49 protein-coding genes are annotated in these 50,177 nt (G+C 51.8%); 27 read left to right on the top strand and 22 right to left on the bottom strand.

Translation table 11 applies throughout. The annotated features are described in order from the left end of the window. The 12 genes from ENN66_05645 to ENN66_05590 all read left to right on the top strand — a co-directional run. A partial coding sequence (locus ENN66_05645) for an acyl-CoA dehydrogenase (protein ID HDS16082.1) occupies positions 1-539 on the top strand: 539 nt, incomplete at its 5' end. Between the two features lie 48 nt (positions 540-587). Next, entirely contained in the window at positions 588-3,005 is a 2,418-nt protein-coding gene (locus tag ENN66_05640; protein ID HDS16081.1) for a 3-hydroxyacyl-CoA dehydrogenase/enoyl-CoA hydratase family protein, read from the top strand. Between the two features lie 177 nt (positions 3,006-3,182). Then, positions 3,183-4,370 carry a thiolase family protein gene (locus ENN66_05635; GenBank protein HDS16080.1) on the top strand — a complete coding sequence of 396 codons (1,188 nt, stop codon included), beginning with the start codon at positions 3,183-3,185 and terminating at the stop codon, positions 4,368-4,370. Beyond that, entirely contained in the window at positions 4,370-5,014 is a 645-nt protein-coding gene (locus tag ENN66_05630) for a hemolysin III family protein (GenBank protein ID HDS16079.1), read from the top strand. Before ENN66_05635 ends, ENN66_05630 begins: the two co-directional genes overlap by 1 nt. 21 nt (positions 5,015-5,035) lie before the next feature. Then, positions 5,036-6,811, top strand: a complete 1,776-nt coding sequence (locus ENN66_05625) for an acyl-CoA dehydrogenase (protein HDS16078.1) — start codon at positions 5,036-5,038, stop codon at positions 6,809-6,811. Between the two features lie 286 nt (positions 6,812-7,097). Further along, positions 7,098-7,481: a desulfoferrodoxin gene (locus ENN66_05620; protein HDS16077.1), complete on the top strand. Its 384-nt coding sequence runs from the start codon at positions 7,098-7,100 to the stop codon at positions 7,479-7,481. A gap of 255 nt (positions 7,482-7,736) precedes the next feature. Beyond that, positions 7,737-9,035, top strand: a complete 1,299-nt coding sequence (locus ENN66_05615; protein ID HDS16076.1) for a hypothetical protein — start codon at positions 7,737-7,739, stop codon at positions 9,033-9,035. Between the two features lie 128 nt (positions 9,036-9,163). Further along, positions 9,164-9,400 carry a thioredoxin family protein gene (locus ENN66_05610; GenBank protein HDS16075.1) on the top strand — a complete coding sequence of 79 codons (237 nt, stop codon included), beginning with the start codon at positions 9,164-9,166 and terminating at the stop codon, positions 9,398-9,400. 168 nt (positions 9,401-9,568) lie between these two features. Beyond that, positions 9,569-10,024 (top strand): hypothetical protein, encoded by a 456-nt coding sequence (locus ENN66_05605; GenBank protein ID HDS16074.1) that lies wholly within the window; start codon positions 9,569-9,571, stop codon positions 10,022-10,024. Between the two features lie 2 nt (positions 10,025-10,026). After that, positions 10,027-10,719, top strand: a complete 693-nt coding sequence (locus ENN66_05600; protein HDS16073.1) for a sulfite exporter TauE/SafE family protein — start codon at positions 10,027-10,029, stop codon at positions 10,717-10,719. Positions 10,720-10,918: 199 nt separating this feature from the next. Beyond that, entirely contained in the window at positions 10,919-11,254 is a 336-nt protein-coding gene (locus tag ENN66_05595) for a transcriptional regulator (protein HDS16072.1), read from the top strand. 1 nt (position 11,255) lies between these two features. Beyond that, positions 11,256-11,906, top strand: coding sequence for a pyrimidine 5'-nucleotidase (locus ENN66_05590; GenBank protein ID HDS16071.1), 651 nt, complete (start codon positions 11,256-11,258; stop codon positions 11,904-11,906). 180 nt (positions 11,907-12,086) lie between these two features. On the opposite strand, the gene ENN66_05585 is transcribed toward ENN66_05590, so the two are convergent. From ENN66_05585 to ENN66_05560, 6 genes are read right to left on the bottom strand one after another with little or no spacing between them, the layout of a single operon-like run. Continuing rightward, positions 12,087-12,965 carry a helix-turn-helix domain-containing protein gene (locus ENN66_05585; GenBank protein ID HDS16070.1) on the bottom strand — a complete coding sequence of 293 codons (879 nt, stop codon included), beginning with the start codon at positions 12,963-12,965 and terminating at the stop codon, positions 12,087-12,089. 57 nt (positions 12,966-13,022) lie between these two features. Then, a complete protein-coding gene (locus tag ENN66_05580) occupies positions 13,023-13,808 on the bottom strand; it encodes a class I SAM-dependent methyltransferase (protein HDS16069.1) in 786 nt (261 codons plus the stop codon). Then, positions 13,756-14,607: a metal ABC transporter permease gene (locus ENN66_05575; protein HDS16068.1), complete on the bottom strand. Its 852-nt coding sequence runs from the start codon at positions 14,605-14,607 to the stop codon at positions 13,756-13,758. The genes ENN66_05580 and ENN66_05575 overlap by 53 nt, the downstream gene beginning before the upstream one ends. Before the next feature lie 12 nt (positions 14,608-14,619). Then, a complete protein-coding gene (locus tag ENN66_05570; GenBank protein ID HDS16067.1) occupies positions 14,620-15,426 on the bottom strand; it encodes an ABC transporter ATP-binding protein in 807 nt (268 codons plus the stop codon). Next, complete coding sequence (locus tag ENN66_05565; GenBank protein HDS16066.1) at positions 15,423-16,340, bottom strand: ABC transporter substrate-binding protein; 918 nt, start codon at positions 16,338-16,340, stop codon at positions 15,423-15,425. Before ENN66_05565 ends, ENN66_05570 begins: the two co-directional genes overlap by 4 nt. A 16-nt stretch (positions 16,341-16,356) precedes the next feature. Further along, complete coding sequence (locus ENN66_05560; GenBank protein ID HDS16065.1) at positions 16,357-16,950, bottom strand: OmpA family protein; 594 nt, start codon at positions 16,948-16,950, stop codon at positions 16,357-16,359. 435 nt (positions 16,951-17,385) lie between these two features. Here ENN66_05560 and ENN66_05555 point away from each other — a divergent pair, with 435 nt between their 5' ends. Continuing rightward, positions 17,386-19,119, top strand: coding sequence for an aldehyde ferredoxin oxidoreductase (locus ENN66_05555; GenBank protein HDS16064.1), 1,734 nt, complete (start codon positions 17,386-17,388; stop codon positions 19,117-19,119). 72 nt (positions 19,120-19,191) lie between these two features. On the opposite strand, the gene ENN66_05550 is transcribed toward ENN66_05555, so the two are convergent. The 6 genes from ENN66_05550 to ENN66_05525 form a co-directional block, all read right to left on the bottom strand. Continuing rightward, entirely contained in the window at positions 19,192-20,736 is a 1,545-nt protein-coding gene (locus tag ENN66_05550) for a tetratricopeptide repeat protein (GenBank protein HDS16063.1), read from the bottom strand. Between the two features lie 57 nt (positions 20,737-20,793). Beyond that, a complete protein-coding gene (locus ENN66_05545; protein ID HDS16062.1) occupies positions 20,794-21,018 on the bottom strand; it encodes a hypothetical protein in 225 nt (74 codons plus the stop codon). Beyond that, the gene (locus tag ENN66_05540; GenBank protein HDS16061.1) at positions 21,015-21,986 is read right to left on the bottom strand and encodes a flippase-like domain-containing protein; all 972 of its coding nucleotides are present in this window, start codon (positions 21,984-21,986) and stop codon (positions 21,015-21,017) included. Before ENN66_05540 ends, ENN66_05545 begins: the two co-directional genes overlap by 4 nt. Positions 21,987-22,190: 204 nt before the next feature. Continuing rightward, positions 22,191-22,484 carry a hypothetical protein gene (locus ENN66_05535; protein ID HDS16060.1) on the bottom strand — a complete coding sequence of 98 codons (294 nt, stop codon included), beginning with the start codon at positions 22,482-22,484 and terminating at the stop codon, positions 22,191-22,193. Then, complete coding sequence (locus ENN66_05530) at positions 22,466-23,230, bottom strand: hypothetical protein (GenBank protein ID HDS16059.1); 765 nt, start codon at positions 23,228-23,230, stop codon at positions 22,466-22,468. Before ENN66_05530 ends, ENN66_05535 begins: the two co-directional genes overlap by 19 nt. Then, positions 23,169-23,645, bottom strand: coding sequence for an NAD(P)/FAD-dependent oxidoreductase (locus tag ENN66_05525; protein HDS16058.1), 477 nt, complete (start codon positions 23,643-23,645; stop codon positions 23,169-23,171). Before ENN66_05525 ends, ENN66_05530 begins: the two co-directional genes overlap by 62 nt. A 441-nt stretch (positions 23,646-24,086) precedes the next feature. Between ENN66_05525 and ENN66_05520 the strand changes: the two genes are divergently transcribed. The 8 genes from ENN66_05520 (at position 24,087) to dxs (ending at position 32,733) form a co-directional block, all read left to right on the top strand. After that, entirely contained in the window at positions 24,087-25,166 is a 1,080-nt protein-coding gene (locus ENN66_05520; protein ID HDS16057.1) for a flavodoxin-dependent (E)-4-hydroxy-3-methylbut-2-enyl-diphosphate synthase, read from the top strand. Continuing rightward, positions 25,150-25,452 (top strand): DUF1232 domain-containing protein, encoded by a 303-nt coding sequence (locus ENN66_05515; protein HDS16056.1) that lies wholly within the window; start codon positions 25,150-25,152, stop codon positions 25,450-25,452. The genes ENN66_05520 and ENN66_05515 overlap by 17 nt, the downstream gene beginning before the upstream one ends. Next, a complete protein-coding gene (mutL, locus tag ENN66_05510) occupies positions 25,449-27,401 on the top strand; it encodes a DNA mismatch repair endonuclease MutL (protein HDS16055.1) in 1,953 nt (650 codons plus the stop codon). Before ENN66_05515 ends, mutL begins: the two co-directional genes overlap by 4 nt. A 317-nt stretch (positions 27,402-27,718) precedes the next feature. Next, entirely contained in the window at positions 27,719-28,225 is a 507-nt protein-coding gene (locus tag ENN66_05505) for a hypothetical protein (protein ID HDS16054.1), read from the top strand. 55 nt (positions 28,226-28,280) lie between these two features. Continuing rightward, entirely contained in the window at positions 28,281-29,213 is a 933-nt protein-coding gene (gene trxB, locus ENN66_05500; GenBank protein ID HDS16053.1) for a thioredoxin-disulfide reductase, read from the top strand. 106 nt (positions 29,214-29,319) lie between these two features. Next, the gene (locus ENN66_05495) at positions 29,320-29,964 is read left to right on the top strand and encodes a protein-L-isoaspartate(D-aspartate) O-methyltransferase (protein ID HDS16052.1); all 645 of its coding nucleotides are present in this window, start codon (positions 29,320-29,322) and stop codon (positions 29,962-29,964) included. Then, on the top strand, positions 29,951-30,823 hold the full coding sequence (locus ENN66_05490) for a sigma-70 family RNA polymerase sigma factor (protein ID HDS16051.1): 873 nt from the start codon (positions 29,951-29,953) through the stop codon (positions 30,821-30,823). The genes ENN66_05495 and ENN66_05490 overlap by 14 nt, the downstream gene beginning before the upstream one ends. 23 nt (positions 30,824-30,846) lie before the next feature. Further along, a complete protein-coding gene (gene dxs, locus ENN66_05485) occupies positions 30,847-32,733 on the top strand; it encodes a 1-deoxy-D-xylulose-5-phosphate synthase (protein HDS16050.1) in 1,887 nt (628 codons plus the stop codon). On the opposite strand, the gene ENN66_05480 is transcribed toward dxs, so the two are convergent. The 6 genes from ENN66_05480 to ENN66_05455 all read right to left on the bottom strand — a co-directional run bounded on the left by ENN66_05480 (position 32,710) and on the right by ENN66_05455 (position 40,010). After that, positions 32,710-34,059 (bottom strand): phosphoglucosamine mutase, encoded by a 1,350-nt coding sequence (locus ENN66_05480; GenBank protein HDS16049.1) that lies wholly within the window; start codon positions 34,057-34,059, stop codon positions 32,710-32,712. The genes dxs and ENN66_05480 overlap by 24 nt on opposite strands. Positions 34,060-34,131: 72 nt before the next feature. Next, positions 34,132-35,091 (bottom strand): hypothetical protein, encoded by a 960-nt coding sequence (locus ENN66_05475; protein HDS16048.1) that lies wholly within the window; start codon positions 35,089-35,091, stop codon positions 34,132-34,134. A 247-nt stretch (positions 35,092-35,338) separates the two neighbouring features. Beyond that, entirely contained in the window at positions 35,339-36,160 is an 822-nt protein-coding gene (locus tag ENN66_05470) for a TIGR00159 family protein (GenBank protein HDS16047.1), read from the bottom strand. A gap of 15 nt (positions 36,161-36,175) precedes the next feature. Further along, complete coding sequence (folP, locus tag ENN66_05465; protein ID HDS16046.1) at positions 36,176-37,393, bottom strand: dihydropteroate synthase; 1,218 nt, start codon at positions 37,391-37,393, stop codon at positions 36,176-36,178. Positions 37,394-37,412: 19 nt separating this feature from the next. Next, entirely contained in the window at positions 37,413-38,129 is a 717-nt protein-coding gene (locus ENN66_05460) for a hypothetical protein (protein ID HDS16045.1), read from the bottom strand. Positions 38,130-38,135: 6 nt separating this feature from the next. After that, positions 38,136-40,010 carry an ATP-dependent metallopeptidase FtsH/Yme1/Tma family protein gene (locus ENN66_05455; GenBank protein HDS16044.1) on the bottom strand — a complete coding sequence of 625 codons (1,875 nt, stop codon included), beginning with the start codon at positions 40,008-40,010 and terminating at the stop codon, positions 38,136-38,138. 299 nt (positions 40,011-40,309) lie between these two features. On the opposite strand from ENN66_05455, the gene der reads away from it, so the two are divergent. From der to ENN66_05435, 4 genes are all read left to right on the top strand, one after another. Further along, entirely contained in the window at positions 40,310-41,665 is a 1,356-nt protein-coding gene (gene der / locus ENN66_05450) for a ribosome biogenesis GTPase Der (GenBank protein ID HDS16043.1), read from the top strand. 210 nt (positions 41,666-41,875) lie between these two features. Continuing rightward, on the top strand, positions 41,876-42,166 hold the full coding sequence (locus ENN66_05445) for an integration host factor subunit beta (GenBank protein HDS16042.1): 291 nt from the start codon (positions 41,876-41,878) through the stop codon (positions 42,164-42,166). Next, positions 42,150-42,776 carry a CDP-diacylglycerol--glycerol-3-phosphate 3-phosphatidyltransferase gene (gene pgsA / locus ENN66_05440; GenBank protein ID HDS16041.1) on the top strand — a complete coding sequence of 209 codons (627 nt, stop codon included), beginning with the start codon at positions 42,150-42,152 and terminating at the stop codon, positions 42,774-42,776. The genes ENN66_05445 and pgsA overlap by 17 nt, the downstream gene beginning before the upstream one ends. Positions 42,777-42,881: 105 nt before the next feature. Continuing rightward, entirely contained in the window at positions 42,882-43,796 is a 915-nt protein-coding gene (locus ENN66_05435) for an ArsA family ATPase (protein ID HDS16040.1), read from the top strand. Positions 43,797-43,921: 125 nt separating this feature from the next. On the opposite strand, the gene ENN66_05430 is transcribed toward ENN66_05435, so the two are convergent. From ENN66_05430 to ENN66_05415, 4 genes are all read right to left on the bottom strand, one after another. Beyond that, positions 43,922-44,644, bottom strand: a complete 723-nt coding sequence (locus ENN66_05430) for a 1-acyl-sn-glycerol-3-phosphate acyltransferase (GenBank protein ID HDS16039.1) — start codon at positions 44,642-44,644, stop codon at positions 43,922-43,924. Positions 44,645-44,665: 21 nt separating this feature from the next. Then, positions 44,666-45,214, bottom strand: a complete 549-nt coding sequence (locus ENN66_05425) for a GGDEF domain-containing protein (protein ID HDS16038.1) — start codon at positions 45,212-45,214, stop codon at positions 44,666-44,668. Positions 45,215-45,252: 38 nt separating this feature from the next. Continuing rightward, complete coding sequence (locus ENN66_05420; protein ID HDS16037.1) at positions 45,253-46,065, bottom strand: hypothetical protein; 813 nt, start codon at positions 46,063-46,065, stop codon at positions 45,253-45,255. Positions 46,066-46,214: 149 nt separating this feature from the next. Continuing rightward, entirely contained in the window at positions 46,215-47,513 is a 1,299-nt protein-coding gene (locus ENN66_05415; GenBank protein ID HDS16036.1) for an MFS transporter, read from the bottom strand. 165 nt (positions 47,514-47,678) lie between these two features. Here ENN66_05415 and ENN66_05410 point away from each other — a divergent pair, with 165 nt between their 5' ends. Continuing rightward, complete coding sequence (locus tag ENN66_05410) at positions 47,679-48,866, top strand: PDZ domain-containing protein (protein ID HDS16035.1); 1,188 nt, start codon at positions 47,679-47,681, stop codon at positions 48,864-48,866. A gap of 145 nt (positions 48,867-49,011) precedes the next feature. Further along, complete coding sequence (locus tag ENN66_05405) at positions 49,012-49,716, top strand: DUF3786 domain-containing protein (protein HDS16034.1); 705 nt, start codon at positions 49,012-49,014, stop codon at positions 49,714-49,716. The last annotated feature ends 461 nt before the right edge of the window (positions 49,717-50,177 follow it).

Below are 50,177 nucleotides of genomic sequence, written 5' to 3'. Positions count from 1 at the left end.
TCTATGAAGGCACCAACGCCATTCAGGCCCTTGACCTGGTTGGCCGCAAACTTACCCGGGATCGGGGGCAGGCTTTGAAAAATCTGTTCGCCGAAATCGGGAGTACGGCCGCCCGGGCGGCCGCCGATTCAGCCCTGATGCCGCTGGGCGCGGCTCTGGGTAAGGCCTTGGAGGCTGTGGGGGGAGTTACTTTACGATTTAAGGACTGGAGTGAGGGAGCCGGCCTGGCTCTGCCCATTCTTAATGCTCGTCCTTTTCTGGAGTTGCTCGGGGATTTGATTGTCGGCTGGCAGCTGCTTGAGGGGGCCATGATTGCCGGAGTCGCCTTGCAGAAAATTTATGCCGCCGCCGGCGCCGTGACCTCGGCTCAGCGCCGGGCCTGGGCCCGGGAGCATGCCGAAGCCGCTTTTTATGAAGGCAAAATCGCCAGCGCCGGCTATTTTGCCTCGACCATTTTACCGACCATTAAAGGGCGGGCCCTGGGAATTATGGCGGGTGACCGCACTCCAATTGAGATGCTGGATGTCTCGTTGGGTTGATATCGGCTAAGAATTATTATTTTGTGCAAATTAAGGAGAAGATTAAATATGACTTACCAGATCAAAAAAGCGGCGGTGCTTGGCGCCGGAGTCATGGGGGCGACGATTGCCGCTCACTTGGCCAATGCCGGAATTGAAACCTTATTACTGGATATTATTCCTTTTGAGCTGAAACCCGAGGATGAGGCCAAAGGCCTGACCCGGGAAAGCCCGGCCTGGCGCAATCGTTTCGCGGAAAGCGGGTTTAAGGGCGCGCTCAAGGCCAAACCGGCGGCTTTTTACGCTCCGCGTCTGGCGGAGCTGGTCAAGATCGGCAATTTTGAGGATGATCTTGGTAAACTGGCCGGGGTTGACTGGGTGGTCGAGGTGGTCGTCGAGAATCTGAAAATCAAGCGGGATCTGCTCGCCCGGGTCGAAAAGATCATCGGTCCTGACTGTATTTTATCGAGTAACACCTCCGGCTTACCGATCAATGAGGTCGGCGCCCAGTTGACGTCCGCAGTCAAACAGAGATTTTTGGGAACCCATTTCTTTAATCCGCCGCGCTATATGAAATTACTGGAGATTATTCCAGGCCCTGAAACCAGGGCTGAGGTTGTCTCCTACATGAGCTCTTTTGTGGAAAATGTTCTGGGCAAGGGAGTGGTTGTCTGTAAGGACGTACCTAATTTTATTGCCAACCGCATCGGGGTCTTTGATATCGCAAATGCCATCAATATTATGCAGGATCATGATCTGAGCATTCCCGAACTGGATGCGATTGTCGGGAAAGCCCTGGGGCGGCCAGGTTCGGCGATCTGCGGAACCATGGATCTGGTTGGGCTCGATACCGGTATTCATGTCATGAAAAATCTCTATGACGCGGTTGTTGACGATGAAATGCGGGAGATTTTCCAGGCCCCTGAATTCATGCTTAAAATGGTGGAAAAAGGGGCGTTGGGCAATAAGAGCAAGCAGGGTTTTTATAAAAAAACCAAGGACGCGAAAGGAAAACGGCTTAAACTGGCGCTCGATTATAAAACCGGTGAATATGTCGCTTATGAAAAACCGCGTTTCCCCGAGCTGAAAGAAGCGGAAAAAACCCCGGGTGGCTTTGCCGCTCGCCTGAAATATCTGTTTAACAGTCCTGGGTCGGTCGGCGCGGTGGTGCGCGCCTATCTCTGTCGTAATTTTCTTTACGCTCTTAATCGTATCCCTGAAATCAGTGACAACCTGTACGCGATTGATAATGCCATGAAGTGGGGTTATAACCATCGGATGGGTCCCTTTGAACTTTGGGATACGGTTGGACTTGAGGCCTCTCTGGCGGTCTTCAAGGAACTGAAACTGAAAACCCCCAAAGTCCTTACGGCTATGTTGAAGGCCGGCATTCAGAGTTTTTATCAGAAACGTCAGGACGGCCTTTATGCCTATGACTTCGCGAACCAGGAGTACCAATTAATCAAGGTCAATCCGAAGATTATTCTCCTGCCTGCCCTGAAGGCTTCCGGGGGAGTGGTGCTTTCCAATCCCGGTGCGACCCTGCTTGATCTGGGTGATGGCATAGCCTGTGTTGAGTTTCATACCAAAATGAACTCTATCGATGCCGATATCGTCGGCATGCTCAACCAGGCTTGCGATGTGGTGGAAAAGGATTTTGCCGGGCTGGTAATCGCCAATCACGGCGCCAATTTTTCAGTCGGCGCCAATCTTTTCGAAGTTTTCGTCACTATTCAGAAGGGAGACTGGGATATTCTGGAAGCCATGGTCAAAGGTTTTCAGGATTGCAATATGCGCCTCAAATATCTGAGCAAACCGGTGGTCACGGCTCCGGCCGGCATGGCCTTGGGGGGCGGCTGCGAAATTTCCATGCATGGCGACTATTGTCTGGCGGCTGGCGAAACCTACATGGGGCTGGTCGAGGTCGGGGTCGGGGTGATTCCGGCCGGCGGCGGCACCAAGGAACTGATGATCCGGGCGACCGAGGGGATTCCTGAAGGCACGATAGCCAACGGTCTTAATCTCCAGACCTACTATCAGAAAATTTTTGAGACTATTGGTATGGCCAAGGTCGCGACCAGTGCCGTGGAGGCTAAGGACTTCGGTTTCATTCGCAAAAGCGACGCCTTCTGCATTAATCGCGATCACCAGATTCACGAGGCCAAGCAGGTGGCTCTGGGACTGTCTTGTTTTTACCGTAAGCCGGAAGTTCCACTGATTCCGGTAATGGGCGATAATTTCAAGGGCATGATTGACGCAGTGCTTTTTAACATGCGCTCCGGCAATTATATTTCCGAATACGATCTGCATGTTGCCCGTAAACTCGCTGGTATTCTGGCCGGTGGTGATTGCGCGGAGGGCACCTTGGTCAGTGAACAGCTGCTCCTTGATCTTGAGCGGGAAGCATTTCTCAGTCTTTGCGGTGAACAGAAAACGCAGGATCGGATTATCTATATGCTGAAAAACGGCAAGCCTTTAAGGAATTAATAAACTGATACCGAAGCGAGTCCAAAAACCCCAAGCGGTTTTTGCGGACCGCACTTAAAGGGTACTTCCGTTGGTCGGAAATAAGTATTCCCATCCGATCATTTCCCGGTTATTTCAAACCGAGAATGATCTTTGCAGTACTAAAAAAGTTTAATTGACTTTCAAGGAGATAAAATTATGACTCAAGCAGTTATCGTGGCCTCGGTTCGCAGCGCCGGTGGACGTTATAAAAAGGGAGGACTGGCCCATACCCGGGCTGATGAAATTGGAATTCAGGTGCTTAAGGGGCTGCTCGCCCGGGTGCCGCAACTCAACCCGGAAGATATTGACGATCTGGTCTGCGGTTGTGCTTTTCCCGAGGCCGAACAAGGTATGAACCTGGGTCGGGTGGTCGCTCTCGGAGCCGGTCTGCCGGTCAGCGTCAACGGTATGGTGGTAAACCGTTTCTGTTCTTCGGGTTTGCAGGCCATTGCCGACGCGACCGCCAAGATTGAGGCCGGCTGGGCTGAAGTCGTGGTTGCCGGCGGGGTCGAGGCCATGAGTCATATTCCGATTGGGGGCTGTATTTTCCGACCTCTGCCGGAATGGGGAAACCTGCCTAACACTTATGTCTCGATGGGAATTACAGCGGAAAATGTGGCGGAAGAATTTCAGGTCTCGCGTGAGGATCAGGATAAATTTGCGTTGGAAAGCAACCGCCGGGCCCATAACGCCAATACCTCCGGAATCTTTAAAAATGAGATTATTCCGGTAGAAGCGTGGCGTTACAGCACCGATGGGCTGGGTCGCAAGGTCAAGACCAGGAAAACTTTTGCCGTTGATGACGGAGTGCGCTGGCCGACGACCATGGAAGATCTGGCTAAACTGAAATCGCCATTTAAGGCCGATGGGGTGGTGACCGCCGGAAATTCTTCACAGATGACCGATGGCGCCGCTTTCAGTCTCGTGATGAGCGCTGAAAAAGCCAAGGCTCTAGGGCTTAAGCCGATTGCCAGATTGACAAATTTCGCGGTTGCCGGAGTGCGACCGGAGGTAATGGGAATCGGGCCCGCCGTGGCCATTCCCAAGGTTTTACAACAGGCCGGGCTGAAAACTTCGGATATTGATCTTTTTGAAATCAATGAAGCCTTCGCCTCACAGTGTCTATATTCCTTGCGTGTGGCCCAGCTTGAACAGCGTTACTGGGATGGGGATATCAACCCCAATGGCGGGGCGATTGCTCTGGGGCATCCCCTGGGTTGCACCGGGGCTAAACTGACGGCCCAGCTGCTTCACGAAATGCAGCGGCGCAAAGCCAAACGCGGTATCGTGTCAATGTGCATCGGTGGGGGCATGGGAGCGGCCGGAATCTATGAAATGATATGATGACCGCCCGCTATACTCTGCGCGAAGAAATAGCCAGTAGTCTCATTCATGGAGCGGGAACCTTGCTGGCGCTCACGGCCCTGGTGATAATGGTGGCTTACGCGGTTCGTTCCGGTACGATCGTGCATGTTACCGGGGCCGCAGTTTACGGTGGAGGCCTGATTTTCGCTTACCTGTCATCCACGCTGTACCATAGTGTTCAGCGGGTTCGGGCTAAGGCGATTTTCAGGATGTTTGACCATATTTCGATCTACATTCTGATCGCCGCTACCTATACGCCCTTGACCCTGATCAATTTGCGTGGTCCCTGGGGCTGGAGTTTGTTTGGTGTGGTCTGGGGGCTGGCGCTGCTTGGGGTGATTGTCGAATGCAGCTCTCTGCGCCGTTTTCGTTTGGCTTCGATATTGCTCTATCTGGGGATGGGCTGGGCGGTGATCGCAGCTATCAGACCGTTACTTGTCCTGCTTCATAAGGAAGGTTTTATTCTGTTTCTTGGCGGTGGACTGTTTTATACCGTGGGCTGTCTGTTTTATGCTTGGCGGCAGCTGCCCTATAATCACGCAATCTGGCACTTGTTTGTCATCGCCGGCAGCGCCTGCCATTTCTTCGCTGTGATTTATTATGTTCTGCCGGTTAAATTGTAGTCTTTTCGAGGTGGTTGATACATGTCTGGAAAAAATAATATACAAGGCGGAGCTTTTCTTCTTGGCCCGGGTAATGCGATTTTCACCCCTGAAGATTTTACTTCAGAACAACGTATGATCGCAAAAACTACGGAGGATTTTGTTCGTCACGAGATTTGGCCCAAGTCCGAGCCCATCGAACGACAGGAGGAAGGCGTCAGCGTAGGATTAATGGAAAAGGCGGCCGCCCTCGGCTTATTGATGGCCGATATTCCATCGGCATATGGCGGCATGGGCCTGGATAAGGTGAGTTCCGCTTTGATCACGGAAAAGATGGGCATGGCCGGCTCCTTTTCGGTCACTCATGCCGCCCATACCGGAATCGCCACCCTGCCGATCGTTTTTTATGGTACTCCGGCGCAAAAGGAAAAATATCTGCCGGGGCTGGCCAATGGAGAGATCGGAGCCTACTGCCTGACCGAGCCGGGTTCGGGATCCGATGCTCTGGCGGCGAAAACCACTGCGGTTCTGAGTGCGGACGGACGGTATTATCTACTGAATGGTACCAAACAGTTCATAACTAACGCCAAGTGGGCCCGGACTTTCATTGTTTTTGCTAAGGTTGATGGTAAACAGTTTAGCGCTTTTATTGTGGAGCGGGAGATGCCCGGGGTCTCGATCGGGGCTGAAGAGCTTAAATTGGGTATCAAGGGTTCCTCAACCGCCTCCTTGATTTTAGAAGACGCCCGGGTGCCGGTGGAAAACCTGTTGGGTGAGATCGGCAAGGGGCATCTGATCGCCTTTAACATTCTCAATATCGGTCGCTATAAACTCGGCGCCGGGGTTCTCGGAGCGGCCAAATTAGCCCTGGAATATGCAGTCAAATATGCCGAGGAACGGCAACAGTTTAAAAAAAGGCTTTCCGAGTTAGGGATGATTCGCAATAAGATCGCGGAAATGGCCGGTCGGATTTTTGTCGCGGAAAGCCTGGTCTACCGGACGGTCGGTCTGATTGATGAAATTCTGTCTACGGAACCGGGGGAGGTTTCCGCAAGCTCGGTTGAAATTCTTAAAGGCATTGAAGAATACGCGATTGAATGTTCGATGTCTAAAGTTTATGCCAGTGAGATGCTTGATTTTGTTGTTGATGAAGGTCTGCAGATTTTTGGCGGCTATGGCTTCTGTCAGGAATATCCGGTGGAACGTCTTTATCGGGATGCCAGAATCAATCGGATTTTCGAGGGCACCAGCGAGATTAACCGTCTGCTGATTCCGGGTATGCTCCTGCGTCGATCATTACAGGGTCAACTGCCGCTGATGCGGGTACTGGAAAGATTAAGAAATGAGCTTGACGAAAAAGCGGGCGACAACCTCGGTGGGTTGAAAGTTGAGCTCTCCCCGCTCTTGCAGCTGGGAGAGAAACTTGAGGCTCAGCGGAAAGCGGTGCTCATGGTAACCGGACTGGCCGTGGAAAAACATTTTCAGGACATTGGTGAACAACAGGAACTGCTGGCTCTGATAGCTGATATGGTGATTGAATATTTTGCTCTAGAAAGCGCATTCTTAAGACTGCAAAAAAACTCTTTGCCGTCTGACGACTGGCGGGCTCTGGCTCTGTCTAACTATCTTTTCGGGGCTTTGGAGCGTTTGCGGGGTTGGGGGCGGGAGTTGCTCGGCAACGTGGTTGATTCGGCCCAACTGCCGGACAAGGTCGCGGTTTTTGACAAATTGTGTGCATTTACGCCTTTTGATACAATCAAGATCCGTGACCTTTTGGCGGAAAAAATTATCAGTGAAGGCGGCTATCCCCGGATTTAAGCGTTCGTTTGCCGCCGGATTTCAATTTTAAGAAAATACACTGATCAGGTCTGGGCCCCACATTAATCTGTAAAGTGGTAACTGGCTCAGTTTTATTGCATAGAGGGGTTCATGAGAGGCACGGGCTGATGTACGCGACTTCTACCAGTTATAAATGATCTTGCTCGAATAAAAAATGTCTTGGTTTATATCTTGACAAAGAAGATTTTGTTTGTTATGTTTATTGCCATATCGGATGTTTATAGCATCTTGTATGTAACGTCTATTAAAATTCGAGGAGGCAGAGATGGTTACTGGACAGAATCTGATTTATAAATGCGAGCTTTGCGGGGCGGTAGTTGAGGTTCTTGATCTGGGGGCGGATGATCTTACCTGTTGCAATGAGCCCATGGTGAGGCTTGAGCCCGGTACGGTTGACGCTTCCCGGGAAAAACATGTTCCGGTAATTGAGAAGGTTGACGGTGGGGTTAAGGTCAAAGTCGGTAGTGTCGCCCATCCGATGGAGGAGAAACATTTTATCGAGTTCATAGAAATTATTGCGGATGGTAAAATCTGTCGTAAGTTTCTGGCTCCGGGGGAAGCGCCGGAAGCCTTTTTTGCGACCTCTGTAAACTCAATCGTAGCTCGTGAATATTGTAATATCCATGGTCTTTGGCAGGCTGAAATCTGATGTGCATGAGGAAAATAAAAAAGCCGGGCTCATTAAGGCCCGGCTTTTTTATTTTATGGGACTTTGCCGGAAATACCACCGACTCTTAATCTGCCATGAAATCCCGGCAACGATAGGGATTGACTACGGATTTGATAGTTTACCAAGGCGATTAATATATTAGCGGTCTCTATAGATCATTAGCCTTGACAGTGTTTTTATATTTGGTTATATTACCAAATATAAAAACACTTGAGTTTGCCAAGGTGATTGATCATGGATCTGAAAAAAGAGTGGCGTATTTTAGGGTTGCTGGTTCTAAGTTTCATGATTTGTTATTTTCTGCCGGTCGGTTGGCTCAGATTTGACCATGCCGTGCTTGAAGCCCTGCACTTGCTTAAATGGTATGCCAGGGAGCATGTTATTCTCTGCCTGGTGCCGGCATTTTTTATTGCCGGGGCCATCTCTGTTTTCGTCAGTCAGGCCTCGGTCATGAAATATCTTGGAGCCGGAGCCAATAAAATTCTGGCTTATGGAGTGGCGTCGGTTTCCGGTTCGATTCTGGCGGTTTGTTCCTGTACCGTGCTTCCGCTTTTTTCCGGCATTTACCGCATGGGCGCCGGTCTTGGGCCGGCAACGGCTTTTCTTTATTCCGGACCGGCGATCAATATTCTGTCAATTGTTCTGACGGCCCGGGTTCTGGGTCCTGAATTAGGTTTAGCTCGAGCTTTGGGGGCGGTGCTGTTCAGTGTGGTCATAGGCACGGCGATGCATTTTTGCTTTTATCGTGAAGAACAGGCAAAAAAACTTGCCGCAGCCGCCATGCCGGAGGTTTTGCCAAGCCGCCCGCTCTGGCAGAACGCGCTGTATTTTGCGGCTCTGGTCGCGATCCTGGTTTTTGCCAACTGGGCCCCTCCGCAGCAGGATGGCGGAATCTGGGCGTTGCTTTATCATTTTAAATGGTATCTGGCCTCTGTTTTCTCCCTGTTTCTGGGGCTGATACTAATCCTCTGGTTTAAGGTTTTCTGGTGGCAGATCGGGCTTGCGATTCTGCCGGTCGCCGGTCTGGCGTGGGCTTTCCCACAAAATCCGATTCCCGCTTTTACCGTCGGAACCCTGGGGCTGTCGGTAATCTGTGCGACCAGTTCTGAAGAAAATGCCGCCTGGTTGAGTTCGACCTGGGGCTTCAGTAAACAGATTTTCCCTTTGCTTTTAATTGGAGTTCTGGCGGCAGGACTCCTTCTCGGCCGAGTCGGCCATGAAGGTCTGATTCCTTCAACCTGGGTTTCCGAAGCGGTAGGGGGCAATTCCCTGCGGGCGAATTTTCTGGCTTCTTTTGCCGGAGCCTTCATGTATTTCGCCACTCTGACCGAAGTGCCGATTCTCCAGGGGCTGATCGGCAGCGGCATGGGCAAAGGACCGGCATTGGCCCTGCTGCTCGCCGGTCCGGCTCTGAGTCTGCCCAATATGTTGGTTATTCGTGGAGTTCTTGGAACCCCCAAAACCCTGGTTTTCGTGTCGTTGGTTATTTGCATGGCCACGACCAGCGGCATGTTATTTGGTTTTTTCTTCTGAACCAAGTGGTAATTTTGATTGGTTTGTAAATTCCCTAGCCAGTTTTTTCAGCTCTCGGTGGTAATTGATTTTTAAACCCAGGGGCGACCCACGCCCCGCGAGCGATTTTTCATAAGAGGAGGAAGCTAATGAAAATTCAGGTAATTGGAACCGGTTGTCAAAAATGTACGAAATTAGCGGAAAGCGTCTGCGCGGTCGCGGAGGAGCTGGGGCTTGATTTCGAACTTGAAAAGGTTTCCGATATCAACCAGATCATGGCTCTTGGGGTCATGCTGACTCCGGCCCTGGCCGTGAATGGAGAGGTCAAGGTGGTTGGTCGTGTACCTTCCGCGGCTGAAATCACCCAACTGTTGATGACTTCGTAATTCCGCCGGCTTCGTTCCCCTTAAAGTTCGTCCGGCCCAGGCCGGACGAACGTCCTTGCGGCGTACTCCTATGAACACCGCAAGGACTCAGGTTGCGGGCGTCTCGCATTCAGGGCGGTGACAGTGCCAGCTCGTGTTTTGCGCTTTTCAAGCGTTACGAGTTTATCAATGGGTACAAAAGGAGAAAAAATAAGAGGTTTATTCTGGGGGCTGAGTGCTTTTTGGTTGCTGTCGCTGTTTCTTCTTTGTCGTCCGGCGGCTTCGCCGGCAGCGACCAGTTCAAGCCCTTTCATGGTTTATTATTTTCATGGTAATATGCGTTGTCAGACCTGTAATAAAATTGAAAAATACACTGTCGAAGCCGTGCAGGCCGGTTTTGCCGAGGCTTTGGCCTCGGGGGCTCTGGAGATTCAGGTCATCAATACCGATCAGTCTGAGCATGAACACTTTATCAAGGATTTCAAGCTGACCAATCGTTCTGTGATTTTGAGTAAAAAAGGGACTGCCGACAGCCCGCAAAGATGGAAAAACCTTGATCGCATCTGGCTGTTGGTGCGCAAGCAGAAAACTTTTCAAGACTATATTGTTGCCGAACTACAAGCCTTCATGGCGGCGGAACAATAATGATGACGGAATACTATGCGGCTTTGCTGACAGCGTTCTGGCTGGGAATCATGACTTCAATCAGTCCCTGTCCGCTGGCGACCAATATCGCGGCCATTTCCTTTATCAGCAAGGAGCTCGGCACTCCGCGCCGGACCTTTCAGGCGGGCCTGTTCTATACCTGCGGCCGGGCCTTAGCTTATCTTCTGGTTGGTTTGCTTCTGGTCAACAGTCTGCTTTCGGCGCCGCTGCTTTCGCATCTGTTGCAGAAATACATGAATAAACTACTGGGACCGCTGTTGTTTGTCACGGGCCTGTTACTGCTTGAGATCTTTCGTTTGAATTTCAGTTTTGGCCGTTTCGGCGAGAGACTGCATTCCAGGGTCCGGCGTCTGGGGCTCTGGGGCGGAGCCTTACTGGGTTTTGTTTTCGCGCTGTCCTTTTGTCCAACTTCGGCCGCGCTCTTTTTCGGGGCTTTGCTGCCGCTGGCTCTGCAGCAGAACTCGGCCGCGTTATTACCGGTGGTTTACGGCGTGGCCACCGCCTTGCCGGTGATGTTCTTTGCGCTGCTCTTTGCCTTCGGGGCGCATCGCATCGGCGCGGCTTTCAGTCGAATCACCCAGTTTGAAAAATGGGCTCGGCGAATTACCGGAATAATTTTCCTTCTGGTTGGAATTTACTATACTTTGGTTAATATTTTTGCCATTAATATCTAATGCGGGAGCGAGTCCCGCAACCGGACAGCGCCTGACAGCACTTCGGTTGGTCGCAAATAAATACTCTCATAGTCCCTTTTCCTGTTTTTCAAATCGAAAGTAAACTATGAGATACTAATGTGGATTTGCGGCCCCGCAGTGCCAAAACCACATGATATCGATTTGAATGATAATTTTTCGGGGGCGGTAATTCCTGCTTATGCAAGCTGAAGAAAGAAAACTCTACGAGGCCAGGGCTAAGATTTTTAAAGCCCTGGGACATCCCACCCGGCTTTGGATAACCGACCATCTCGGTCGTTTTGGGGAGAGCTGTGTCTGTGACCTGGTGGAACCTCTGGGGGCCGATTTTTCAACGGTTTCTAAGCATTTGTCGGTGCTTAAGGAGGCCGGAATCGTGGCGGATGAAAAACGGGGAAAAAAAGTCTACTACCGGCTCAAGGTGCCTTGTTTATTGAACTTCATGAGTTGTGTCGAAGACGTGATTGAAAACGGCGTCAGAGAGCAGGTGGCCTTGCTTGGGGGGCGGTCTTTTTAAAATGTCCGAACCTGATTTTATTCTCTTCGATCTTGATAACACGCTCTATCCTCGGGACTGTGGTCTTTTTGATCGGGTCGATTTTCTAATCAACCGCTACCTGGCCGAGATCGTTAACATTCCCACCGTTGAGGTCGACCGCTTGCGCCGATCTTATCTTGAAAACTACGGAACCACTCTTAACGGCCTGATCGTTCATCACCAAGTCGATCCTCACCATTATCTAGAGTATGTTCATGATGTACGTCTGGCTGATTACCTGGTGCCGAATCCGGACTTGGCCATTCTTCTCAGTGAACTACCGGGGAAGAAATATATTTTTTCCAATGCCTCCCGGCAACATTGTCTGCGGGTGCTTGACTATCTCGGTCTGAATGAAAGCTTTGTCGCGGTTTTTGATATCAATTATTTCAATTTTCGTCCCAAACCGGCAGCGGCAATCTATCGGGAATTAATAACGGACATTAAGGTTCGGCCCGAAAATGGAGTCATGATTGATGATATGCTGGTCAATCTCGAACCGGCCGCCGCGCTGGGGATGGCTACCTTTCATTATAATCCGAGCGCAACATTACTCGTTCCTCTGTCGGGGGATACCCGTCAGCTTAATTCCATGTGGCAATTACCCCAGCTGCTTGCCGACCTCCCTTAAAACCTGGCGAAAACGTTTGCCGGTCTGCTGAAAAAAATTATTTGTAACTATTCGGCGTCGTTGTTTTCAGCTTTGCATGGAAATATGAAAATCAGGAAAATCGGGGACAGGACCTGCTTTTGGAGGGAATCGGGATCTTGTCCTCAGGTTTTTCGGATTGGCTGATTGCTTACAATTATTTCAAGTTAAAACCATGCCGGAATTGCGAAAATTATAGCCCGGCATGGCTTCGCTTTTCAGGGTCAATTTTTCCGGTTCGATCAGGCTGAAGAAATCCTTGATGGGATGGGAGACGAAACTATCCTCCAGGGTTACCAGATCAAAACGCTCCTCGAACAGAGGAATGAAATCCAGTCTCAGCTGCCGGGCGATAAATTCAATGCCGATGCCGGCATCGGCATCCCCCCTGAGAATGGTCAGCCCGGTTGCAAGATGAGTGGTCAGCTCCAATTCATATCCTTTCAGGCGCGAGCTCGAAATCTTTTCTTTTTCCAGTAAATAATCAAGCAAGTAACGGGTTCCGGAACCTGGGTTGCGGTTGACGAAACGCAGGTTTTCATCCGTCAAGTCGGCTATGGATTTAATTCCTTTGGGATTCCCGGGCGGCAGCATCAAGCCTTGGCTGCGACCAGCCAGGTTGATGATTTTAACCCCATGACCGGCCAGATGTTTTTCAACATAAGGCAGATTATATTGACCGGTAGGCGGATGAAATAGATGAACCCCGGTAATCTGGGACTTGCCGGAGGCCAGGGAGAACAGACCGCAGCGGCTGCCGATGGCGGCGTGAAAGGCCATATAACGGGGAAAATAAAGGCGGTTGAATTGCTCGATCAGGCTGATCAGCAGAGGATCATCGCTGCCCGCGATGAGAATGCTTTTGTTGATTTCGGTGCCCTCCTCGAGCCAACGGTTGATTTGCTGACGGGGAAAAAGCCATTTGCCGACGACCCGGGTACAGGGGATACCGCCTTCCTGAATCAACTGGTAAACTTTTTTTTCATTGATTTTGAGATACGCGGCGACTTCCTTGGTGGTCAACAATTCTTTTTCTTCCATGTTTCTTTTCCTTGACGCGGGAGTTTCAAGACCGCAGGTTAATTGAGAGCGTGATTTTCAGGCATGTACGATCAATAATTCACAGCGGGCGACCGGATCGATTCGTTCCAGTTCGTTGACGGTCAGTAGCTTAAGCGCGACGGACGCTAAAGTTTGTTTCAGCTCTTTTCGACTTAAAGCCCCGCCGATGTTCCAGAGCCAGTTATCAATCTCTTGAGTAAACCCCGGGGGCAGACATTCCGTCAGGAGAAAGTCATATATCAGCAAGGTGCCGCCTTCCTCCAGCAAACCGCTAAGGGTGCTCAGAAATTCAAGTTTACGGTAAATCAGATTAAAGGAGCCGTTCATCAGAATCAGATCGAATTTAGCAAAAGCGGTTTTGTTCAGTTGGTTGAGATCGGCTCTTTGCAAAGTAAGGTTCGTTTTCAACTCCGGAAAACAGCCCAGCAGTTTTTCGGCTCGGGCCAGCAAGGCAGGGCTGTTGTCAATGGCGGTCAGCTCGTCCAGTTCCGTCAGGGATAGCGCGCAGAACAGCGTGTCCAGGGCGCATCCGCAACCCAGATCAAGCAAACGTCGCGGTTGCAAAGAGCAAATGCGCTTCAGAGGGTTGGCGCAAGGAAAGGCCAGCTCGGCATAGCCGTTCGGCAGTCGAGCCAGCAGTTCTTCCGGATAATTCAAATCTTTCAGTAAGTTGTGGCCGCGGGCGATTCCCAGCGGAACAAACAGGCCCTTTTTTTCGACCAGGCGATCATACATCGTGCTCAGGGCATCACTGAGATGTTTGGGGAAATTATCCATGTTTAAGTGAACGTTTGAATTTTTTCCAGAGCGCGGCGAAAACATAGATAAATCCGGACAGCAGAATAATTATCGGGCCGCTGGAAAGGCCGACGCCATAACTTAGTCCCAGACCTCCACTGACGGCTGTCGCCGAGAGGATGACGGTCATGAGCATCATGGTGTAAAGACGATGGGTAAAAATAGCGGCGGCGGCGGCCGGCAGGGTCAGCATGGCGATGACCATGACGATACCGACGATCCTGATCATGAGCACGACCGTTGTCGCGATCAACGCCAGAAGAAGATAATAGAGTAGTTTTACCCGAAGTCCGCGCAGGCCGGCGAATTCCTCGTCAAAAGAGATTGCCAGCAGTGGGTGATAAAACCGCCAGACAAACAGGATGATCAACAGGTCAAGCCCCAGGATCATGTACAGATCGGCTTGTGAAACCAGAAGAATATCACCGAAGAGATAGCTGCTCAAGTTGAAATAGCCAGGGGTGAAATCCAGAAAAATGAGCCCCAGAGCCATTCCGACGGCCCAAGTGGCGCCGATCATGGTTTCTTCCCGCTGACCCGAACTGCGGCCGAAACGTCCGACCGCCAGGGCCGCGAGCAACGCCGCCGGCAGAGCTCCGTAGACCGGATCAAGCCATTCCAGGGCAAGGCTGTGCCGCAGCCATAAAGCTGCGCCAATACCGCCGAGGACGCAATGAGAAATAGCGCCGGCAAGATAACTGATGCGGCGAGTGACGACATAGGTGCCGATAATGCCGAATGCGAGACTGGAACAAAGCCCGACCGCCAGAGCAAGCCTGAGAAAGGAATTGGCGGGATCCTGCAAGGCGGAAAAAAAATTCATTCTTGGGTCCACCTAGATTGACGGTTTCAGAAACTGATGTCCATGCTCGTTGCAGCGGTGATCGTGGCGGACTAGATTGAAATCCCCACCGTATATTTCCTTGATCAAGGCGCCATTGATGTGGCTGGTCGGATGAATGACAACCTGGCGATTGACGCAGATCACACTTCTGACCACCTGGGAAACCACTCCGAGATCGTGGGAAACCAGAAGAATCGTCATTTTCCGGTTGAGTCGGACCAGGGTTTCGTAAAGGTTTTCCTCGCTGCGCGAATCAATGTTGGCGGTTGGTTCATCTAGAAGAAGCAACCGGGGCTCGGTGGCCAGGGCTCGGGCAATCAGGACCCGCTGGCGCTGTCCTCCGGAAAGCTCATGAAAGGATTTCTTCTCGCACTCACTCATCCCGACCTCGCTCAGGGCCTGACGGGCCACTTCCCGGGAACGACGGTGATATAATCCCCAGGCTCCGCAATTGCGGCAGCCGAGCTGCCCCATGAGGACGACGTTGAGAACCGATATCGGAAATAACGGATCAAGATGGGCGTGCTGCGGCATGTAGCCGATGGCGCGGCACGCCTGCGCCGCCGGCTGGCCGAAAACCTCAATGGTGCCGCTGTCCGGTTGAATCAGTCCCAGCATCAACCTGAGCAGAGTGGTTTTGCCTCCGCCGTTGGGCCCGATGATACTGGCCAGTTCTCCTTCTTCAATATCGAGATTGACATTTTGCAGAATACAGTGATCCTGATAGGAAAAATTAAGTTCCCGGATTCGAATGATCGGCGAGATTTGATCATGAAGGTGGTCTTGATCCTGATTCATCCGGGAGGCTCAATGTGGCTGCGAACCAGCGTCGCGATGCGGTCCAGATTGTTAATGTAATCGACCGCCAGAGGATCGATCGGAACCACGGCGCAGTTAACTGCGCGGGCGATTTTTTCGGCGCTGTGCCGGTCAAACTGGGGTTGGATAAAGATAGCGCGAACCCGGTTTTCCCGGGCCGTCTGAATGAATTGCGCCAGATCCCTGGCCTTGGGCTGTTTCCCCTCGATTTCAATCGCGATCTGGCGCAGGTTGTAGGCTCTGGCGAAATAGCCAAAAGCTGGGTGGTAAACCATCAGAGGACTACCGGAAAGAGCCAGCAGGGAAATTTGTAATTTTTCATGCAACGCATTGAGTTCTGACTCCAGCATCTTGAAATTATTATCGTAATAATTTTTATTTGCGGGATCATTACGGCTCAGGGCCGCCGCGATATTGGCGGCCTGTTGCAAGGCCAGGCGGGGATCAAGCCAACTATGCGGGTCGAGTCCTTCGTTATGAATATGATCGTGGGGGGGGGCGACAAAGGTGTAATCGGTCATCGGCAGCAGGGTTATGCCTGCCTGAGTATCGACAATTTCCGGACCCTGGTCCAGATTTTTGATTTTTGACAGCAGCATTTGTTCAAAAGGCAGCCCCACGCTGAAAAAAAAACGGGCCCTATGTAAGGCTTCAATTTTGGCCGGGCTCGGGGCGTAAGTGGAGGGATTTTCCCCAGGTTCAAGCAACAGCATGGCCCGCACGCGGTTACCGCCGATGCGGCGACAAAAATCAAGATGCGGACCGATGCTGCAAAAGATTGAAATAGGTGCTGAGGAGAGCGTTGCCGCCCGAAGGCTGTCGCTGGTCGGGCTCGACAAACAACTCAGGCCGAGCAAAAAAACGAGAAAACGGAAAAACCTGACTCTATTCATAACAAAGGGGAAGATCTCAGGGTTGCAGACTCAGGGTTACTCGCCGATTACGGGCCCGACCCGCCGCGTCACGGTTATCGGCCAGCGGTTCTTCTTCACCCCGGCCGAGGATTTGCATGCGTTCTGCCTCAATCCCGAGCTCGACCAGAGCTTCTTTGACAGCGCTCGCCCGCTTACGGGAAAGTTCGAGATTGGTCGTCGCCGGACCGAGATTATCAGTGTGACCGGTGATCAGGATTCTACTTCGACTCAGTTTTGGACTGCGCAGGGCAGCGGCGATTTCCGTGACCTGCAATTCGGCGGAGGCGGTCAACGCGGCGGAAGCGGAGGAAAATTCGAGACACAGATCTATCGTTCCTTTTTCCCCAGACAATGAATGACTGATCGTTTTGCTGTCGACTACCACCTGATATCCCTGGCGGTCAGGAATCGTCTCGGTGGGGGGAGCGCTTTGTCCGGAAAAGGTAAAAACATCCCGAGCCGGAGGCACGGGTGACGTCGCCCATGCCGGAAACACAAACTGCATGATTATCACGGTTGCAAGGGACAAACCGACGATCCCTGCTGGAATTAGTGGCTTGCGCTCAGTCGGGCCAAGTTTTTTCTCCATGATAATTAAGCCTCTTAAACTGTAATCCAGCCGATATCTCAAACCCTTCCGTGCTCATGTTATGGTACTTATTAGCACAGCTGCGGAATCGGGTAAACTGTTTTCCTGATTGTGAAAATAAAACTTACAGAATTTTCGGTTCGCAAAGAGCATTGTTTAAATCCTTAGAACCAACTTAATCAGCTACAAAACAACCATACATAACAAATAATCCTGACCTCCATAAGACAGCCGGGCAAACAATCAAATTCCGGTCTGCCGGTGCTGGTCAAAATATGCTTGACCTGGGTTTTTGCTTATGTCAAGCTTGACTCGTAAACCATGTTTGTCGGGCGTTAACGGATTAGTGAAGGGGCCTTGGCTGGCGGATTCAGGGTGCCTTTTCTGCCTAAGCCGGTAAGGATTCCCTGCCGGTAGAGAAGAGGAGGAAGAGAGATGACGGAGAAGATTTTTCGGGTTGATATGGAAAGGTTGCAGGTTAAAGTTGAAGAAGTTCCGGCGCCCTGGCGGGGACTCGGGGGGCGGGCTTTGACCTCGACGATTATTGCGACCGAGGTACCGCCGACCTGTCATCCTCTGGGCAAACACAACAAACTGGTTTTTGCTCCCGGCCTGCTGGCCGGCACCATGGCTTCCACTTCGGGGAGGCTCTCGGCCGGAGCCAAGAGCCCGCTGACCGGAACCATCAAAGAGAGTAACGCCGGGGGGACGGCGGGTCAGCTACTGGCGCGCCTTGGGGTCAAAGCGATAATCATCGAAGGGGTACCGGCCGCTGGACACTGCTATGGTCTGCATCTCAGCGCCGATGGCTTGGTTATGGTTCCGGAAAATGATTTGGCGGGCTTCGGTAACTTTGCCGTGATCGACAAACTGGATTCGACCGGCGACCTTAAATACGGTCTTTTAAGTATTGGCCCGGCCGGAGAACGCGGCCTGATAGCGGCCAATATTTCCGTCAAGGATCAAGACGGCAAATTGCGCAGTTTCGGTCGGGGTGGATTGGGTGCGGTGATGGGGTCGAAGGGGGTCAAATATCTTCTGATCAATGCGGCCGGGGCCGCACCGGGTGTGAATCTGGCCGATGCCGAAACCTTTAAACGGGCGGCGAAAACCTTTAACCAGGCGTTGTTGGCTCATCCGGTCTGCGGCAATGCTCTCGGGGCTTACGGTACCAATGTTTTGATTAATATCATCAATGAGGCGGGGGCGCTGCCGACGAGAAATTTTCGTTCCGGACAATTCGACCGGCACGAGATGATCTGTGGGGAAAAAATGGCTGAAATGATCAATGCCCGGGGAGGGAAAAACAAACATGGTTGTCAGCCCGGTTGCGTCATGCAGTGTTCCCAGATCTTTGTCGATGAAGCGGGCCATTATATAACCTCCGGTTTTGAATATGAGTCGATCTGGGCCATGGGGGCGCATTGCGGTCTGGATGAGCTTGATCTTCTCGCCCGGGCCGACAGTCTGATGGATGATATCGGAGTCGATTCGATTGAAATGGCGGTTACCATCGGCCTGGCGATGGAAGCCGGAATCATTGCGTTCGGTGACGGAGCGGGTTTTATCCGGCTGCTCAAGGAGGTCGGCGAAGGCACCCCATTGGGGCGTATTTTAGGGTCCGGAGCCGCAGTGACCGGCAAGGTTTACGGTCTGACCCGGGTACCAGTGGTCAAAGGCCAGGCGATTCCGGCCTACGATCCTCGCGCCGTCAAGGGTATAGGAATAACCTATTGCACCTCGACTATGGGAGCCGATCATACTGCCGGTTACACGGTGGCCACCAATATTTTAAAGAGCGGCGGCTATGTTGATCCTCTGCAAAAAGAAGGGCAGGTTGAACTTTCCCGTAACCTGCAGATCGCCACGGCCGCGGTCGACAGTACGGGGCTCTGTATCTTTACCGCTTTTGCCCTGCTTGATAACGATTCCGTATTACCCGCCGTGGTCGCGATGATCAATGCCCGTCATGGTCTTTCCCTGACCGTCGATGAGGTTACCGACTTGGGGAAATCGGTACTTAAAACCGAACGGGCCTTCAATCAGGCCGCCGGATTTACCAAGGTTCATGACCGTCTGCCGGAATTTTTTCGAGATGAGAAGTTACCTCCTCATGACGCAATCTGGGACTTTACCGACGACGAGATTGATGCCTTCTGGAATTTCTGAAACCCCGGGGCCTGGCCTTCAGGCTGAACAGGTTTTCCCTGGGTTGAAAAACAGATTTTCAACGAGAGTTGATCATGGTTGTCTGAGATTTTCGAGTCGAGCTAGGAAATCACGGGCGAGTTGGTAGCCGGGATCAAGCCGCAGCGCGCTTTCCAGCTCTTTGCGGGCCTCGTGCGGGCGGCCGGCGGTGAGCAGAACCTGAGCGTAATTGTAATGTCCTTTAGGTTGCTCCGGATCCCTGCGTACGACCTCGGCAAATACCTGTAATGACTCTTTGTTTCGTCCGGCCTTGGCAAGGGTTATGCCCAGATTGATGCGATCCTGTTCACGGTTGGGATCGCTTGCCAACACTTCGCTGAACAAGGTGATCGCGCGTTTCAGGGACTCACTGTCGGAAAACTCCCGGGATAACGCCTGCGCTAGGTTTGACTTGATGTTGATTTTGTTCGGAGAAAGCGCGAAAGCCTGATTCAGATACTTGAGAGCCGGTTCGCTCTGTCCCCGGCGAAGCAGCTCATATCCCAGGTTGTTTAAGGCCAGCCAGTTAGAAGGGTTGATCCGCAGGGCGTGGCGGAGCAGGGTTTCCTCGTTGCGCCAGACTCCGACACAGGCTCGGCAGGTGAAGGTCCACCAGCCGAGCAGTAGGCTGATCGCGAGAATTGCCGGCCAAGGTTTGAAATGTTGGGCCTGAGCCGGCAGAATCCACCGATAAAGCACCGGCAGCCCCCAGGCAATAATCAGGGAAATACCGATCAGGGGTAAGTAGGTATAGCGATAGGCCAACTCCTGGGGCCCGGTTTGCATGAGACCGGCCACCGGCGCCAGCATGCCCAGATACCAGAACCAGCCGACAAAAAAGGAGGGGTAACGCTTCCTGACGGCTATTGCCGCCAGGCTAATCGCTGCCAACAAAACCAGAAATATCGTCGCTCGCAATACCGACACCGCCGGAAAATATTTATACGCAACGGTCAGGTCAAAAGGCCAGACGGTTTTGGCAAGATACATACCGCTTCCGTCCACCGCCCGCAGCCAACGTTCTCCGAAAGACAGAAGGTCGCGTTCAGGAGAATTAAGCCGCTCCCGGCGCATAAATAACGCCAGCGCGGAGATGGCCAGACCGGCTCCGATAAACGGTAATTTTTCAACCCACAACCGCAGGTCTTTAAGCGTTCGCCAGACCAAGTCGCGAGCACCCCCCTCAGACTTAAGGCGTTCCAGCGGCCAGATATCGAGCAGCAGCAATACCCCGGGAATCGTCACCAGCATGGCCTTGGAAAACAGACCCGCCAGCGTTAATCCCAGGGTTATCAGATACCAGCGCCGGCGGAGTTCTTTCGACCGGTTGAAGCGTTCATAGGCAAGTAGGGTAAGCAAAAAGAAAAATCCACTCAGCAGATCTTTGCGGGATGACACCCAGGCTACAGATTCAACATGCAGGGGATGGATTGCAAAAAAAGCGGCGACGAAAAAGGCTGTCGGTCGGCCACCTGAGAACAGACGGCGAATCAGAACATACAACAGCCCGGTGTTGGCGAGATGAAGAAACAGATTACCGGCGTGATGACCGGCCGGTTGCAGGCCGAATAACTGGCCGTCCAGCATGTGCGACAGCATGGTAAGCGGATGCCAATGCGCCTGCAGGGTAGAGACAAAAGCCCATTTGAGGCCGCCCTACGAGAGCCCCCGGGAGACCATTTCATTGCCGAGAACATAATCGATATCGTCATAATTGAGGAAATCAAAATCCAGCACCTGCAGATACGCGACTAGGATCAAAAGCAGCAGGCAGCTTAGGGCAGCAAGATCAGTTGCGGCAAAGGGTTTTTCCTTTAGGGCCGGCAGCTCATCGCGGCGCGGCCCGGCCGCCTTTTTTTTAAAGGATTTTCCCCGTTTCACGTCTTCTCCTCCTTCCACGTCAGCCAGCTCCAGCCGCGATCTCCGACAAGGTGGACGGCCAGCGGCAGGCCGATACCGATACTGCAGGTTTTTTTCAGCAGATGATCCGCCAGGGCCACCGCCACGGCGCTGCCCCAGTCCAGGCCGGTGCCATGCAGAACGGCGGCCATGATCGCCTCATACACCCCGACCCCGCCTGGGGTAAGAGGTATGGCTTTACCAAGATTCCCCAAGGAAACCGCCAGAAGACAAACACTCAATGATGCCGGAACCGCTGCCGCCTTAGTGATAAACCAGGCAACCATACCCTCGCCCGTCCAGATAAACAGCGAGAAAAGACCGGTCGCCGCCAGCAGCCGTCCGTTCAGGCAGATTCTGCGGTAGGCGACCAGAAATTTATGCAGAGTTTTTGCCGTTGCGCTCAGAAGTGGTTTTCGGTACATCTTTTCAATAAATCTTTCGAGGTTCTGTCTGCGGTCGAGGGCCATAAACAACATGGGGGCGATGGTGAGCAGTCCGGCTCCGGCCAGTACGGCTCGGGAATATGGCGCGGCTGACAGTTGCAGGGCGGTCGGCAATCCGGCGGTCGACATCAGGGTCAGCAGGGCCAGCAGATCAAGAATGCGGGCCTGGATCACGGCCGCCAGCGCCGTACTTCCAGCGATGCCCTTCCAGCGTAAAAAGATTATCGTTGCCACCTCTCCGGCTTTTCCCGGCAGAAAGGCATTAAGGCCAAAGCCACTGATCAGAACGGCGAAGATCCCAGGGGCGGAAATGTCCTGGCCTCCGCTTTCCAGGAACAGCCGAAAACGCCCGACACGAAAGATCCAAGTGGTCCCGTAGCAAAAAAGCGCTACCAGCAGCATGCTCCAGGACAGCGCTTTATAGATTGTCAAAAGACTTTTCCAGTCGGCGATTTTTATCAGAAATACCAGGGCTCCCAGACCACTGCAAATCGACAACAGCACAAGTACGCCGAAGCGCGCACGTTTAGCCCCCCATGTATTTTTGTTTTCAAGCTTTCTTCCTTTAACAGCTGATTATGGGGAGGCGTTGACGGTTGTTTTATCATGAATTGTTAGAGGTGATGGGGGAAAGACAGCTTGTCAGATTTTACCAACCTCGCGCGGTTGAGGAAACATCGGGTCGCGGTATCATTGAAAATGAACGCTTCATATTCCGAGACTGCACGATCCCGACAAACGGCCGGCCAGTTGCCGGGCCTGGGCCATGAGATCATGGATATGAATGTAGGTAAAGGTTCCGTTGCGGCCGGAGATATGCAGGTTCGTAAAACGCTTGAGCCAGGAACTGATAGCACCCACCCTTTGTTCATATCTTTTTTCAAGCACCGGATAGGCGTCGCGCATCCGGTAAACCTCAGCCCCCATAACCCGAGCCGAGTCAAACAGACCGGTTTCGCTCATCTGGGCGATGACTTTGCGAATCAGCGGCTCATCATCCATTTCCCAAAAGCCATTTTCCTGCTGGTTTGATTCGCAGGGGGGATTTCCGCGACCAGCGAGGTGCTGCCCGACGGCGCCATGGTACGGCAACGGTTCAGCGGTTCATAAACCCTGGTAAAGATAAAGCGGCGCTCGGGAAAATAAAGGGAAGCGTTAGTCGTCAGCGGCGCACCGTTGAGAAAGAGCGCCACCAGCACCACATGGCGCGTGCGCAACCCCGCGGCCAGCTCCAGGATTTCAAGCGGCGGCGCCGGGTTCAGCAGCGTTACCAGCCGGGGCAGGGAAAAGGTGATAAGCAATTCGTTAACAGGCCAAACCTTGTCTCCGGCGACCATGGAGGTTATTTGAGAGTCATAGTGATTAATTTCGGTCACCGGGCAGCGCCATTGAAAGATTTCCGGATTAACTGATCTGGTCATGCGGTCGGCGATGCCGCCGATGCCGCCTTTCGGATAATAGAAAGTACCATCCAGGTGTTTGGTTTTTGCCCGTTTCCCCCGTAAGGCTTCCAATAGAAAGGTTCTGACATTCAAACCCTCCAGCCTTTTTCCGGAAATGGCCGGAGACAAATCTTCACACGGTCGCCCCCAAAGCTTTTCTGAGTAGTTCAAGAGAAAAGGCTCGGCAATGGTGCGCCCATAGGTTGTCAAGGCGAAATCGGCAAAAGAGGTAAACGGTTTGCCGTCATAGGTAAGCCGGGAGAATAGAAGGTCGCGGGTGCCTCGCAGGCATGAGGTAAATCCCAAAGACGTGACGAGATTGAGAGGGGAAAGGGGAAAGGGGAAAGTCAATAAAACGTCCGGCAAAAAAGATCTGGCTGGGGGCCTCCACCCGGAGCAGGAGATCGCCCATAAGCTGTTTCAGATCGGCGGTAACCTCCTGATTCCGGTCGTGATAACGATGGGCGCCGGAATCATAGCGGAAGCCCTCAGGGCCTGTGATCGTCAAGGCGTTGCCGCCGGCGCGGTTATCGCTTTCCAGCACCCGGCAGGAAAGACCTGCCCGAGTGGCATACCAGGCGGCCGCCAGGCCGCTGATTCCGGCTCCGGCAATGGTCAGAGCCGGAGCCTCGTCAATGGATGCTCTTTTCTCTGACCGTGGTGGGTAGGCCTTATTCATCTTCCGCCTCTCGTAATGCCGTGATATATCCCTGACGTCCATTCTTTTCTGCGGCTCGGCTGCCGTGATTATCCACCGGCTTTAAGAACATGAGAAGAAACCTGTCTCTCCTCGCGACAGAGTATTAAACTTTCATAAACGATTTACGATCAACAAACCTGCTGCCGTCGGGCCCGCTAATCCTGCCTGGGTTAAATTTGTTCTGAGCCTGAGAAGTGTGTTCAGCGATAAGCGGCCTGCCGAAAGCGGCGGAGTATAATACACTTCACCGGCCGTTTTGTCACCTGTTTTTTGTAGACCTTAACGTCAGTGATCGATAGAGCGGGCATAGGTTTTCCGATAGCCTTAAGGGTCTCAGAATTATTATTACTTGAGGATTATCTCGATAAATGGTATGCCATACCACTGCATGGAAGTTCCTGAAAGTTGAAGGAGCCGGCATGAGATGAATCATGGAATTCAGTTTTCAAGGAGAAAAACCGCATGAGTTTCTGGCCCCGGCGAGATAGCCGGCAGATCAGGCTCGGAGAAGTTTCAATTGGGGGACAGGCGCCGATTTCGGTGCAGTCGATGACCAACACCGATACTCGCGATGTGGCGGCGACGGTGGCCCAGATCAAACGTCTGGAGCAGGTTGGTTGCGAGCTGATTCGGGTCGCGGTGCCGGATGAGGACGCGGCCAGAAAACTTTCCCGGATTAAAAAGAAAATTGCGCTTCCGCTGCTGGCGGACATTCATTTCAGTCATCGTCTGGCCCTTCTGGCGGTGGCGGAAGGGGTTGACGGGTTGCGGCTGAATCCCGGCAATATCGGTTCCACGCTTCGGGTGCGCGAGGTGGTGGCCGCCTGTCGCGAGCGGTCGGTTCCGATTCGCATCGGGGTTAACGCTGGCTCCCTGGAAAAGGCTATTGTTGATAAATACGGTTACACCCCTGAAGCCCTGGTTGAAAGCGCGATGACGCATGTTCGGCTGCTTGAGGAGGAGAATTTCGAGTTGATCAAGATCTCACTCAAATCTTCAGACATCAGGAACACCCTGACGGCCTACCGGCTTTTGGCCAAGCGCGTGGATTATCCTTTTCATATCGGGATTACCGAGGCCGGCACTCAGTTGCGCGGCGCCATCAAGTCGGCCGCGGGGCTGGCTCTGCTTCTGGGTGAAGGCCTGGGCGACACCCTGCGGGTCTCTCTGACCGCGGCTCCGGAAGAAGAGATCTTTGTCGCGTTTGAACTTTTGAAAAGCCTGGGTCTAAGACAACGCGGCATCGAGTTGATTTCCTGCCCGACCTGCGGACGCACGGAAATCGAGCTTATCAGGCTGGCGCAAGAGGTCGAAAAAGCCCTGGCCCATGTTCGGGCTCCCCTGAAAGTCGCAGTCATGGGTTGCGTGGTCAACGGTCCCGGGGAGGCTCAGCACGCTGATTTCGGAATCGCCGGAGGGCGGGGTGTGGGGTTGATCTTTCGCCAGGGCAGGGTTTTGAGAAAATTGCCGGAAGAACATCTGGTCGCGGCCCTGGTAGCTGAGATTGAACAATATCTGGAAGCGCATGAGTCGATCACGTAACTCTCAGTTCTTCAGTGATCCCACTTGGTGGCGGCGCTTCTTGTCGACCGCGCGGCTTTGCTGGCGATTGCTGGGCGATCGCCGGGTGCCTTTTTATTATAAGCTGATTCCTTCAGGGGCCTTGCTCTATTTTTTATCTCCCTACGATTTGCTGCCCGATCTGGTGATTCCGGGTCTTGGTCAGCTTGATGATCTGCTGATTCTGGCGCTCGCCGCCCGAATTTTTCTCGCTCTAGTTCCGGCGGAAATTGTCAAAGAACGCCAAGAGAGGATTTTTACGGCATGAAACCAGATCAGAGCACCCGGATTCGCCTGCTGGCCCCGGAAGTCTGCAACCAAATCGCGGCGGGTGAAGTTGTCGAAAGACCGGCTTCGGTCGTTAAGGAGCTGGTCGAAAATGCCCTCGATGCCGGCGCCGACCAGATTCGGGTGCTGATTGAAGAGGGCGGCAAGAATCTGATTGAGGTAATCGATAACGGCTACGGCATGGATGCGGACCAGTCCCGCCTCGCCCTGGAACGGCATGCGACCAGTAAAATCATTTCAGCGGCTGATCTTTTCGGGGTCACCAGTTACGGATTTCGAGGCGAAGCCTTGCCGAGTATCGCCTCGGTTTCTGACTTCACTCTGATTTCGCGAACCGCCGCCATGGAGGCCGCAGTTAAGCTTGAGGTCAGTTCCGGAGGAGAGATTCGGGAAAGTCAGGTTGGCGCTCCGGTAGGTACCAGGATTACGGTCCGCGACCTTTTTGTTTCGGTTCCGGTTCGGAAAAAGTTCCTAAAAACCACCAACACCGAGCGGGGCGCCGTACTCGAACGCCTGCAGCGTTTTGCCATCGCGCATGCCGATTGTTCTTTTCGGCTTGAACATGATGGGCGTACACTCCTTAATCTGACCAAGGGTGATCGTGAGATTGACCGGGTGAGCCAGATTCTCGGGCTGGAACCGGGAGGTGAGCTGCGAGAGCTGGGAAGTGTCGGAGGTGAGTGGGCCAGACTTCGGGGTTATGTCAGTCTGCCTCAGGTGCAGCGGCCCAACAGCCGCGACCTCTATTTTTTTGTCAATCAGCGAGCGGTCCGGGATAAAGCTCTGCTTCAGGCTCTGCTTAAGGCCTATGAAGGCACCCTGCCCCGGGGACGTTATCCGGCGGCGGTTCTTTTTCTTGAGGTGGCGGCCGGAGGGGTTGATGTCAATGTCCATCCGGCCAAGGAAGAGGTACGTTTCACCGACGGCGGCCGCATTTTTGCCCTGATTCGCCGGGCCGTCGCTGAGATCTTGAGCGGCTATCCGGAAGGAATAATTCCTGGTCTGGGGCGAAGCGAACAAAATCAAATGGCTATGGTTGAGAAGGCGAATTTCCCCGAGCACCCTTCAACCGAGATCTTGCTCTACGGCCTGCCGCCTGAGTTTGGAAAAGAAACCGGGCCTGAGGAACTCAGTAGTCGCAAGCCCTTGCCGCGATCATCGGACTGCGCATGCCGGCACGCCGGCATGCAGGTGGGGGAAAGCCGTTTTGAGTTTAAAGCGGAAGATCATTGTTCCAGCAGACAAAGTGGTCACGGTGCCGACCGGGAAGCCTTTTTTTCAGACTCCTTCACCCCTGATTTCATGAACCGGCCCACAGAGCGATCTTTTCCGGGCTTTAAAAGAGCTGACAGAGGTTTTTTTGCCGCCATGACGGTTGTTGGAAGTCTCTGGAATTCTTATCTTGTGCTGCAGAGTGAAAACAAGTGTTATGTTCTTGATCAGCATGCCGCCCATGAGCGCGTTCTTTTCGACGAACTCAAGGAGCGGCGCGCCGGAGATGGCACGGCCCAAACCCTGCTCCTGCCGATTCAGGTTGAATGTACCTACGAGGAAGAAGCTCTGGCGGAAAAATCACGCAAGCTGCTGCTGGAACTGGGTTTTGAATTTGTTTGTCTGGGGCCGCGAACCCTGGCTCTGCATACGGTTCCATTATTGCTGGAAGGACTGGATCAGGCGACGGTTTTCCGTCAGACCCTGGCCGATATCGATAGCGGGGGGCGGGGCCGGGAAACTTCCCTGCTGAATGATCTTTTGGCCCATCTGGCCTGTCGTCTGGCCGTCAAGGCCAACCGGCCTCTGCATGGCGGTGAAATACAAACCTTGTTGGCAAAGCTGGATGCCTCCCCTCTGGCTCATACCTGCCCGCATGGACGGCCTCTCTATTTTGTCCTGGAACGAGGCGAGATCGAGAAACGTTTTCAACGTTAAACAAAATGCTTGTCCAGGTGGAAACCCTCTGAATGGTTAGAACTTTGCCCGTGAAAGTCTTCAAATTCCCCCTTTATTCAATAGTGTTGTTCCTGTTGCTGTTTACGGTCTTTACGGCTTGCGGGCGACTGTCAAGGGAGGCCGCCGTTATTTTTACCGATCAAGATGATGGGCGACGGGCTTGGGCGAGCCTACTGCCGGTACAGCAGCTAAAAAGTACGGCCGTTCTTTCCTGGCAGAGGCTTGATGGAAGCCAGGAAAAACATAAAATAAGACTTTTTTTAGAGCCACCGGGGAAACTCAAAATTCAGTGGTTGATGCCTTTTGGGGGCGTGGCGGCACAGATTCTGATAAAAGATGAGCAATTCTGGTTTTCCGACGCGCGCCGGCAGCGAACCTGGCAGGGAGCGGTTTCTGAAATGGATAGATTCTTTCATCCACAGGGCCGGTTGGGCTGGCAGCTGCCGACGGTACTTTTTACAGACTGGCAGCTATTGCTCAGCCGACCGCAAGAAGATGACGAGCAATTATCAGCTAAAGGCGCGGTGTCTGCCTACCTTGTCCAGGATGAAGGCCGAGCTTTGATTAAGGTGGTTCGTTTTGTCGACGGCCAGGAAATACATATTCGTCTTAGTGAGCTGCTCGAAGATCAGGCAGGGCAAATTTTTGCTCGCAGATTTGAGGTTCTCGGCAATAAGGCTCGGATAGTCCTGGAACTTAGTGAATTCAATCCTGACAGCCCTTTACCGGAGACAACCTTTGTTTATAACCAGCCCCATTTCAGTTTGATAGAGATAACCGATGAAATTCTCACCGAGCCCTGAAATAGATGGTTCAATAAAACTTTCCCAGAAGCGATACAATCAAAAGGAGATGCCAATGGCGGACAGTGATAATAATTATGAGGTTTTGATTATTGGTGGCGGACCGGCCGGGTTGACCGCCGGACTTTACGCAGCCCGGGCGCGATTGAAATGTGTGCTGCTCGAAAAGATGATTATGGGGGGACAGATTGCCACAACCGAGATGGTTGACAATTACCCCGGTTTTCCCGAAGGGATCACCGGAGCTCAAATCGGGCCCCTGTTTGAGACTCAGGCCAAACGGTTTGGTCTGGAAGTACGCCAGTTTCAGGAAGGGCTGCAGGTTGAACGCCGGGACGGTGGCTTCCTGATAACCTGCGCCAACCAAGATCAGCTTTTTACCCGAACCCTGATTGTGGCGACCGGCAGCTCCTGGACTCCGCTGGGAATTCCCGGAGAAGAAGAACTCAAGGGCGCCGGAGTTTCCTATTGTGCAACCTGTGACGGAGCTTTTTTCAAGGATCAGGAACTGGCGGTCATCGGCGGCGGCAATTCGGCCGTTGAGGAAGCCATTTTTCTCACTAAATTCGCCAGCAAGGTCTATATTATTCATCGGCGGGATCAGTTAAGGGCCGAAAAAATTGTGCAGGAAAGGGCCTTGGCCAATCCTAAGATCGAGGTGGTCTGGTCACATATACCGCTTGCCATTATCGGCGACAGAGAGGTCACCGGGATTCGGGTGCAAAATCTGAAAACCCAGGAAGAGCGTGTCTTGCCGGTGTCTGGAATCTTTATCTATGTCGGCATGCAGGCTAACAGCGAACTGGTCGCCGAACTGGTTGCCAGAGACGACAAAGGTTATATTAAGGCCGGAGAAGACACCGTGACCTCCTGCCCTGGTCTTTTTGCCGCCGGAGATGTCCGGCGTAAGCCTTTGCGGCAAGTGGCCACCGCAATTGGCGACGGGGCCACGGCCGCCATCATGGCGGAAAAATTTATTGAGCAGTGACCGAAATATCTTTGCAATTCTTAAGTCGATCCGGTAAAAGCAGATAAATTTGGTTCGGGAAAACCAGGTTTGACTCTAGGGTTTAGTTTAAAGGGAAATCACATCGATGGACTTCGCTCTCCTGCGTAAACGAATGGTGGAAGAACAGATAATTGCTCGAGGGATTACCGATCCACGAGTTGTCGAGGTGATGCGGCAGGTGCCGCGCCATCTTTTTGTCGACTCCGGTCTCGCGCACCAGGCCTACGGTGATTCGCCGTTGCCGATCGGGGAGGGGCAAACCATCAGTCAGCCTTATATCGTGGCTTATATTTTGTCGGCCCTGGCTTTAAATGGTCGGGAAAAGGTTCTGGATATCGGCATGGGTTCCGGTTATTTGACGGTGCTGCTCTCGTTTTTGGCCCAGAAAGTGTATGCGGTGGAAAGATTACGTTCTCTGGCTATTCCCGCGCGCCGTTTGATTGACCAGCTCGGATGTACGAACGTACTGGTCAAGATCTTTGACGGCAGCTACGGCTGGCCTGATGCCGCCCCTTTTGACGCCATTGCGGTTTCCGCCGTCGCTCAGGAAAAACCACCGGCCCCTTTACTCGAACAACTAACTATCGGTGGGCGGCTGGTAATCCCCCTGGCCACGTCCCAGGGGCAGCATCTGTATCGGATTACCCGGTACGGTGACCGTGATTTTGCAAGCGAGCGTTTGCTGGCCTGCAGTTTTGTCAAATTGGTAGAACGCCATGGCGGGAGATGATAAACACCTTTTCAACGGGGCGCTTGAATCCTATCTGGATGAAATTCGTAATATCCCGCTGCTCAATGAGGCCCAGGAAATAAATCTGGCTCAACGGGTGCAGAAAGGTGATGAAAAGGCGCGACAACAGATGATTGAAGCCAACCTGCGCCTGGTGGTTCATCTGGCGCGTCATTATCAGAATCGCGGTCTACCGACCGAGGACTTGATTGAAGAGGGTAATCTTGGTTTGATTCGCGCGGTGGAGCGTTTTAATCCCGATTTTAAATGCCGATTTTCCACTTACGCGGTTTGGTGGATCAGGCAATACATGAGTCGGGCCCTGATCAGCCAGAGCAAGATAATCCGTTTACCCGTGCATGTGGTTGACGAATTCAATACCTATCTCAAGGGTCGCCAGAAATTTTTTCGTGAGTTCGACCGTGATCCCAGTTTTGAAGAGGTCGCGGCTTACATTGAGCATGAGTTTACCTCGTTTGCACCGGCTATGGTTCGCCTCAATAATCTGGTCAGTCTGACTTCCGGCAACGGGGCCAATAGTGAAGACGACCGGGAAGATGGCAGTACTATCTCGTTGGAACTACTGGCCGATGAAAATAGTGAGAACCCGCTTGAACGGCTTGATCATGACCTGCGCCTGAAGATTATTCTTTGTTGGCTGGATGAATTGAGTCCCAAGGAAAGACTGGTTATCACTCGGCGTTTTGGTCTTTCCGAAGAGGAGACGCAGACACTTGAGGAAATCGGAAAAGAACTTAATCTGACCAGGGAAAGGATCAGGCAACTGGAAAAAGCGGCCTTGCATCGTTTAAAAAAAATAGTCGACAGTGGCGAATATACTTTGGATGATCTGGTTTAGGTTCGCCATGCTGGAAGCAGAGCATGAAACTAATTGATAAAATAAACGACCCGGATGATCTGCGAGCTCTGCGGATGGAGGAACTTCCTCATCTCGCGGCCGAAATCAGACATCTGATTCTTGAGACGGTATCCCGTAACGGCGGTCATCTGGCTCCGTCACTGGGTGTAGTTGAGTTGACCATCGCTTTACATTATGTGTTTGCGACCCCGCGCGATCTGATTGTCTGGGATGTCGGGCACCAGGCTTACGCCCATAAGATTCTGACCGGGCGGGCTCGGCGTTTTGCAACCCTGCGGCAATCCGGAGGCCTGAGCGGTTTTCCCAAACGGGAAGAAAGTCCTTTCGATACCTTTGACGTCGGTCACAGCAGCACATCGATTTCAGCGGCGCTGGGGATGGCTCTGGCGGCGGAACACCATCATCGCCGGCAGCGTGCGATCGCGGTGATCGGAGACGGTTCAATGACCGCCGGACTTGCTTTTGAAGCCTTGAACCACGCCGGTTCTCTGGACCGCGATCTACTAGTCATTCTTAACGACAATGAAATGTCGATTTCTCCCAATGTCGGCGCTCTGTCCGCTTATTTGAACCGGATTCTTACCGGTTCTGCGGTCAATCGTTTGCGCCATGATGTCAAATCAGTGCTGACCAATATTCCCAGATTTGGCGAAAGTGTTTTCAAAATGGTTAAACGGGCGGAAGAATCCTTCAAGGGATTTCTCATGCCGGAGGGAACCATCTTTGAAGATCTGGGGTTTCAGTATGTCGGCCCCCTGCCGGGTCATGATCTTGAGACCCTGATCGAAACCTTTGAAAACGTCAGCCATCTGGACGGCCCCATTCTGGTTCATGTGGTTACCCAGAAAGGTAAGGGTTACGGTCCGGCGGAAGCCGATCCGGCCAGTTTTCATGGCGTGGCCCCTTTTGACCTTGTCAGCGGTCGGAAAATTGGTTGTGGAGTTCCCAAAGCCCCGACCTTTACTGAAGTTTTTGGCCAGACCTTAAAAAAAATGGCGGAACTGGACGATCGGGTAGTCGGCATTACGGCCGCGATGCCGGCGGGAACCGGGGTCGAAGTCATGGCCGCGAAATATCCCGCCAGGGTCTACGACGTCGGCATTGCCGAACAACACGGAGTGACCATGGCCGCAGGGATGGCCAGTCAGGGTTTAAAACCTTATGTGGCAATCTATTCAACCTTTCTTCAGCGGGCTTTTGATCAGGTGCTTCACGATGTTGCCATGCAGAAACTTCCGGTTACCTTCTGTCTGGATCGGGCCGGCCTGGTCGGTGAGGATGGCGCCACCCATCATGGAACTTTTGATATTTCCTATTTGCGGATGATTCCGAATCTGACGATCATGGCCCCCAAAGATGAAAATGAGCTGCAGCATCTGCTGTTTACCAGTCTCCAACATGACGGGCCGGTGGCGCTACGTTATCCCCGGGGAAATGGATTGGGGGTGACGCTGGATAACGACTTCAAAATCATTCCGATAGGCAGCTGGGAAATCGTTCGCCCGGGACAGGACGCGGTTTTGCTGGCCGTGGGCTCTTGTGTTGCCACGGTGGTGGTGGCGGCTGAAAAAATGGCGACAGAGGACAATTTCAACTGCCAAGTGATCAATTGCCGTTACATTAAGCCGTTTGATGAAGCTTTACTGCGGGAATCTTTAAGTGGGTTTCGTCTGGTTTTTACCTTTGAAGAGAATGTCGCGGCCGGTGGTTTTGGCGGCGGGGTGCTTGAGTTTATGGCAGCCCAAAGGCTCTGGTCCAGCCGGGTGGTAACCGCAGCTTTGCCGGATCGTTTCATTACTCATGGTTCGCTCAGCGAGCTGCGCCATGAGCTGGGACTGGATGCCGAGGGGGTCCGACAACTGGTCTTAGGCCATAAAGCGATTGACTGAGCTGGCCAAATCCTCGGCGAAAATTTTTATTTCATCGAAATTTTCGCCCTCCAGCATGATTCTGAGCTTGTTTTCAGTTCCGGAATAACGGATCAGCAACCGACCTCGGTGGCCAAGCTTTTTTTCGACTTCCAGCACCTGCCGGTGAACCTCTGAGACCGTGTTGACAGGAATTTTTTCCCGCACCGGAACATTGATCAAAATCTGAGGGAAGATTTCCATTACCGCCGCCAGCTCAGCCAGATTTTTTTCTTCCTCGCGGATAACGGCAAGCACCTGAAGGGCGGAAAGAATTCCGTCGCCGGTAGTGTTGTGATCCATGAAAATCAGGTGCCCGGACTGTTCTCCCCCAAAGTTATAATCGTCAGCTCGCATCTTTTCCACAACATAACGGTCGCCGACCTGGGTTCGAAGCAATTTAATACCATTCTCCGCCAGAGTTCTTTCCAGGCCGAGATTACTCATTACCGTGGCGATCACGGTATTTTTTTTTAAGCGCTTACGCTTTTGCAGATGCAGGGCGCAGACCGCCATGATCTGATCACCGTCAACTACCTTGCCGCGGTGATCAACAAAAATAACCCGGTCCGCGTCACCGTCAAACGCGATACCGAGATCAGCGTGTTCCTCGATAACCTTGTGCTGAAGTTTTTCCGGATGCAGAGAACCGCAGCCGGCATTGATATTCTTGCCGTCCGGGTTAATTCCCAGACAGATAACTTCCGCTCCCAATTCACCAAAAACCGCCGGCGCAATTTTATAAGCGGCACCGTTACCACAGTCAACCACCAGTTTCATGCCGTCGAGGGTCAGTGAATCAGGGAAGGTGTTTTTTAGAAACACTATGTAACGACCGTTGGCGTCGTCAATCCGAAAAGCCTTGCCGATGGCGCCGGCCGTGGGACGCAATTGATCGATTCGGCGATTGATGATCAGATCTTCAATGCGCTCTTCCTCGCAGTCCGGCAGCTTAAAACCATCCCGGGAAAAAATTTTGATTCCGTTATCCTGAAAAGGGTTGTGAGAGGCCGAAATCACCATGCCGGCATCGGCGCGCATGCTGCGGGTCAAAAAGGCGATTCCGGGAGTCGGCATGGGGCCGATAAGGAGAACGTCCACCCCCATGGAACAGATTCCCGACACCAGAGCGCTTTCCAACATGTATCCGGAAAGCCTGGTATCCTTGCCGATAACGATTTTATGGCGATGGTCTCTGTCTTTGCAGACATAGGCGGTGGCCCGACCGATCTGCAGGGCGGTTTCCGCTGTGATGGGCTCGATATTGGCGGTGCCTCTGACACCGTCGGTGCCGAATAGTTTGGCCATGGTCAAAGTTCCTTATTCTTGATGCTGAGGCGTAGTTCGGCGATGAGTTCTAAAGATATATATACCCCGCCATCAGCCGCCACCTGTATTCTTCTTGAAAACTATTTCAATCTCTGCTGGATCCATTGACAAAAGCAGAATCTTGTCTGGAAGCTCAGCCATGACCGGAAAGGTATAGTACCCATTCTCAAGATCTTCTTGCAAGGGCCCCAGATCGACACTGATTCGGGCTTCTTTACGAATATCATCCACCTGCATGAGCAGCGGGCATTCGACGACAAGATCAACAAAATAATTGCTGATACCGATGCGACCATTTTCGTTGTCGCGGTTTTTAAATTCTATTCTGATGCCTTTGATAACTCTCTGAACCAGGGTTTCTTCAACTTCCACGGTGGCGATTATCGGAATTTCCGGGTTGACCGGCTTGAGCTCCTCGGAAGGGGTCAGGAGCTTGACTTCAAATTTAGTTGTTTGCCGCAGTTGGCTGACATCGAGAGGTTCAGAAAAAACGGTGTCATGTCGTTGAAGGTAGCTTTCCGAAGCGCGAATTAGGGCCTTGGGTGGTTCAATCCTGATTTCTCTGATCTGATAACCTTTCGGCGGCAGGCCATTGGTTTGGATGTTGATCGGCAGGTTGACCTTGACAAAGCGGTCAAGTTCAAGAACCAGAGTTTCAGGGTCGAGAAGCACAACGTCAACCCCCAGGGGCAGGTCATTGAAGGTTTGGTTGCTGAGACGAATAATATTTTTACCGGTTGTCGCTTTGTCGAGATTGACACTGATTGAAGGCGGGGTGCTGTTCAAAGGGCGCAGCAGTGTTTTGGTGCCTTTAACCCTGATATGAACACTGGTCGGAACCCTGGAAATGATAGCCATGTCTGCCGGAATGGAGGTAAACTCAATGGGTACGCTTAAAGCCATCTCAGTTTTACTTTTGACGGAGACAAAAAACCAGAGCAGGGCGGCGATAAAAACAGAGAGAATCTTCAGGGTTAGATTCTCAAAAAAAAGGGATCTTAGTGGAGCCATAGTTGCTATTTCAGATCAGGCTTGAGATTCTGGTTAACGATCCGGTAAATTTCTAATGCGGGAATGATCCCACAACCCAAATGATTTTTCACGGCCCGCAAATAAGTGCTCTTATCAGACTCAGCAGAGCTGGATAAGTTTCTTCACGGGACATCCCCTTCGGGGGTAACCCGTGAAGCACTTAACATTTTTTTGTTTTTGTGGTTGAAAAAATGTTGAAAAAAACAAGAAAATAACCTGTAAGGTACTAATGCGATTTTTCTGTGGCCGGGAAAATGTTTTTTAAGGTTTTTAAGATGCCTGACTTGTTGCGTGTCGGTGAAAAAATATTATTTAAAACCCGGCTTAACGATTCAGCATTCTGCTCCTTGGTTATTTTGCCCCCGATGCAAACGGAAATGCGACCGGTTTCTTCAGAAACGACAACCACCACCGCGTCCGTATCTTCGGAAACACCCATGGCGGCCCGGTGTCTGGTGCCGTAGGCTTTTTCAATCATAGGGTCGATAGCCAGGGGAAGAAAACAGCCGGCGGCAACGATTTTACCATCATCAATAATGACCGCGCCGTCATGTATCGGAGATGAGGGGTTGAAAATGCTCAGCAAGAGGGCATCACTGATTTTGGCGTTGATTTCAACCCCGCCTTCAACAATGCCGGGAATTTTGTTTTCCCTGGTGAAGACAATCAGAGCTCCGATCCTTTTCAGCGACATGGTCGTGCAGGCTTTAATGATCCCATCAAGGTAATAGAGTTCTTCGGCGTGGTTAAGAGCAAATGAGGTTTTGCCGAATTTGGCCAGCGCCCGGCGAATTTCATTCTGGAAAAGAACGATGACGATCAGGATAATCGAGCTCAGAAAGCTGTTCAGAATCCAGTGCAGGGTGTAGAATTCGAGCAGTAATGAAACCTGGTAAAAAATGAAAATCAGAAAAAGACCGAGAAGAATTTGAAAGGCGCGCGTGCCCCGAATGATCAGCAGGATCTGGTAAATTAGTATCGCGACAATAATGATATCAATAGCGTCAAGCCAGCGACTGTTGAGCAGGGTCTCGACAAATTGAGTCATAAATCTCAGTCTTTATCAGCGTTGGACGTTTTTGATGGCATCGATAATCGTAAGCGCCTGCCTGGTCGCCGCGACATCATGGACGCGAACGATTGCAGCTCCGTTGCAAACGGCCTGGGCCGCGGTGGCAACGGATGCCGCGAGGCGCTGGTTCACCGACGCACCGGTCAGTTTACCGATAAATGATTTGCGTGAGGTTCCAATCAGCAACGGTAGATCAAAGCCACGGAACTCGCGCAGATGTTTAAGCAGCAGAAGATTATGTTCGATGGTTTTACCAAAACCGATTCCCGGATCAAGAATCAATTTCTCCCGCACGATTCCGGCCGCCATAGCCGTGGCAATAGCTACCTCAAAATAAGTTGAGATTTCTGCGAACAGATCCTGGTAAAAGGGATCCTGCTGCATGGTTTTCGGCTGTTTTTGCATATGCATAAGACAGACGTAAACCTTACCGGCGGCAGCAACCTTTGCCATTTCCGGGTCAAAATTAAAAGCGCTGATGTCGTTGACAAGATCGGCTCCGGCGTCAATGGCGGCCGCCGCGACTCGACTTTTACAGGTGTCAATCGAAAGCGGCAGCCCCGGAAAACGGTGCCGCAGAGTCTCAATCACCGGCAGTACTCGACGAATCTCTTCTTCGTCGCTTACCGTGTCGGCTCCGGGTCTGGAGGATTCTCCACCGATATCTATAATGTCCGCCCCATCTTCGATCATGGCGCAGGCTTGATTAAGGGCTTCTTTCGGAGTAAAAAAGCGATTGCCGTCGGAAAATGAATCAGGGGTGACATTAAGAATGCCCATGATCAGTGATCTTTGTTTCAGATCAGCCTCCAGGTCCCTGCACTTGAAAAGACAACCGCTGTGTTTTTCCTGGTTTTTGAGAGTGATTTCAAGCCGGTCTGCCATCTGTGCCAAGGAAAAAGGCTGGGCCCTGAGTTTTTGGCAGAATTTGCGGAATTGCTTACGGGTCGCGCTTAAAATGGCATCACTGGCATCGACGCTGCAGTTGATTACCCCCCGAGTAACCGCAGCCTCGCCACCGACCGCAAGCATTTCCTGCTTGATGATGTTAGCCGCCGCAGCGGGTAGAGGACCGACACGGAAACTGTAATGCAGCATCTTGTTCTTCATCAGGCTGACACCGTGAATATCGGTGCCGATCTGGCGCATCAGAGCCGCAGCGTCGTGAGCTGATCTGATATCTAAAAGTCGAACATAATAATTACGCATAGGTAGGTGCCGTTTTTTATTATGATTTCTTTTCAGGTTTACTGGGGGCGCGTTTACTCAAATTAGTGATTTTACGCAAAAGACGATCAAAAATCCAGAGCTTACGTACACGCAAAAAAAACTTGACCTGGCTTTGTTCTTCTTTAGTACACTCCTGAGGACGATATTTAACCTTTAATCTGAGAATGGAGTACCTGTCCACTAAAGCCAGCCGTCTAATCAACGGCCGGAAAAAACGATTTGGAGGCAGGAATAGGGATGAATTAAAATCTATAATTGCCGGATTGCCGTTGACATCCACCATGATATTACTTTTGTGGCCGAGGTCAAGGTGAAGCACACCGCGATCATGTAAATCATCGGCAAGCCTCAGAAGCTTGGTGAAAAAGCTGCCGTCCAGCCGGCGACGGCAGCTTTTGATTTCTTCACCGTTGATACAGGTAATCAACAAGCACTTGTAATTTTCAAACCCGACAACCTGAGGAATGCCGCTCATCCCGGCGGCTTTGTCCAGGAGAAATCTTTCATAGGCCAAACTGAGAGGGCCCCATAGATGGGCTGCGATCCAGCCTTTGTTACGAAAATCCTTAGCAACCAGACACCGCTCGCCCTGACGTAAAAGTCTGATGTCCGGTTTCATTCCTTTGGCAGAGATCAGTTCTTTGCTGATTTGCCATGGTTGCCCCAGGTAGAAGGCGGTCTCTGAAGACCGGTTCTTTGCTTCAGTCGCACGCACGGTTTTTCAAGCCTGTCCCTCAGCCGGAGAGGGGTTGCTCTGCTTTGCAACGGCATCGGTGACGGCACTCTCGCTTACCTTGTCGGTAGTTGCTCCGGTCTGGACTAAGCCGATGATTTCATCGACCTCAATTCCGTTAATGCTTTCCTTTTCCAAAAGCTTTTGCGCCAGTTTATCCAGGGACTGCCGGTTATCAGTTACCAGCTGAAGGGCCTTGGCATGAGCATCATGGACAATCTCCTTGATCTCATCATCAATTTCAATCGCGGTTTTTTCACTGAAGTCGCGATTTTGGGCCATTTCCCGACCGAGAAAGATGTGTTCCTCCTTCTTGCCGAAACTGACCGGGCCCATTCGCCCCATACCCCATTCGCAGACCATTTTCCGGGCCAGATTGGTAGCCCTTTCGATGTCGTTACCAGCCCCGGTAGTGATATGATTGAGAGCAATTTCTTCTGCTACCCGGCCTCCAAGAAGAACGATGATATTGTTGATCAGATAATCCTTGTTGTAGGTGTGCCGCTCATCGATCGGCAGCTGCTGCGTCAGCCCTAGGGCCCGCCCCCTGGGAATGATAGTGACTTTATGAATCGGATCGGTGCCCGGCAGCAGCCGCGCGACAAGAGCATGTCCGGCTTCATGATAGGCGGTGTTGATTTTTTCGTCATGACTGATCACCAGACTGCGCCGTTCCGCGCCCATCATGACCTTGTCCTTGGCTTCTTCAAGGTCGGTCATTTCGACCTCTTTTTTATCTTCCCGGGCCGCGAGCAGGCTGGCTTCATTAATCAGATTGGCCAGGTCGGCGCCGGTAAAACCCGGGGTCCCGCGCGAGACGACCTTAAGGTCTACGTCCTTGGCCAGGGGAACCTTACGGGCATGAACCTTGAGAATGCCTTCGCGGCCTTTGACATCGGGGTTGGGAACCACCACCTGGCGATCAAAACGGCCAGGTCGGAGCAGGGCCGGGTCAAGGACGTCGGGACGGTTGGTGGCGGCAATCAGAATCACACCTTCATTTGATTCAAAACCGTCCATTTCCACCAAAAGCTGATTCAGGGTCTGTTCTCTTTCATCATGGCCACCGCCCAGGCCGGCCCCTCGATGGCGTCCGACAGCATCAATTTCATCAATGAAGATAATGCAGGGAGCATTCTTTTTGCCCTGAGTGAAAAGATCGCGGACCCGTGAAGCCCCGACGCCAACGAACATCTCGACAAAATCAGAACCGCTGATGCTGAAAAAGGGAACTTCGGCTTCTCCGGCAATGGCTTTGGCGAGCAGGGTTTTGCCGGTACCCGGAGGGCCGACCAGCAAAACGCCTTTGGGAATCTTGCCGCCCAGGCGGGTGAACTTTTTAGGCTCTTTTAAGAAATTGATGATTTCTTCGAGTTCCTCCTTGGCTTCCTCGATGCCGGCTACATCCTTGAAGGTAACCTTTTTCTGATCCTCATTCAGAAGCTTGGCGCGACTTTTGCCGAAAGACATGGCCTTGCCGCCACCGCCCTGCATCTGACGCATGAAAAAGATCCAGACGCCAATCAAGAGCAGCATCGGAAACCAGGAAATCAGGATCGACTGCCATAAAGGGGACTGGTCTTCAGGCTTGGCGGTAATTCTGATTCCTTTTTCGCGCAGCATTGCGATCAGGGAAGGATCTTCCGGGGCGTAGGTGCGAAAGGCGGTGCTGCCGTAAGTTCCAGAAATATTCTGGCCCTGAATCGTGATTTCACTGACTTGTCCGCTTTCAGCCAGTTCAATGAACTGGCTGAAGCTGACTTCCTGGCGAGCGGATCCGGGATGGTTGAACACATTAAAGACCATGATCATGATCAGACAGATCACCAGCCACAGCGCCAGATTTTTATAGAAAGGCTTCATATCCTGATTTTTTTTCATTGCCGACATAGGGTATTTTTATCCATAATATTTGAGTTGGAAGTTTGACGAGAGCACCGGAAGTCTTTTTAAAAAAAACCGCCCGTCAAAGGGGCGGGCGGCTTTTCAGGACTTTCTTTACTGGTCATCTAACATGAATTGGGGTCCTTTGGCAAGCAAAAACTCTTATTTTCAGGGGCCCTGGCGGCAGGCGTGAGCAGTTGTAATCCTTGCAAAAAAGTGAAAACCGTATTAGAAAGATCCTTTTTCAGGGGGGGGAACCCCGAAAACTCCAATTGCTGATGGAATTACGGATGAAAAAGTGTGTCGCTATAGTTGGTCGGCCTAACGTTGGCAAATCGACCTTATTTAATCGTCTTTTGCGGGAACGACGGGCAATCGTTGCCGACACCCCTGGAGTAACTCGGGATCGGCTTTTCGCAGAACTTAAATTCGATGATAAAAGCTGCCTGCTGGTTGATACAGGAGGGCTGGTCTTCGGGCATGAGGATGAATTACAAAAAGATGTTGGTCGTCAGACCCGGGCGGCGGTGACGGAAGCCGACATCATAATCTTTCTGCTTGATGGTCAGGTGGGAGTAAGCTCAGAAGACCTGGAACTGGCCTGCTACCTGCGGCGTACGGATAAACCCATTCTCTGGGTCATAAACAAATGTGAATCGCCTCTGGTTCAGGCCGGCACGGTAGATTTCTACAGTCTGGGAATGGAGACTTTTTATCAGGTTTCCGCAGAACATGGCGAAGGCATCTCGGCTTTGAAAGAAGGCCTGAGCGAGCTGCTGCCGCTCGACTCCATTGCCGTCTCCGAAGCTGAGGTGGCGGATAAATCCGTCATTCGGATTTCGGTCGTGGGTAAACCCAATGTCGGTAAATCATCACTTCTTAACTACCTGATCGGCAGTGATCGCCTGACAACCAGCCCCCGGCCCGGGACCACGGTTGACGCAGTTCAGGTAGAAATAAATCTTGGCGGGCAGGATTATCTGTTGCTGGATACGGCAGGTCTCAGGCGCCGGGCCAGAGTCTCGGAGGAGGTTGAAGTCCTCAGCAACGTGGCAACTATCAGGGCTATCGATTTTGCCCAGGTGGTGGTTCTGATGCTGGATGCAAGTGCCGGAATCACGGATCAGGATCTCACCTTATCTGCGCTGGCCCACGAAAAGGGCAAGGCCGTACTCTATATTTTCAACAAAACCGATCTCCTGGAAAAACGCAGGTCGCAACTTGCCCATCTCCAGACTGAACTGGCTGAACGACTGCAGGGCATAAAACGTCCGACGATCCTCAATACATCAGTTAAAGCCGGAATCGGCCTGGACAAAATCTTCCCGGCCCTTAACGCTCTTTTTCGCGTGCACAGTTTCCGGGTCGGAACCGGAGAACTCAATCGCTGGCTCAGAGAGGTGGTTGAAAAACATCAGCATCCGTTAATCAATCGTCGTCCACTGAAATTTTATTACATTACCCAGGTGCGCGATTCACCTCCGACGTTCGTAATTTTTGTCAATAAAATTAAAGGTATAAAACCATCTTACGAGCGTTATATGGAAAACCGGCTCATTGATGATTTTTCTTTTTACGGGGTTCCGGTTCGAATTTTTTTCAGAAAACGCGAAGGACGGCGTGTGAAAAAATAACTTTACCGGTCAGCTGTCTTGATTTGTCCACTTTTTAACCTTGGCGGATAATTTTCCCTTGACATAGTCAATTAGATATTGCTAATGAAATAAACAGGTTAAGTACTTCAAGGCGAAAGGTAGCCAAGGTCTGATTTTGGTCCTGTTCGGCGTGAAGAAAGGCTTCTTTAATCCTTTTCTTTCCCGGTATACTCCGGTAAAGGTTTACCGATGAATAAATCTGAGCTGATTGAGGAATTGTCAAATCGTTCCGATCTAAACCTGAAAGTCTCCGAAACCATTGTCAATCTTCTGATTGACAATATGAAAAAGGCTTTACTGGATGAGGATCGGATTGAGTTGCGGGGATTTGGCAGTTTTCACATTGAGTATTACAAACCTTATACCGGTCGCAATCCTAAAACCGGCGAATCGATTCAGGTTCAAGAAAAAAGGCTGCCATTTTTCAAGGTCGGCAAAGACCTTAAGGAACGGATCAATAATAATGGCCGGAATCAGTAGCTCCCAGCGACCTGCGGGAAAAAACTTAAACCTCTCTCGAGAGTGGATTAGGTCAGCTTTAAAAGATCCCGCTAATCTGCCCAATATTCTGACCTTGAGTCGGATAGTGGTTGTCCCGGTGGTTATCATGCTGCTTTATGTTGATAATCGCTGGCTCAATCTCCTGACTGCGATTCTGGTCGTGCTGGCTGCGATTACGGACGGCCTTGACGGGTATATGGCCAGGAAATATGGTTTTGAATCTACCTTGGGAAAGCTGCTTGATCCCGTGGCCGACAAGATTCTGCTGCTGTCGACCATGGTCATGCTGGCCTACCTGCAAAGGGCGCCGGCCTTTTTGGTTTGCCTGATTCTTTGTCGTGAAACGGCGGTGACCGGTCTGCGAGCGATCGCTGCGGAAAAAGGTAAGGTGATCGCGGCCAGCGCGATGGCCAAGTATAAAACGATTTTTCAGATTGTTGCAGTGGTGGCTTTGATTATCCACTATCCTTTTTTATGGGTGGACGCGCATGCAGTTGGGGTGTTTTTTATTTGGGTGGCCTTTTTCTATACTATGTGGACCGGGTATGCCTACTTCAGAGAGACCTACGCCCTGCTGATCTCTGACTGACCTGTCTTCTGGGGCGTGCCAAGAGGGAAGGGATGTTTTGTGAAATTGGTTTCGGAATTTGCCGGAGCCTTTTTTTTGGTTATAAACAGGCGGCGGTTATTTGCGATGAGCGCAACAGAAAACGGGTTTAAACAGATAACAAAAATTGAAATGTTTACGGGCAAGGGCGGGGTTGGCAAAACGACGATGTCGGTGGCATCGGCTCTGCATTATGCCGAGAGTGGACCGACCCTGCTGATTTCAACCGACCCCTCCGGTTCCCTTTCCGAAATTTTCAGTAAGGATCTTGATCAGGGGATCACCAGGGTTGCCGTCAATCTCGATGCCGTTGAGTTGACACGCGAATTGGTGCTGGAGCTCTGGCGGAAGAAATTTGCTGATGAAATTTATACAGTTCTTTCATCCTTTCTGCCGGTTGAGCGCGATATCATCGATTATATCGAAGGGGCTCCAGGCATTGATGAAGAATTTATGCTTGACTATCTCCTGACCATGGCCCGCTCGGGTAAATACCAAATGATTATCTGGGATACGGCGCCAACCATCGCGACGCTCAAGCTGCTTTTTATTCAGCAGATGTTTTATTCTCATCTGACCCAGGCTCAGAGAATCTATCTGAAGCTGAAAAAGGTTTTCAATAAGGTTGATCCGCTGGCTCTGATTGACCAATGGCGTACCCTGACCGTGGATATTATTACTCTTCTGCGGCAGCAGACCAGCGCCTGGGTGGTTGCCGGCGCCGAACGTCTACCAATCGAGCAGGCCCTTGATATCGCGGCCTCACTCAATGATTTTGGCATTCAGGTCAACGGCTTCATTCTTAATCGGATGCTGTCTGCAGATCTGTGTCAAAGCCATCCGTTCTGGCAGGCTAAGTTCGAGGCCCAGCAGAAATATCGACAGCGGCTGTTTGAACTAGCCGGTCAGTCTACGATCAAGGAGATTCCTGAACTTGGCGGCGAAATGCAGGTGGAGGGGTTACTGAGCGAGGTCAAGGGGAGGTTGCGACTTTCTTTTTGAATTTGGCGATGTGGTGAAGTCATAAACCATACCATTCCCCATTTGACCTCCCGGCGGCAAGATCAGACAATCTAGGGGACGCCGTGCTCCGCCGCTGGCTCTTGTCTTGACCTTCATCGGTCGGGCTAGGCTTCCAGACCAGCGTCGATTGCGTCCCTGGCCCTTTCCATGATTTCAGCTAAATTAACCCCGTCCTGGTGTTCCGGAAGCTGAATCACCGGCCCGAAGGTCAGCATCATGGTTCCGGGACGAATGCCGATTTTCCCTTTGGGTTGAAGGTTGCCGCTGTTGGTAATACTTAAAGGAAGAATCGGCAAGCCCAGCTGGGAGGCCAGCATAAAACCGCCTTTCTTGAACTTACCCAGCCGAACCGAGGCCGGCATGCGGGTTCCTTCGGCAAAAATAACAATTGAAATTTCGTTACGGCGCAGAATTTTGCCTTGGGTTTTCAATCTGGCGATAGCCTGCTGTAGGTTGCCGCGATCAATAATGATCGAGCCGCTGCGTTTCAAGGCCAGACCAAAGATTGGAATTTTTGTCAGTTCCCGTTTGGCAACAAACAGACAATGCAGGGCGCGGCAGCTGAAAATCGCATAAATATCAAGGAAGCTTTTATGGTTGGCGACAACCATGTAGGTTTGATGCGGGTCGATATTTTCCAGTCCTCGATAGACAACTTTGACCCCGCTAAGTTTCAGGTTGATCCAACCCCACCAGCTTCCACAGAATCTGATCCCGCGTCTCGACCAGGGGGTGAAGGTGACGATACAGGTTGCCACCGCCCAGAAAACAGTGTTGGGCACAATTATCAGAAGGCTGCGTATGGCATATAATAGCGATGTGAGCATTTTCCCTTTCCAGCCGGCGATTCACGCCTTTGGTTGCGACCTGAGTTCGAACTCGCCGGAGTAAATCACAACCTTGTTCTTGCCTTGGCGTTTGGCCTGATAGAGTGCGGCGTCGGCAGCCTGAATCAGCAGAGGCTGATTACTGATCATGCCTTCAGGGTAGGCGGCGACGCCCGCGCTGAAGGTGAATTTCAAGTTATGTTTCTGAAACTTGACTTCCAGGCTTTCAACCTTTCTGCGTAATCTTTCCATGATTCGATGGCAATTGTTTGATGAAGCTCCCGGGGTGACAACCATGAACTCCTCTCCCCCGTAGCGCAAAGCGAACTCCGATACCCTGATCTCTTCCTTGATGATATCCGCGAACTCGCGCAGAACCTGATCCCCGGCCTGGTGGCCGTAAACATCATTGATTTGTTTGAAATCGTCGATGTCAAACATGGCCACCGACAGAATCTGCTGATGGCGGTGGGATCCTTCAAACTCTTCATAGAGGCGTTTCATCCCGTAGCGGCGATTGAGCAGGCCGGTTAGTTCATCGATGGCGGCCAGGGTTTCCAGCTTCTTCATAAGGATGCTGTTGTAGAGAAAGGGCGCGGCCTGATTGATCAGATTCCGGCTTTCAAGGGAAAAAAGTCAGCTTTAAAATCCTTATGCGCACTGAGAATGCAAAGACCCACCTTGGTAAACTGGTAACACAGGGGCAGGTAGGCGACCGCGTTCGGTTTTATGGCTCCGATTCCGATATTAAAACGAATAGGGAGATTATCGATATCCTCAAAAACAACAATTTCTCCGCGCTTGATAATCTCGTAGCAATAGTTCTGATCGAGGGCCTGGTTGTCAATCAGCAGATGACAGTTATTAATTTTTTCGAGAAGACCGTTTTCAAATTTATAAAGACAGCCGCCATCCGCGCCAAAATAATCCTTGAAACTTTCGACAATCGTCTGGGCGGTCACTTCAATCCCGACTTGCTTCTGCAGGTTCTCCAGAAAGGTGGCGGTTTTTCTTTCCGAACTCAGTAAACGATGCAAGGTTGACACGAAAACATTATATTCATTGGTGATCATTCCGATGGTATCGGCCGAGTCGGCTTGCAGCAGGTAGTCTTCCTGGTTGAATTCCGTATCTTTTTTCCATAAGAGATCTTTCAGCCTGAGGCGAAAGCTGGAAATTTTCGCTTGCAGTTGTTTCAGGTAAAGATCAACGACCTTTTTAAAAAAAAAATAGTTACAGATGCCGACGATGATTCCGGCGCTCACGCAAAGAGCGAAAAAAAGGGACTTGAAGACCTTGTGGGCCGGCAAATCGAGCAGGAGAAAGGTAAAAAAGGGAAAGATCAGGCCCATGCCGAAGCCAAAACCGATCATGCGCAAAAAGAGGTCGTGGCTGATGCTTGAAGTAAGGCGTTTTTTCATGTGAGAATGGTTGTTGCTTGGTCGAAAAGATCTTGTGTGAGCAAGAATGTTGAACTTGTTTTTTACAAGCTGGGCTACTAGCGGTTAGGACGGGGTTTGTCAATCTTTCTTTTTGTGCAAGCGCATCATCATTATCTGGTGGTTTATTGTTACCGACTGCAAATCAGGCGTATTCGGCGTGGTGCGGCCAGCCAGAAAAAAAGGCAGGAGAGCCAGAGGGCGGCAATATCTAACATGAATGCAAGCTGATAAGAGTTGACACGATCAAAAACCAATCCGGAAAACCAGGCTCCGACGGCACCGCCGAAGCCCAGATTCAAAGATAAGAGACCGAAGATGCGACCGAAATGGCGACCCTGAAAGATATCGGCCGCGATTGAGGGGAACAGCGGGGCCGCGGCACCGTAACCAAAACCGAAACAGACGGCGAACAGATAGGGCAGCAGTTGCGGGTTAAAAGGCATCCCATGTAGAGCGAGCACTCCCAGCGTGGCGGAGGCCATGCCGATGGTGTTGGCGGTTTCCCGGTTCCAGCGATCGCCGAAAAATCCCAGAGTGATTTTGCCGATCGAGCCACAGATACCGAGCAGGCCGAAAATGGAGGCGGCATTGCGCGGCGACAGGCCGCCATCGACAAGACCGGCTACGGCGTGCAGCAATACGCCTTGAATGGCAAAGGGTCCGAGGAAAAAACCTCCGGCCAGAAACCAGAACTGGCGGGTTTTAATAGCCTTTTGACAGGTCCACTCAATCACCGTCCAGGAATGATTGAGAATGGTCGGAATGCCGCTGCGGCTCGGCCGTCCTGATGTCGGCGAGCAATCTTCGTTCGCCAGACCATCGGCCTGTAAACCCAGTTGCTGCGGATCACGGCGCTGGAAAAAGAGGTTGATCGGGATGGTGAAAAGCACTATGATCGCCAGAATCTGATAGGCGAAGCGCCACCCCTGACGACTGATCAATGCCTGCATTAAAGGAGGAATAGTCAGCATGCCGATTCCGACCCCGGACATGGCCAGCCCCATGGCCAGGCCTCGGCGGCGGACAAACCAACGGGGCAGAAAAGCGGCATGCGGAACAAAACCGATGAGACTGACCCCAATGGCGGCCAGAATTCCGTAAAACAGATAAAAATCATGCATCGTATTGGCCCGGGTCAGAGCCTTGAGAGCTACGGCCAGCCACAGCGCGCCGACCGGAATTACCAGGCGTGGCCCGAAGCGATCAATCAACCATCCGGTAAGAAAGGCGAAAAGATAATGGGAGATGGTAAAAAGCGAAAAAATTCCCGCCGTGTCCGCCCTCTGCCACGAAAAATCCGCAATGATGGCGAGATAGAAAACGGAGAATGAGTACCAGACGCCAAAGGCAACCCCCAGGGTTAAAAAGGAGGTTATAACAATTATCCAGCCATAGTAATAAAAATCGGGTTTTCCGTTTTTTCGCAAGAGGGCCTTTGCTCACAAGGAGTTAAGTTGTTCGACTTGCCTGGCGTGATTGGCCACCAAGAATGGCCATGTTTTGTATCAGTAAAGCTTAAGTCAACGCAACTATAAATTATCTTGATAACTTGGCCAAGCAGCATCAGCCTGTTTTCTCCGGAGGTTTAAGTTTTGAAAGTTTTTCTGTTTGTAGTCTCTCTGACGTTTATCCTGTCGGCCTGCAGTGGCCGGGAAGTCTCTTCCCCGGCTTTTACCGGCTCCCCTTATTTTGATCCGGATCGGCTCGACAAGGACGAAATCCTGCATCTGCCGACCGGCACCCTGATCAGTCGCGAGGAACTCTATTCTCTGCTGCAATCATCTGAAATCGTTTATTTTGGCGAAGGGCACGATAATATCTATGACCATCGGGTGGAGCTGGAGTTGATTAAAGAGTTCTGGCGGCGGCGGGCCGGACAACTGGCGGTCGGCCTTGAAATGCTGGCGGCGGTCAATCAGGACCAAATAGACCAGTGGCTGGCGGGAAAACTTGAGGACGAAGATTTTTTACGTCTTTTCGCCGCCGATTGGGGCTTGGATGATTTTGTTTATTATCGGGAAATATTCTCCTTTATCAAGGATCAACAAATTCCTCTGCGGGCCTTGAATATCTCCCGCCGGGAAAAAATGGCCTACATGGGCGGCGGCGGGACTCCCAGCCAAGGGAGCCTGCATGAGAAGCTGTCAGGGATTGACGATATTTATCAGGAGGAGGCCTTGCGGGCGATGTTTGCGGGCCACGCCGAGGGGCGGGGCGATCTTGAGATCTTTATGCGAATCCACCAGCTCTGGGAAAACACCATGGCCGAGAATATCGTGAACTGGCTTAAGAGCCCTGCGGGTGAAGGTAAAACCCTGCTGGTGCTCAGCGGCGCCTTTCATGTGGCCCACGGCTATGGTCTGCCGCGGCGGGTTTTTCAGCGTCTGCGGCGTCCTTACGCGATCGTGCTGACCCACACGCCATCCGACCTGGTTGAAAATGAGCGGCGCACGATGGAGGTCGATTTCCCGGGGCTTCCTCTCTATCTGGGCGATTTTATCTGGTGCGTACCCTATCGCAATCTCAAGGATGTTCAGGCTCGTCTCGGGGTGGGCTTGCGGGAAACCCCGAGCGGACTGGAAATTACCAAGCTCGAGGACGACGGCGCGGCCGCCGCCAATGGTCTGCTTCCGGGTGATCTGATTGTCGCGGTCGAGGGCCGGGAGAGCCGAGAGGTCTTCACGCTGAAAATGTTGCTGCTGAATAAGGTTAAAGGCGACACCATCGACCTGCGGATAGTTCGGGACGGCGTGGAAAAGGTTTTGGCGGTGCGCCTGTGAAACATTATTTATAAGAGCTTCACACGGGCTGACCGGCCGGCGCGGGGCGAAGATTTTTTCACGGTTTGACCTTCGGATCGTTTATCCTCAGTGTTTGTGCAGGGGACTATAATGTCGTCGCATTTTATCTGACTGCGGGAGTATCATGTTTAAAGATTCTTCGGCCGGACCGGTTGACCCCGAAAGCAATCGGCAATATTCACGGTTTGATCAACTTAATCCGCAGTGGTGGGATTTGCTGGCGAGACTGACCAACTCCGGCGAGGCTTTGCCGGAGCATGTGCGGCTGGTCGGAAATGAGCTGGAAATTCCATGGTTTAATCGCAGGCTGAGATTGAACCCGGCTGAACGGAATCTTTATTTTCAGCCATTGACCAGCGCTTCACCGAGTTGGCAGGAGGGGCTGGTAATTATGGTTTTATTCAAGTATCTGGCGGCCCATCGCCGGCTGCCGCCCCCCTCTGCCTTGAGCAATGAAAATCATTTGTCCGGCGGTCCTACCTTTTTTCGCGGGCCGCACCTTTCCGCCTCAACCCTGATAGCCCGCCGTTTCAGCGCCGCCGGTGCGCAAATGCTGAAACAAGGTGAACTCTGGGGCGGCAGACCCGCGTGTTATGGTGAGTTTTCGCTTTCTTTTGAGGTTTTCCCGGGGCTTGACTGGCAGGTCGTCCTTTGGGAGGCCGATGCCGAGTTTTCGGCCCGGGCCCAGTACCTTTTCGACAAGGGCCTGGAAAAGGTCTTCCCTCTCGATGTCATCTGGGCCCTGGGCAATGTCATTGCCGCCAAACTGATGAATGCCGGTTCAGTCATTTTAAGAACGGAAGTGCAAAAAACAGAAATCCGATTCTAAGGGGGTATTATTTCTTCTTGACTTCCGCGGCCATATAGATGTTGGGTAAAGGGCTAGGGAGTGTAGATTGTTACGATAAACCTCAACTTCGTGATTTTTTCACAAAGTTGAGGTTGGCAATGGCAATTAACTGACCATGCCGCACCAAACTATTGAGTTATGTTCTTTAGGTATGGCTCTCAAAATAGGTATTGTAATCAGTTGTGATTAATGCTTATAGGATCTGCGCAAAAATTAATAAGCATTAATCTCAACTTTCTGAGTTGGGTTAGGCAGCTAAATTTACAGTATTATTCAGGGTTGATCTTCTACCTGTTTCAATAAAGTCGATTGCCGCGCCCATAATCGCGTTAATCATAGCGGAAATTACGGATTCTGCAACATTGGCCGATGCCCGAATCTTTTCTAGTTATGACAACCGAAATTTGACCAGTTGTGATTATCGAAAATTGATCACCCTG

This window comes from Pseudomonadota bacterium (genome assembly GCA_011049115.1).
Lineage (GTDB): Bacteria > Desulfobacterota > Anaeroferrophillalia > Anaeroferrophillales > Tharpellaceae > DSCM01.
Note: the sequence above shows the minus strand (reverse complement) of the source record. Positions and strands in the feature narration are given on the sequence as shown.

What these genes read in the sequence shown, in the direction of transcription:
- ENN66_05445 (HDS16042.1), top strand. Translation starts at nt 41,876, where the DNA reads ATGAATAAATCTGAGCTGATTGAGGAATTGTCAAATCGTTCCGATCTA.
- ENN66_05430 (HDS16039.1), bottom strand. Translation starts at nt 44,644, where the DNA reads ATGCTCACATCGCTATTATATGCCATACGCAGCCTTCTGATAATTGTG.
- ENN66_05605 (HDS16074.1), top strand. Translation starts at nt 9,569, where the DNA reads ATGGGTACAAAAGGAGAAAAAATAAGAGGTTTATTCTGGGGGCTGAGT.
- ENN66_05615 (HDS16076.1), top strand. Translation starts at nt 7,737, where the DNA reads ATGGATCTGAAAAAAGAGTGGCGTATTTTAGGGTTGCTGGTTCTAAGT.
- ENN66_05555 (HDS16064.1), top strand. Translation starts at nt 17,386, where the DNA reads ATGACGGAGAAGATTTTTCGGGTTGATATGGAAAGGTTGCAGGTTAAA.
- ENN66_05425 (HDS16038.1), bottom strand. Translation starts at nt 45,214, where the DNA reads ATGAAGAAGCTGGAAACCCTGGCCGCCATCGATGAACTAACCGGCCTG.
- ENN66_05535 (HDS16060.1), bottom strand. Translation starts at nt 22,484, where the DNA reads ATGGATGATGAGCCGCTGATTCGCAAAGTCATCGCCCAGATGAGCGAA.
- ENN66_05405 (HDS16034.1), top strand. Translation starts at nt 49,012, where the DNA reads ATGTTTAAAGATTCTTCGGCCGGACCGGTTGACCCCGAAAGCAATCGG.
- ENN66_05610 (HDS16075.1), top strand. Translation starts at nt 9,164, where the DNA reads ATGAAAATTCAGGTAATTGGAACCGGTTGTCAAAAATGTACGAAATTA.
- ENN66_05575 (HDS16068.1), bottom strand. Translation starts at nt 14,607, where the DNA reads ATGAATTTTTTTTCCGCCTTGCAGGATCCCGCCAATTCCTTTCTCAGG.
- dxs (HDS16050.1), top strand. Translation starts at nt 30,847, where the DNA reads ATGAAACTAATTGATAAAATAAACGACCCGGATGATCTGCGAGCTCTG.
- ENN66_05525 (HDS16058.1), bottom strand. Translation starts at nt 23,645, where the DNA reads ATGGACGTCAGGGATATATCACGGCATTACGAGAGGCGGAAGATGAAT.
- ENN66_05515 (HDS16056.1), top strand. Translation starts at nt 25,150, where the DNA reads ATGAGTCGATCACGTAACTCTCAGTTCTTCAGTGATCCCACTTGGTGG.
- ENN66_05585 (HDS16070.1), bottom strand. Translation starts at nt 12,965, where the DNA reads ATGGAAGAAAAAGAATTGTTGACCACCAAGGAAGTCGCCGCGTATCTC.
- ENN66_05600 (HDS16073.1), top strand. Translation starts at nt 10,027, where the DNA reads ATGACGGAATACTATGCGGCTTTGCTGACAGCGTTCTGGCTGGGAATC.
- ENN66_05505 (HDS16054.1), top strand. Translation starts at nt 27,719, where the DNA reads ATGCCTTTTGGGGGCGTGGCGGCACAGATTCTGATAAAAGATGAGCAA.
- ENN66_05420 (HDS16037.1), bottom strand. Translation starts at nt 46,065, where the DNA reads ATGAAAAAACGCCTTACTTCAAGCATCAGCCACGACCTCTTTTTGCGC.
- ENN66_05630 (HDS16079.1), top strand. Translation starts at nt 4,370, where the DNA reads ATGACCGCCCGCTATACTCTGCGCGAAGAAATAGCCAGTAGTCTCATT.
- ENN66_05480 (HDS16049.1), bottom strand. Translation starts at nt 34,059, where the DNA reads ATGGCCAAACTATTCGGCACCGACGGTGTCAGAGGCACCGCCAATATC.
- ENN66_05565 (HDS16066.1), bottom strand. Translation starts at nt 16,340, where the DNA reads ATGAATAGAGTCAGGTTTTTCCGTTTTCTCGTTTTTTTGCTCGGCCTG.
- ENN66_05635 (HDS16080.1), top strand. Translation starts at nt 3,183, where the DNA reads ATGACTCAAGCAGTTATCGTGGCCTCGGTTCGCAGCGCCGGTGGACGT.
- trxB (HDS16053.1), top strand. Translation starts at nt 28,281, where the DNA reads ATGGCGGACAGTGATAATAATTATGAGGTTTTGATTATTGGTGGCGGA.
- ENN66_05620 (HDS16077.1), top strand. Translation starts at nt 7,098, where the DNA reads ATGGTTACTGGACAGAATCTGATTTATAAATGCGAGCTTTGCGGGGCG.
- ENN66_05580 (HDS16069.1), bottom strand. Translation starts at nt 13,808, where the DNA reads ATGTTTTCGCCGCGCTCTGGAAAAAATTCAAACGTTCACTTAAACATG.
- ENN66_05455 (HDS16044.1), bottom strand. Translation starts at nt 40,010, where the DNA reads ATGAAGCCTTTCTATAAAAATCTGGCGCTGTGGCTGGTGATCTGTCTG.
- pgsA (HDS16041.1), top strand. Translation starts at nt 42,150, where the DNA reads ATGGCCGGAATCAGTAGCTCCCAGCGACCTGCGGGAAAAAACTTAAAC.
- folP (HDS16046.1), bottom strand. Translation starts at nt 37,393, where the DNA reads ATGCGTAATTATTATGTTCGACTTTTAGATATCAGATCAGCTCACGAC.
- ENN66_05470 (HDS16047.1), bottom strand. Translation starts at nt 36,160, where the DNA reads ATGACTCAATTTGTCGAGACCCTGCTCAACAGTCGCTGGCTTGACGCT.
- ENN66_05560 (HDS16065.1), bottom strand. Translation starts at nt 16,950, where the DNA reads ATGGAGAAAAAACTTGGCCCGACTGAGCGCAAGCCACTAATTCCAGCA.
- ENN66_05435 (HDS16040.1), top strand. Translation starts at nt 42,882, where the DNA reads ATGAGCGCAACAGAAAACGGGTTTAAACAGATAACAAAAATTGAAATG.
- mutL (HDS16055.1), top strand. Translation starts at nt 25,449, where the DNA reads ATGAAACCAGATCAGAGCACCCGGATTCGCCTGCTGGCCCCGGAAGTC.
- ENN66_05595 (HDS16072.1), top strand. Translation starts at nt 10,919, where the DNA reads ATGCAAGCTGAAGAAAGAAAACTCTACGAGGCCAGGGCTAAGATTTTT.
- ENN66_05520 (HDS16057.1), top strand. Translation starts at nt 24,087, where the DNA reads ATGAGTTTCTGGCCCCGGCGAGATAGCCGGCAGATCAGGCTCGGAGAA.
- ENN66_05590 (HDS16071.1), top strand. Translation starts at nt 11,256, where the DNA reads ATGTCCGAACCTGATTTTATTCTCTTCGATCTTGATAACACGCTCTAT.
- ENN66_05475 (HDS16048.1), bottom strand. Translation starts at nt 35,091, where the DNA reads ATGGCTCCACTAAGATCCCTTTTTTTTGAGAATCTAACCCTGAAGATT.
- ENN66_05640 (HDS16081.1), top strand. Translation starts at nt 588, where the DNA reads ATGACTTACCAGATCAAAAAAGCGGCGGTGCTTGGCGCCGGAGTCATG.
- ENN66_05495 (HDS16052.1), top strand. Translation starts at nt 29,320, where the DNA reads ATGGACTTCGCTCTCCTGCGTAAACGAATGGTGGAAGAACAGATAATT.
- ENN66_05625 (HDS16078.1), top strand. Translation starts at nt 5,036, where the DNA reads ATGTCTGGAAAAAATAATATACAAGGCGGAGCTTTTCTTCTTGGCCCG.
- ENN66_05570 (HDS16067.1), bottom strand. Translation starts at nt 15,426, where the DNA reads ATGAATCAGGATCAAGACCACCTTCATGATCAAATCTCGCCGATCATT.
- ENN66_05550 (HDS16063.1), bottom strand. Translation starts at nt 20,736, where the DNA reads ATGCTGTCGCACATGCTGGACGGCCAGTTATTCGGCCTGCAACCGGCC.
- ENN66_05490 (HDS16051.1), top strand. Translation starts at nt 29,951, where the DNA reads ATGGCGGGAGATGATAAACACCTTTTCAACGGGGCGCTTGAATCCTAT.
- der (HDS16043.1), top strand. Translation starts at nt 40,310, where the DNA reads ATGGAATTACGGATGAAAAAGTGTGTCGCTATAGTTGGTCGGCCTAAC.